Genomic DNA, 48723 nt, shown 5'->3' on the forward strand with positions numbered 1-48723 from the left:
ATCGGCATCGGCTCGTGGCAGCCGGTGGTGGCCGGCGACCTCGCCCGCCGGCTGACCTGGTGGCACCTCACACCTCATCCGCAGCGCGGCAGTGGGCGGCTGCTGTGGTTCCTCGAACAGCTCCAAGACGACGACGCCCGGCGCAAGCGGGTGCCACTGCTGTGGCACCGAGCCCGAAGCGCCGACTTCACCGACCCGAACGGGATCAACTCACCACCCCGCGGAGTCGAACTCCCCCGCAACGACTTCGACAACCTCGTCGGGAGTCGGGCACATCTGGCGCTCGGACCCTCCGACCGCACCGACCTCCCGCTCGACGCCTCCCCACCCGATTCCACCCTTGTGGTTGTCGGCAACGACGGGGCGGCCCGCGCCACGGTGCGCACCCACACCGTTCCGCGGAACGTCGAACTGCCGGTGCCGCACACCAGCCGAGCCACCGTGCTCGCCGCCGACGTGATCCTGTTCTCGCGTCGCGGTGATGTCGCCTATCAGAACGCCGTCGTCGACCTGCCGGAGACCGGTGACGTCGATGCGTCGTCGGCCCTCGACGACGCCCGCGAGCTGATCGCCCGGTTGTCGCCGCCGACTTCGGTGGTCACCTCACCGGGTCGTCGTCGCGGCACGGCTCAGGGCAAACGCAGACTCCTGCTGTCTGATCTGTTGCCGCAGACCATCCCGGAACCGCAGTTGCTGTCGATCGCCGAGGCATTGAGCGGTGACGCCGACGACGAAACCCGCGTCATCAACCTTCGGGCCGGCCTGGAGGAGCTGCTGCGCATCGACGCGTCGGCCGCCGACGCTCCCCGCCCGGCCGCGGCTGTCCTGAAGGCCGGTCGCGCGACACCTCGCGAGTTCGAATGCGTCCTCCTCGCGCTTGCCGCAACTCTCGACATCGAAGTGGGTGCCGCGGTGACCGATCATGGGCACCTGGTCGCGTTGGTCCACATTGGTGGTGGATGGCGAACAGCCACACCCCTCGACGACGGCCACGTCATCAGCAAACCGCTGTTCCCCGAGAAGCTTCCACCGATCACGGGCTCGCTCGACCTGATCCCGGCGAAACCCTCGGCCCCGGCCCGCCCGCTCTTCGGATGGCTGGCCGAGTTCACCCCGGGTTCGGGTGAGCCGCCGACCAGCGCCCGCCGATCGACCACACGGACCGACATCGAGCATGCCGGGGTGGCAGAGGACCACACCACGCGCGTGGCCCAGCGGAGTGAGTAGAACGTCGCGGTTTCCGTGACGTTCTACTCACTCGACCGCTGTGGCGCTGTTCGACTGAGGTGAACGTGCTGGAAACCGGAACGTTCACCTCACTCAGCACAACCACTCACGCCGCCGCGTGAGAAAGTGCGTACCGGATCTGCGCGGCAACGTAACCCGGCCGCTCCAGCAGGTCCGACCAGGTGAAGTTCAGCACCGTCCAGCCAGCGTTGATCAGTGCGTTGCGTCGTCGGCGGTCGCGCTGAAAGGCATCGGAATCGGAGTGGTAGGCCATTCCGTCGATCTCGACCGCCACCTTCTGTGCCGGGAACGCGAAGTCGAGTTCGTATCCTGCCGCTTGGTAATTCGCTTCCCAGCCGACGATCTCGTGCTCGGTGAACACGGCGACCGCCAACCGTTCCGCTTCGGAGTGAGCATTGGGGCCGAGTAGTTCGAGAATGCGGGCCATCTGCGCGGCGTTTTTGCCGGTCGCGTGCCGCTGGTAGGTGGACATCATGTCGTCGACGGTCACCAGATGCTTCTGTAGCGCCCGATCGACCACGTCCATGCCGCCCTCGACCGCCGCCTCGAGTACCGTCAGCGGAAGTGCTGTGACCCGCAACCCGTCTCGCTCCACGACGTCGACGTCGAGCAGCGGACGCCGCACCACGGTGACCCCGGCGACCGACGACCCGTGCCACCCCGTCGGCGCTGTCACCGTCGCCGACGTCGGGCGCTTGCTGATGACGCCATGCCACCAGGCGGCCATCACGCCACCGAGTACGGCACTCGGCGAGACCGACAGCGTGGCGATTCGCGTTCGGGTGCGCGCGGTGGCCGGATGGTCGACGAGCCGGTAGATCCGGTGCCCCTCATCCACCCAGTCGCCGGCCGCGATCCTTCGCGCGACCATCCCGCGACTCACCTTGTGCTCACGCGCCTGCGCAGCGGTGATGATGCCGTCGCGCTCGAGTGCCAGCTTCCGAAGTTCCGGTGGTATCCCCATGCGATTCAGACGCATCGGAGAGCCATCCGGTTCCACCTGATTCCGCCCCGGAGCCGAGTGAGGCGAACGTGCTGCTTTCCGCGACGTTCACCTCAGTCGGCACTGGGCTCAGGATCCGGGAGGCAACGCGACCTCGATAGTGCGCTCCCCCAGACGTGCAGTGATGGTGACGTCGGTGGCGCCGGCGGCGGCCAGGTAGTTGGCCAGAGTCGACAGCATCAGGTCCTCACGTGCCTCCAACCCCGACACCGCGGCCTGTTTGATACCCATCCGCTGGGCCAGCTCGGTCTGGGTCAGCTGTGCAGCGCGGCGGATCGCCGCCAACCCCATCGCGTGCGCGCGGTCCGCCTGGGCCATCTCCGCGCGGATCGTCTCGACCCGCGCCGCGGTATCCGGGTCCGCCAACAGCTGCGCGATCCGCTGATTGCCACGACGGAACGTGACCTGCTTCTCCTCACTCATCAGCCCTCATCTCTCTCAGTCTCGGTCTGCTGTTTCCACGCCTCGATCGCAGCATCGGCGCGCGGTCCGACGCTGTCGTAGAACACATCCCCCATGCGCGCCTTGTCCCGGAAAACAGGGCCACCACCACATGCTCGTCGTCGGGGAACCACACGATCAACCGCACCGCCACGCCCTCGCGATAGATGATGGTTCCCACCCGAGTGAGGTGAACGTGCTGTTTTCCGCGACGTTCACCTCAGTCGGCATGCGACCCCCGGCCCAAGTGAGGTGAACGTGCCGGAAACCGGAACGTTCACCTCAGTCCGACGACGAACCCCCACATACCGGAACATCAACGTGCACAGTCGGGTCATCCACCAACGGCTGAATCGGCACCACGGCCTCACCGCGCGCCATCGTCGGCTCCTCCAGCGTCATCTCGATCGTCACCGTCTCGCCCGGCGGAATCTGCACCGCCGTAGCCACATAGGGCCGTCCGTTGAGTGGCTGCTCCACCCGCATCGGCGACGACCCGTCCACGGTGATCTCCTTGACCACCGACCCCTTGGTGGTCAGCATCTCCACGTTGGACAGGTTGGTGCCCTTCGGCAGGTTGCGCACCGTCCCGTTGGGGGCGATCACGTAGTCCGACAGCGTCAGATCATCGAGGGTGTTCGTCAGCTTCACCACCACCTTCGACTCACGCGTATCCCCGCTGCATTCGCCGGCCGTGTAGCTGATGTCGCGCCGCAGGTAGTAGTCGAGCTTGTTGCCACCCGCGTTGCCGATGGCCACCTGCAGATACGGCGCGGTGGTGTCGGAGATCTGGTGCCCCAGTTCCGTCGACTGCAGGATGCGTTCTTCGTCGGGGTGAGTGCTGTAGATCATGATCCGACGTTCCTGGACACCATGCCCGAGCGCCTCGAGCAGCGCACCGGTGTCCCCGCCCGACGACACCGCCTGATCCACCACGGCTTTCGCGATCGACTGCAGGTACAGCTTGCGTTCGGCGCTGTCGCCGCGGAACCGTTCATATGACGTGGACAGGGTGATGGGTACGACGTTGTCGGCGGTGATCGTCTCCCCGTCCGGCAGTGTCACGGGCCCGGTCACCTTCAGCACGTAGCTGAGCGCGATCGGGTCGAGCGCCATCGCCCCGTCGAGCTGTTGGCCGGACTGCCGTTTCCAGTTGGCGATCCAGATCTTCGCCGCATCGGGGAAGTTAGCGCTGAGGTTGTTGTTTCGGAAGTCGGTGTACGGCCGGTACGACGAATAGATGGCGTCGTAGTCGGGCCCGAGGTCGATCTGCGGGCGCACCGGATGCTCGAAGGTGGAGTTGGCACCCAACGTCGGAATCGTCACCCGACCATCGCGGGCGTTGAGAATCGCGAAACCGCCGACGAGTCCACCGGTTCCGCGTGCCTCCGACGGCGTCTGGAACGCCAGGAAGTAGTTGCGGGGGCCGTCGCCGCCGAGCATCGTCGGGACCAGCTGGCTGGCCACGTGAGTGCCGGTCATGGTGGCCGCGGCCTCGTCGACCTGCTCCTGCAGCTGGGTGTGCGCGTCGGACACCACGCCCAGCCAGCTCGGGTCGATGGCCTCCACCTGCGCGGCGATCTCCGACGATGTCGCGGCCACCTGCGCCAGTTGCGGTTCCGCTTCGGCCAAGGGCCCGGTGTCGAGGGTGCTGCCGTCCCGCAGTTCGGCCGGGTTGAGCGCCGACGCCAACTGCGCCGACGGCACCAGCACATCGGTAGCCAACGACTGCACCGCATCGCTCATCTGCGCCACCGAGTCCAACGGGTCACCGAGCCACGGGATCGACGCGGCCGCCGACCACACGATGCCGTGCGACCAGTCCGACGCACTCTGCGCCTTGTCCGCGGCCGCGTCGGCGGCCTGCCCGGCCGCATCCTGGTCGCCGTCGAGCGCCAACGACCGAGCTTTCGATGCATCATCACGCGCACCATCGAGGTCGCCGCGCACCTTCAGCGCCGAAAACCCCAGCCACAGCAGCACCGCCACCAGCAGCACCCCCAGCACCAGGCAGATCTGCACGATGCGGTTGCCGAGCATGCGTCTAATCATCGGGCCATCCAGTCGACGATGGCGGACACCTTGGGCGCGATCTCACCGAACACCCGCTCGAAGTCGTCCTTGGGTTTGCCCATGGGGTCGGCGATGTCGAGGTGCGCGGAGTTGGTGTCGATGCGGGCACGCGAGCCGATGATGTCGTCGAGCGATCCCGACTCCCCGTCGGCGAGTTCGGCGAACTCGGTGAGGGTGAACATGCGCTTCCACCGCACCGGCAGCAGCTGTTGGGCTTTGGCCCGGTGGTCGCGGGTCAGGCACAGCACCAGGTCGGCGTCCTGCAGCATCGGCGGCCGCAGGTAGCGGGAGGCGAATCCGGTTCCGTCGTAGCCGTGTTCGCCGAGTACCTCGACGGCGAACGGGTGCATTTCGTGGTCGTTCATCGCCCCGACGCCGGCGCTCGTCGACGACACCGACAGCCCCGCTTCTTCCGCGTGCCGCGCCAGGATGCGTTCACCCATGGGTGACCGGCAGATGTTGCCGGTGCAGATGAACAGCACCGACGCCGGTTTATCGGGTGTGCTCATGGCTCCTCCTCGAGTAGTCGCGCTATGCGTCGCAGCGTGTCGGGTTCGCCGAGGCCGGCGTGGGTGGCGTCTGCGGGGACCACCTCGACCGGTCCGACGGCCCGCCCCCACGCGTCGGGGTCGGGATTGTCGGCTGCCGCAACGTAGCAGGTGCGTCCGACGGCCACCGGAGTCAGCTCATAGTCGCGGGCAGCCTGCGCCATCGTCGCCGAGCGGGCATCGAAGCGCGCCACCGCCTCGGGGTCGCGCACCTCGGCCGCAGCCCGCAGCGGGTGGGTGGCGTGCAGTTCGTCGTCGGGCACAGTACTCAGTTCGGCGGGGGTGCGCGGGTCGAGTAAAACCAGCTGCGTCACCTCTTCGCCGGCGTCGACGAGTTGCCGGGCGATCTCGTGGGCGATCACGCCACCCAACGACCAGCCGACCAGCCGGTACGGTCCGTGCTCCTGCACCTCACGCAGGGTGGCGACGTTCCGTGCCGCCAACGCCGCCACCGTGTCCGGCATGTCGCGGCTGGCGTCGATGAGTTCGGGCAGTTGCAACCCGAACACCGGCGACGCCAACGCCTCGGCCAGCGGCCGGAACTGTTCGACGACCCCGGCTGCGGTGTGCACGCACCACACCGGGGTGCCGTCGGTGGTCTGCGACAGCCGCACCACGCGGTCGTCGCCGGTGCCCGCGTCGAGCAGGTCGACGATGTCGGCGGGTGTGGGATGGGTGAACAGCTGCGCCGCTGATACCTCGATGCCGTTGCGTGCCAGTGCGTCCCGCAGTGACAGCAGGGCCAGGGAGTTGCCGCCGAGGGCGAAGAAGTCGTCGTCCATGCCGGCCTCGACGCCGAGCACCTCGTCGAACGCCGCGATCACCGCCTGTTCGACCGGCGTGCCGGGTGCGCGCCGCGACCGCGACCATTGCGGCTCGGGCAGTCGGCGTTCGTCGAGTTTGCCCGCCCCGGACAACGGCAGCTGGTCGACGATGACGATGCGGGCGGGCACCATGTGTCGCGGCAGGGTGCGCCGGCACGCCGCCCACAGCCGGTCCGACGACGCCCCGGGGCTGACGACGTAGGACACCAGGGCGGGTCCGACGGGTCCGTCACGCAGGACGGTGGCCGCGCGCTCGGCGCCGGCGGCGGTCAGCACGGCGTCGATCTCGGCGGGTTCGACGCGTTGTCCGCGGATCTTGATCTGCCGGTCGGTGCGGCCGACGTAGACGAGTTGGTCGGCGGCCACATCGAGGCGCATCAGGTCGCCGGTGCGGTAGAGCCGTTGCCCGTCGGGGCCGGCGACGAAGCGGGCGGCGGTGAGCGCCGCGTCGCCGAGATAGCCTCGGGCAACGCCGGTTCCGGCGATGTACAGTTCGCCGACGACGCCGGGCGGGGTGGGCCGAAGCATCCGATCGAGCAGGACCGCACCGATTCCCGGACGGGGCCGTCCGATCCGGACGCGTTCCCCGGTTGTGTGGTGCGAGGTGGAGACGGTGACGGTGGTCTCGGTGGGCCCGTAGATGTTGATGACCTGCGCGGTGTGTGACCAGGTGTCGGCGAGGTCGGCGGTGAGCGCTTCGCCGCCGATGTAGACCGCGCGCAGGTCGGTCAGCACGGCAGGGGTGAGCGTGCGCATCACCGACGGGGTGGCGGTGAACACGCTGACCCGTTGTGCGCGAAGGAAGTCGGTGAGGTCACGGCCGCCGGAGACGTCGGCGGGTACGACGACGAGGGTGGCGCCGGCGGCGAAGGGCAGCAGCATGTCGTGGAAGGTGGCGTCGAAGCCGGGGCTGATGGCCATGCCGACGCGGTCGGTGGTGACGACGTCGCCGAGCGAGGCGACCCGATGCACCCCGCGGTGCGGCACACCGACGACGTTCGGTGTTCCCGTGGTGCCCGACGTGGTGATGATGTAGGCGAGTTCGTCCGGCCGCATCGGTGTGAGTGGTTCGGGTGCAACGAGTTCCGTCGGCCGCGCCGGCACCGCATCCGGTCCGATGACCCGCGCGCCGGTCACCGCGACGACCCGGTCGAGCCGCGCCGCCGGATACGTGACGTCGACGGGCACGCACGTCGCGCCGATGCGGGTGACCGCCCACAGCGCCACCACCGATTCGATGGAGCGGGGAATCTCGACCGCGATCACGTCCCCGCGCCCCAGCCCACGCTCCCGTAGCGCCCGCGCGGTGACCGACACCCAGTCGTCGAACTCGCGGTAGGTAAGCCGCCTGCGCCCGTCGTCCACGGCGATGTTGTCCGGATACCGCGCGACCGCACGGGTGAGCAGCTCCCCCAACAGCGGCGGACTCCCCTTCCCCACCTGCCGATCCAGCCCGGAAGCGCGTGGGAAAGCCGCTTCGGGGCGCGCCCCAACCGCTGGTCGAGTAGCCTCCGAGCTGGCCCCAACTGCTGGTCGAGTAGCCTCCGAGCCGCTCCCAACTGCTGGTCGAGTAGCCTCCGAGCCGCTAGGCGAGGAAGCGTATCGAGACCAGCGCCCCTCAGAGCCGGCGGTGGTCTCGATACGACCTCGGCTAGCGCCTCGGTCTACTCGACCACCAGAAGACGCACCCCCAACCGCTGGTCGAGTAGCGTCCGTGCCGCCCCCAACCGCTGGTCGAGTAGCCTCCGAGCCGCTAGGCGAGGAAGCGTATCGAGACCAGTCCCCCCACTCCGCCTCACTCAACAACTCCACCGCAGCCACCGGCGTCGCCGCATCCCCCACAACTGCCGCAACCCCAGCCCCAACCCGCTCCGCAACCACCGCAATCGCCGCATCGTCAAACAGATCCCGCGCATACTCCGCCCGCAGCCACCACCGCCCCTGCTCGGCAAAGGCAACCACATGCAGATCGAATTCGCTGCGTTGCTCCAGCAGCTCGCCGACGTCACCCAGCGCACCGCCAACTCCCCCGACGGAGAACGCCACCTGCACCAACGGATGCCGACCGGCCTCGCGCGGCGGGTCCACCAGGGCCACCACGTCGTCGAAGGCGACGAGCCCGTGGTCGATGGCGGCGAGGTCGGCATCACGTACCTGCCCGATCAGCTCCCCGACGGTCTGCCCGGCCGCCATCTGCGTGCGCAGTACGACCGTCGAGATCAGCATGCCGACGGTGCCGGCGGTGTCGGCGTCGCGACGCATCGACACCGGGGTGGCCACCGCGACGTCGTCGACGCCGCCCTGCACACCCAACGCGAGCGCCAATCCGGCGTGCAGCACATGGAATTCGCTGGCCTGGCCGCGTTCGGCGGCCACGGCCACCGCCGCCGACACCTCGTCGCCCAACTCGACGTCCACCGACCCCGTCCGCAGGTCACGCACCGCAGGCCGCTCGGCGACGAGGTCGAGCTGCCCGCTGTAGCCCTCCAGGGTCCGCGCCCAGAACGCGAGCTGCTCGTCACGCGTCGCACGGTCCTCGGCTGCCAGCCGCCCCGCAACAACATCGAATCCGGTCGCAGCAGCGTTCAGCGGAACGTCGGCCAGTAGGTCGGTGAGTTCGGCGGCGACGATGTCGGCCGACTCCCCGTCGAGCACGATGTGGTGCGCCACCAGCACCACCGCCACCGGAACCGCCTCGGACTCGATCACCCACGCCCGCACCGGTGGTGCAGCCTCGAGATCAAACGGCGCGGCGAACTCCCCGACGCGCGCGGCGAGTTCCGCAGAGTCAATGTGCCGGATCTCGGGCCGCCACCCGTCGACGGCCTGCTGACGCGGCCCATCGGATGTGGTGTGGAACTGCATCCGCAACGCAGGATGACGTGCCACCACGGTCTCGATCGCCGCCGCGGCCGCATCACCCGTGACACCGTCGGGCACGGGCACAATCGCCGGCACCCCGTAGATCGGCAGATCCCCAAGTAGCTGCGCATTCACCCACATCCGCCGTTGTGTCGGCGCCAGCTCCACGGCACCCCCGCTAACCGAGGCACTCTCGCCGCCACCGCTCCCTGAGGAGCCCGCGAGGAACGAGCGGGCGTCACGAAGGGCCTCAGCCCCACCCTCGAGCGACGCCACCACCCCCGCCAACTCCCCCGCCGACGGATTCTCGAACAGCAGCCGCGTCGGCACCCGCATGCCGAGTTCACGCCCGAGCGTCGACGTCACCCGCGTCGCCGACAGCGACGTCCCACCCAGAGCGAAGAAGTCATCCCCCGAACCGATCTCGTCGACCGGCACCTCGAGCACCTCGGCCATCACCGCCGCAACCTGCCGCACCAAATCGGCATCCGCCGACGCCACCGCACCCTCGACCACCGCAGCAGCCGGCGCGGCCCCACCGAGGACACCCCCGGACATCACCGGGAACGCCCCAGACACGTCACCCGCCGCCGCCCCGAACACCGTCAGGAAGTCTTCGAGAAACGCCTGCGCCACCTCCCCCGGCACGAACCCGGAGTGCACCACCGTCACCGTGAGCCCATCGGAGTCCTCAGCCAGCACCACTTCGATGTCGAACTTCGCATCCACGGTGGTGTTGGCCTCGTGAAGCACCGTCGCCTGCCACTCGCCTGCGCCGATCACATCCCCCGACACCGTCGGCAGCACATCCTCGTTGACCAGCAGCACCGAGATCAGCGGGTCGAAGCCGGTGTGCGCGTGGGGTCGTACCGCGCGGGCGACGACGTCGTAGGGCACGTCGGCGTTTTCGGCGGCATCCAGAGCGACGTCGCGGGCCTGCTCGACCACAGCCGCGATCGGCTGACAAGCCGACAGCCGGGTACGCAACGCAACCGTGTTGACGAACATGCCGACCACCGATTCCCAGTCGGCGGCGCTGCGTCCGTGTACGGGGACGCCGATTACGGTGTCCCACTGTCCGGTCCACTGTCCGAGCAGGTCCGCCAGCGCCGCGTGTGCCAGGTGGAACACCGTCGCCGACAACCGGTCCGCCGTCGCCCGCAACCCGTCAGCGACGTCGACCGAGAGCCGTCCTGAGATCCGCCCGGCCGCACCGGCGTCCACGCGACGTCCCGGCAGCTGCACCGGCTCACCTGCACCGTCGAGCACCGACAGCCAGTGGTCGAGTTCGCGGGTGTAGCGGCTGGCGGGGTCGTCGGGGCCGCCGAGTCGCCGCATCTGCCATTGGGTGAAATCGGCGTAACTCAGTCCCGCCGTCAGCGTCTCACCCTCGTATGCGCGCAGCAGGTCGGCCAGCACGATGCGCATCGACCAGCCGTCGATCGCGATGTGGTGCAACGCCGCCACGAAGTAGCGGGCGTCGCCGGTGTCGAAGACGCCGGCCCGGAAGCCGGGTTCGTGTTCGAGGTCGAACGGGGTAGACAGGAACGTCTCGATGGCCGGGCGGATCGCGGTGGCGTCCACCGTCTCGTGTCCGAGCACCGAATCACGACGTTCGACGATCCGCTGCACCGGCCCGGCCGGTCCGTCCGGGTAGGTGGTGCGCAGCACCGCGTGCGCGTCCACCACGGCGTCCACGGCGTGGCGGAGTCGGGTGAGGTCGATGTCGCCGTCGATGCGGATCACCACGGGCACGTGGTAGGCGGTCGACGTGGGGTCGTAGTGGTGGTGAATCCACATGCGCCGCTGCGGGTATGCGAGCGGGAGATGTTCGGGTAGCGGCAGCTGTCCGGGCCGCCGGTCGGTGCCGGTGCCACGCAGGTCGTCGACGAGTGCGGCCACCTCTCGCACGGTGCGCGCTTCGAACAGCACCCGCACCGGCACGTCGACGTCGGTGGCCGCGGACAGGCGGGCGGTGACCCGCGTCGCCGACAGCGACGTGCCGCCTGCCTCGAAGAAGTCGGTATCGGCGCCGAACTCGGTGAGCGGCACGTCGAGGACTTCGGCCCACACCGCCGCGACGAGATGCTGGGTCCCCTCCGCCAACGCCACCCGGGCCGGCGCTGATGCCCCCAATTCTGGGGACGGCAACGCGGCGACGTCGACCTTCCCGTTGCGTCCGATCGGCAGCGTCTCGACCGGGAGGATGGCGGCGGGAACGATGCTGCGCGGCAACACGTGCGTCAGCTCGGCGCGCAACATGTCGGAATTCAGGTCATGCTCGGGTTCGCCAACCACCCACGACACCAACACCTTCTCGCCGCTGCTGCTGGCACGTACGGCGGTCACCGCGGCGGCCACTTCCGGCAGCCGTGACAGCGCAGCGTCGATCTCGGACGGTTCGAGGCGGATGCCCCGGATCTTGACCTGGTCGTCGGTGCGGCCGTGGATGACCAGCGTGCCGTCGGCGCGGCGGTGCACGAGGTCACCGGTTCGGTACATGCGGTCGCCTCTACCCGATGGATCGGCGACAAAGGCTGCTGCGGTGCGCCCGGTTTCGTGGAGGTAGCCGCGGGCCAGGGCGTGGCCGGCGACGTAGAGTTCGCCGACGGTGTAGTCGGGCACCGGCCGCAGCCGGGCATCGAGGACGTGCGCGGTGACGCCGGCGAGGGGGCGGCCGATGCTGACCGTGTCGGGGGTGTCGGTGTAGCGGGCGCTGGTAACGGCGACGGTGGTTTCGGTGGGGCCGTATTCGTTGCTGAGTGTGGTGGTGGCGGTCCAGTCGCGGATCAGGCCGGCGCCGAGTGCTTCGCCGCCGACGGCGACGTGCCGCACGCCGGGCAGTCGGGCCGGGTGCAGGGTCGGCAGGACCGACGGGGTGGTGAGCAGCACGGTGACGTCGTGGTAGACGACGGTGTCGCGGAGGTCGTCGGCGGCAATGACGTCGGGCGGGCAGATCACGATGGGCGCGCCGACGATGCGCGGCGGCACCAGCCCCATCAGGTGGGCGTCGAATCCGGCTGCGTAGGTGTGCAACACGCGGTCGTCGACGGTCAGCCGCAGCCGGTCGACGGTGTCGCGGGCCCAGCCGGCCAGGCCACGATGAGTAACCACTACACCCTTGGGCACACCGGTCGTGCCGGAGGTGAAAGTGATGTAGGCGGCGTCGTCGACGTGCAGCGGACGCACCCGCTCGGCTAGGTCGAAGGGCCGGTCGTCAGGTGCGAGCTGATCGACCGCGATCCCCTCCACCCCGGAGCCGCCCAATGTCAGCACGGCGGCCGGCTTCGCGCGTTCCAGAATCGTGCGTCGCCGTTCCGCCGGGTCGGCCGGGTCGATGTTGACGAACGCCGCCCCCGTCCGAGCCGTCGCGAGGGTGGCGACCACACCCCACACCGACCGCGCAAGCAGCTGCACCACCACATCTCCCGGCCCGACACCGGCCGCGATCAGTTCCCGCGCGACCGCCGCGGACCGCCGATCAAGTTCCTCGTTGCTCATCGTGACGCCGCCATCGACCACCGCCACCGCATCCGGCCGCTCCGCGAGCCCACCACTGAGAAGTTCCGCCAACGTCTCCGCCGGCGGCGGCACCGTCGCCACCGCCGTCTCTCCCGCGAGCAACGCCGCAGTGGGCCGATCGACATCAGCAACCGCTCCCGACAGCACGTCGACCACGGCCCCGCACAGCGCTTCCAACCGCTCAGCCGACGCCACTCGGTCGGTGCACGTCATGCTCAGATGCACCCGCCCGTCAACCCGGTACATCGACACATCAATCCCAAAAAGCGGCACGTCCCCACGAGCACCCGATACCGCAAGGCGCGAGCCAAAACCGCTGGTTGAGTAGTCCGAGGCGCTAGCCGAGGACGTATCGAAACCAGCACCCCCACCACCCGCTGCTGGTCGAGTAGCCTCCGAGCCGCTAGGCGAGGAAGCGGATCGAGACCAGTCCCCCGCACCCTGGCCTCGATACGCGCCTCCTTCGTCGCCGCTACTCGACCAGAGCTCGGCCACCTCCTCCGGCACCACCCCAAACGACACCTCAAACAACGCCGTACCCGCCCCAGCCCGACCCGGATCAGCGATCTCCGCAATCTCTGTCAGCGGCAGATCCGCATGCGCAAACGCCCCGAGATCCACCTCGGTCACCGAAGCCAGCAACTCCCCGAACGGCACCTCCAGATCAACCGCCGTATGCAACGGCACCGCCCGCGCAAACAACCCGGGCACCTTCGCCAGCCGCGCATCCAACCGCCCCGACACCGCGGTCCCGATCGTCACCGTCGACGTATCCGCCTGCCGCGCAAGCACTGCCGCCAACGCGGTATGCGCCACCACGAACGCCGTGGTCCGCCGCGACACCGCCAGCGCATCCAGCGCCGCCGTCACCGACTCCCCCAGCGCACCCTCGGCCCGCACCACCTGCGCTGACCGATCCGACGCCGCCCGCAGATTCACCTCCGGCAACCGCAACGCACTCACCGGCTCCGCAAACGCCTGCGTCCAGTGCGCCACCAGCTCGTCGTGCCGCGCCGCCACCATCTGCGCGCGCCACAGCGAGTACTGCCGGTAGTCGACCCGATCAGCCCCCTCGACAGCCCGATCGGTCACCTCCGCCGCCAGCTCGTCGGCGAGAATGGGGAACGACTCCCCATCCACCGCAATGTGATGGCCGACGACGAGCAGCCATGTCTGCCCGTCGTGTTCGACGACCCGCAGTCGCCACGGCAACGACTCCGCCAGATCGATCGGCGTCACCAACCCGGCTAGCGCCGCATCCACCCCCGCCGACACATCGACGTCGGCATCGAGTTGCGCCGCCACAAACCCGGCAACCTCATCGTCGGTCCACCACCGCTGATACGGGTCGCCGTCGATCACCGGGAAGCTGGTGCGCAACGCATCATGCCGGGCAACGATCACAGCCACCGCCCGCTGCACCACGTCCACCGACGCCGACGCCAGCACCGGGAGCGCAGCATGCATGAGGTAGCCGGTGAAGTCGGGTTCGGTGCGCCACCGCAACCACACGTCCATCTGCTCGGGCGTCAGCGGCAACCGCTCCGGCTCGGCACGACGTTCCGCCAGCGACGGCAACACCTCCACCGACGCAGCACCCGCCATCCGTCGGGCAAGCGCCTCGACAGTGGGATGGTCGAAGATATCGGCGACACCCACCGGATGTCCGTCGGCGGCCAGCGCAGCGGCGAACCGCGCCGCCGACAGCGACGTTCCGCCCGCCGCGAAGAAGTTGGTGTCCGAGGCGATGTCGACGGTGTCGCCGATGACGCCCCGCATCGCCACCGCGATGGCCTCTTCCGCTGGCGTCAACGGCCGCGACGGTGTGGCCGAATCATCGAGCTGCGCCAGCAGTCTGGCCCGGTCCAGCTTCCCGGTGCTGGTCATTGGGAATCCGTCGACCACCATCGCCCGTGCCGGCACCGCATACGCCGGCAGTCGTGCCGAGCACGCGGCGAGCAGTGCGCTTTCGCTCAGCGCGGCCACGTCATCACGGTCGGCGAAGCCATCGGCGGTGACGAACGCAAGGAGCCGCTCATCTCCAGCGGCCTGCCCGTGCGCCACTACGACCCGTACATTCCCCACACCCGGGACCGCCCGCAGCACGCTGGTGATCTCACCGAGTTCGATGCGGTGCCCACGGATCTGCACCTGGTCGTCCGCGCGGCCCAGGTAGGCGAGTTGTCCGGGCGTCACTTCCCGCACCCGGTCCCCGGTGCGGTACATCCGCCCGCCGCCCCCGGCCGGGTCGGCCACGAACCGTGCCGCCGTCAGTTCCGGTGCGTTCAGATATCCGAGCGACACTTGGTCGCCCGCCACATACAGCTCCCCCACCGCCCCGAACGGCACCGGCCTCAGCCGTGAATCCAGAATCGCCCACCCGACCCCGTCGAGGGGAGCCCCGATGATGCTGCGTTCATCGTCCACGTCAACGTCGCACGCCGTGAGATGCACCGTCGTCTCGGTGATCCCATACATATTCACCAGCCGGATGCCTGAACCGCTGGTCGAGTAGTCCGAGGCATCCTTCTCGCCGGTCGAGTAGTCCGAGGCACCCTTCTCGCCGGTCGAGTAGTCCGAGGCACCCTTCTCGCCGGTCGAGTAGTCCGAGGCATCCTTCTCGCCGGTCGAGTAGTCCGAGGCGCCCTTCTCGCTGGTCGAGTAGTCCGAGGCACCCTTCTCGCCGGTCGAGTAGTCCGAGGCACCCTTCTCGCCGGTCGAGTAGTCCGAGGCGCCCTTCTCGCTGGTCGAGTAGTCCGAGGCGCCCTTCTCGCTGGTCGAGTAGTCCGAGCCCCTAGGCGAGGACGTATCGAGACCCCGCCCCACAATCGCCCTCAACGACCCCGGCTCCAACGCCTCCCCACCAAACACCACCACCCGAACCGACCCGAGTCCCCCAGACCCAACCACTCCGGGATCAGTCAACGTCGCAAACGCCGTCGGCGTCTGCGACAACACCGTCACTCCCTGCACATCCAGCGTCGCCGCCAACCGACGCGGATCGTGCACCACATCCCGATCCACCGCAACGACACACCCGCCGGACGCCAACGCCCCCAAGATCTCCCACACCGAGAAGTCGAACGCGTAGGAGTGCACCCAACTCCACACGTCCTCCGGCGCGGCCTCAACGATGTCGAGTGCCGCCCCCAGCATCGCCGCGACGTTCGCCCGGGTCACCACCACACCCTTGGGCACACCCGTCGACCCGGACGTGTGGATGATGTACGCCCCACGCGGAATCGGCTCGGCCACACCATGACCCGCACCCACCGACAACTCGAGACCCGGCAGCACCACCACCGCCGGCCGCGTCGCCTCCAACACCAGGTCGATGCGCGCCTGCGGATACTCCGGATCGATCGGCACATACACTGCATCGGCCATCAACGCCGCTACGATCGCCACCACCGCATCGCTGCCACCGGGCAGCAGCAACGCCACCCGATCGCCCGGTCGCACCCCCATCCCCTGCAACCGCCCAGCCAGGTCACCAGCCCGCGCCACCAGCTGCCCATACGTCAGCCGATCGTCACCGGCCACCAGAGCCGGCGCATGCGGTCGAAGCTCCGCATGCCGCAACAACGCCTCGAGCGGATCCATCGACGGCGCACGCCGCTCAGAGCGTTCCGGCATTGCAGGTACCGGCGCACACCCACCGACCATCGCATCCATCCCGGGGGCAACCAGCCCCGCGACGACCTCCACGAACCGATCAAGAATGTGCTCAGCGGCAACCACATCCACATGCTGCTCGGCGACGGTCAGCGTGACTGCGAGTTCGGTGTCGTCGTCGACGACGCTGAACTCCAGCGCGGTCCGCGCCTGATGCGTCGGCAACGGCTCACCACGGACGATGACCCCGGAAACTGCGGGGTCGGGTTGCCCGGCGTGATAGGCAAAGATGACGTCGGCCAGCCCGGACGGCGCCGAAGCGGCGTGCCGTTGCGCGTCACCGATGGCTTTCGCCACCCGGCCCAGCGCATCGCCGATCCCCAGTTCGCGGGTTCCTTTGAGACGCAACGGCACGGTCTGCACGAACATGCCGACGGTCTGTAGTTCGTCGCTCGAATCGCGACCGGCGACCGGCATGGACAGCACGATGTCGTCGGTGTCGGTGTAGGCGCCGACGGTGGTGGCCGCGGCCAGGCTGAGCAGTGTGTTGAGGGTGGTGCCGGCGGATTGTGCTGCGCGCGCAGCGTGCTGGCGGAGGTCGGCGCCGATGGTGCGGTTCAGGTACACCGCCGACCCGCGTGTCAGCCCGGCGGGAGTAGTGACCGCCGGAGCGGGCAGTGCGAGTCGTTCGGGTGCGCGACGCATCGTGCGTGTCCAATACAGCCCCGACGACGACGCGTCGCGTCCCGCAAGAGTGGCGCTGAAACCCACCGCCTCGGTTGTCCAGACGGGTTCGTGGCCGGTTATGCGTGCCTGCACCGCGGTGGCGAAGTCGGCGAGCACGATCGGCAACGACCACTCGTCGATCGCGATGTGGTGCGCCACCAGAACGAGTTCGACACTGTCACCGGAGGTGTCGAGCACCGCCCGCCACGGCGGGTCAACGGTGAGGTCGAACGGTGCGGCGACGGCGCGTTCGAACCCGGCCGTATCCAATATGGCAAGGGTGACCGGGGTGCGCGTCACTGCGTCGTCAGCCGATCGCACCACGGCGATCGGCTCGCCGCCGTTGTCGAGATAGATGGTCCGTAGTGCCTCATGCCGAGCGGCGACATCGCGCAAGGCGGCCTGCACAGCGACGTCGGTGACGGTATCGGACAAGGTCAAGTAGATCGGCAGGTGATAAACGATTGCAGTGGGATCGCTGCGATTGAGCAGCCAGATCTCCCGCTGCGCCCGCGTCGGCCGATACTGCACGGCCCCACCCGATTCATCGCTCATCGACCTTGTCGAGAGGAGCGGGGACGCCTTCTCAAGGACTTTCGCCAGTTCCCGCAGGGTGGTGACATCGGCGAGGTCCCGCACCTCGACCCGCACCTGCAGCGCGCTGCCGAGTTGCGCTGCGAGGTGCATGAACCCCATCGAGGTGATGCCGAGCTGCACCAGTTCGTCATCCATCGATGGCTGTTCGACGTCGGCGACCGTCGACACCGCTTCGGCCACCGCCTGCTCGGTAGCGTTCTGCGGAGCGCTGTAGCGGGCTTGGATGCGCGGCAGATTCACCAGCGCCGCAGCCACCGCCGCACGGTCGGCCTCCCCGCGTCCGTTGCTAGGGATGGTGTCGATGATGTCGACGAACTTCGGCCAGATGACCTGCGGCACCACCGAGTTGACCCGTCGCCGAGCGGCCGCACGCACATGGTTGCGGTCCACGCCCGCTTCGACCATGATCCCCACGCCCAGGCCGGCGTCGGTGGTAACCGCCACCGCTGCGGTCACACCGGAGATGTCGCGGGCGGCGCGTTCGAGGTCGCCGAGATCGACTCGTGCACCGCCCACCGTCACCAGGTCGTCGCCCCGATGGTCGACGAAGAGTTGCCCCGTCTCGACGTCGATATGCCCGAGGTCCCCGGTCGCCTCACCGTCGGCGTGGATGTACCCCATCAACCCCGACGGCAGACGCACCCCCCGCTCGTCCCGAACAACCACCGGCACCGCGACGCTCTCGAAGTCCCTCTCGGTGGTCGAGTAATCCGAGGCGCTCCCGTCGGTGGTCGAGTAGTCCGAGCCGCTAGGCGAGGACGTATCGAGACCACGCTCACCCCCACTGCCGCTCGAGCAGCCCGTCCTGGTGGTCGTGTAGTCCGAGCCGCTAGGCGAGGACGTATCGAGACCACCGCCCCAACCGACCTCCTCCTCCACATCCAGCGGCAACTCCCCCACCAACCGATCCGGCTCTTCCAGCAACGCCCGCGAAAACGTGTCAAGCATCCCCAGAAACCGCCGATGATGAACCTCCACCTCAGCCTGGCTGTACCGATTCGGGTTCGCTTCGAACGCCACCATCAGCGAGTCCGACCCCGACTTCTTCGGCATCGGATAGATGTTGATGGTCAGATCTTCGGGTGGTCCGACGGTCAGAATGTGGAAGGTGGCGGTTGCGTCTCCGCACGGAACTTCGCGGTCGAACAGCATCAGATTGAGCATCGGCCCGGACTTCTCTTGCCCGGCCGTACGTGGTGTGCGCCCCGATACCTCGTCGGCAGCCACGTCCGCCCAGATGTCTTCGCCCCGATAGCGCTGGTGTCGCAGGGCGTTCATCAGCGCGGATTGCGTGGAGCGCAGCGCGGACGCCACCGAGGACTGCGGATCGACATGCGTCCGAAGCGGAACAGTATTCGCGACGGGCAACGGCGTGGTGCGCAGTTCCTTGGTCGTGCGTGCGGCCACCGGAAAGCGAATGATCACTTCGTCGCCGTTGGCGCTACGCGCAATGTACGAGCTCAGGGCAGCGGCAATGATCGTCGGCACGATAGTCGTGGACTGAGCCGCAGCAGTCCGCAGCCGATCCATAGTGCCCTCGGGAATCACCGCAGACGTTGCCAATCCGATGGATTCGGGCAGACCGCCGCAGTGGGCAAGTGTCTTGGCGATGCCCACGCCGGCCATGGTCTGTTGCCAGGCCCGGCGATCGGTGTCGAAGCGTGTCGACGCCCGGTACTCTGCGTCGGCGCGCGCCGGCAAACCCAGGTCTACCGGGGATGACGGTGGCGGCGGCTCACCGCGCACCGCGGCCGAGTACGCCGCGAGGGCCTCCACCATCTTGTCCTTGCCGCCCATACCGTCGGAAAGCAGATGATGGCCGCGGTTGTAGAGGAGGAAATGCTCGTCCGCCAGCCGGAACAACACGCCTCGTGCTGTTCTGTCCGACCGTGGATCGAGCGGTCGGGAGTAGTCTTCGCGCATAATTGCGTCCGCCGTTGCGCGTGGATCGTCACAGTGACGGAGATCCATCACCTCCACCCAATGATGCAGTGCGGGGTCGTAGACGCCGACTGGCCCCTCGGCCGAGTCTTCGAACCGTAGCTGTGTGAACATGGCTTCCTCCACCACGCGGCTGGTGTCGCGAACGAACTCGTCGACCTTAAGCGGGCCGATGATTTCTGCAACTTGGGCCGTGTTGATGGGTACCTGAGGATTGACCCGCTGAATCGACCAAATATGTTGCTGGGCAGAGCTAATGCCGAAATGTCGCGGCGTCATCGGGACTTGCTCCGACTGGCAAAAGGACTCCGGCATCGCCTGCTGTTAATGGCAACTATTCGCAGGTAGCCCGGAGCCTCCTCGTTGCTACTAGTGAGTCGCCCAGAACGGGGCCACCCTAGGCATTCGGCAACTCCGACCGTCTGGAACGTGGCAGTTGCTTCGCCGCAGGGAAATGTACGCTCGAACGGCATCAGGTTGAGGATCCGACCGGCGCGTTCCTGCGCAGATGTCCGTGGTGTGCGCCCGCTGGTCTTGGGCGCAACGACATCGGCGCAGATGTCTTCACCGCGAAACCGCTCATGCCGGAGAGTACGCATCAGCGCCGATTGTGTTGTCTTGAGTGACATCGCCACTGTCGAATGCGACGGGACGCGCGTACGTAGTGACACGGTGTTGGCGACCGGGAGTGGTTTCGACCGTGGATCTTTCGTTGTAGGCGCTGCCACCGTAAACTGGAAGATCACTTCGTCGCCGTCGGTGACACGACTCAGGTACGCTCCGAACGCAGCCGCTATGACGGTCGGCAGGATCGTCGAGTTGTGCTCGGCTGCAGCGCACGCTGCGGCAATCGCAGCATCGGGGATAGCGGCCGATTCCTGCCGACCGATGGCCTCCGGTGGGCCCTCGCGGTGTGCGAGCGTCTTCGCGATACCGACGCCTGCCATCGCCTCTCGCCAGTGTGCGAGATCGATCTCGAATCGCCGCGAGGCGCGATACTCCGCGTCCTCACGTGCCGGCAGGTCGAGGTCAACGGGATTTGGTGGTGGGGGCGGCTCAACTCTCACGCCAGCCGTATAGGCAGCCAGCGCCTTGACCATACGGTCTTTGCCGCCCATGCCATCGGTCAGCAGGTGGTGAGCCCGGATGTAGACGAGGAATTTGCCGTCAGACATGAGGAACAGGAAGCCTCGGGCGGTGCGATCGACGCGCGGATCTACAGAGTTTGGCGGCGACGGAGGTTCTCCTCTCACCCCCGCCGTGTACGTAGCCAGCGCTTCAACCATTCGGTCCTTACCGCCCACACCGTCGGTCAGCATGTGATGCGCACGGTTGTATATCAAGAACTTGCTGTCGGACAGCACAAACAGGCATCCGCGTGCTGTGCGGTCGACGAGAGGATCAACAGGACGCGAGTAGTCCTCCCGCATCATGTCTTCTGCAGTGCACCGCCGATCGTCCTCGTTTCGAAGGTCGATCACGTCGGGCCAGTAGTGAAACGCCGGATCATAGATGCCGACTGGGCCTTCATCTGTATCCTCGAACCAGAGTTGGAGGTACATCCCCTCGCGCACAGACACACTCGTGTGATAGCCGAATGCGTCCACATCAATGGGGCCCTCCACCTCCGCATATTGGGCTACGGTCAAGGGCACGTCTGGCAGTGCCAACTGGATCGACCAGAGTGACCTCTGCGCCTTACTAAGAGCGAAAATCTGCCGACCCAAGTCCCCATTCATAGGACACTGTTACCCGAGGATGGGAAGTCCATACCCACAACTGCCGATTGACACAAGACAGCTGCTCGCCCAGAACGAAGCGACAAAAACGCCGGCGGCGAGCGCAGCAGCCCCACGAAGCGCTCTGCTACTGAAAGCAATCTAGCCCGGATATCGGCAAGCAGCCTGCTGCCAAGGCCACAACGTCCCCCAGAACCAGCGTCGACATTGTAAACAGATCTGGCCTCTAAAGTACTGATGGCACCCAGGCTACAAGCCCGCGAATGATCCCGTACGACCGAATCCATCATGAATGTTCTCGATCACCGGCGTCGGCCAAATACCCATACTCACCGCCAGTACCGCTCGCCGGAACATCATTAATGACCACACCAAGGACATCAACACTCGCAATGTCCAACTGCCTAATTGCTGCGGCCGCATCAGTTACCCCAGTCGAGCCCGACCTGACAACGAAAACGACTCCGTCAAGCCACTGACCAACGACCAGAGCATCAGCAACCGGAAGAACAGGAGGCGAGTCCACAACCACCATGTCGAAACTATCTCGAAGCACTTGGAAACCCGCACCTGAACGATTCGATCCCAAGAGTTCTGAGGGGTTCGGTGGCAGACTGCCCGCGGCGAGCACTGAAAGACCAACTGTGCGCGAACTTTGAACGAAGTCCAAAATGTCCCCGTCGCCATGCAGATAATTCGACAGTCCCACGGCGATGTCGACACCACTACTGCGTGACGCGGTCGGACGCCTCAAATCTGCGTCAACCAACAAAACCTTCTTTCCGCTCTCGGCAATCGACGCTGCCAGATTCAGTGCTGTTGACGTTTTACCTTCTGAAGCACCGGCGCTCGTGACAAGAACGAGACGGGGCGGGTTATCGATATCGATGAACGACAGGTTTGCACGCAACTTACGATAAGATTCGGCAACAGGAGTTGAACCGCTCGAGAAATCCACCACATTGCCCGAAGAAGTCCCTGGATACGACGGCACGGAACTCAGCACTGGCCTTTCGGTAATCCGACGCACGGCTTCCTCACTACGGACGCTGGAGTCAAGTCGTGACAACACTAGACAGAGTACGAGCCCTAAAATAAGGCCAACCATAACCGACACGAAGGTATTACGAACAATCTGCGGTGACACAGGGGCATCTTCCACCTGGCCAGGGCTCACTACCGTTAGCTTCGCCAATGCTGGACCACCCGAGTTGGGACTCTCCAGCTCGGCGACATAGCGCACGAGCTCGGCCGCGACAGCATTGACAAGTACAGAAGCTTCCCTCGGATCGCCGCTCACGGCAGATACCGACAAGAGGACCGTATCGGGAGCCGCGCTTGCAGAGACCGCTGACATCGCTTCCGACTGCGATAAAGAAACTCCTGAAACCTCCAGAGCATTCGAAATTACTTCATCAGACGTGGTTAGACTGACATAGGAAGCGACTCGCTGCTGCGACGCTAGACCGCCTTGGTACGCAGATGCAGGATCATTACTGGGTGCTGACGAAACATACAAAGTCGAGGTGGACTTATAGACTGGCTGCTGAATCCAACTAAACGCCATCCCAAGCACTCCGCAGACCAGACTCACAATGAGAACAATCCACCACTTGTCTCGAACAATTCCGAGTATGTCGCGAAGTGCAGTAGCACCAGAATCGACCTCACCCGGCACAGCGTTTAAAGAGGACATTGACAGAACTTTCTCTCGAACTTAAGAGTAGGAATAGGTATTTAAGCGACACAAATCTGCAAAGTCGAATAGTACAACATTCACCACTTGCTATCTGTATCGGTCATCACCTGCTCCAGAGGACCTGACAACCGAAGCAGGAACACCAGCAACAACCGTCCTCGACTGCACATCCTTGGTCACGACCGCGTTTGCTCCGATTACCGAATCAGATCCAATAAAGATGGAACCCTTGTATGGAGAGACAACAACCGCGCCGCAACCAATTACAACGCGGTCGCCTATATATACACGGCTCGCCGAACCGGGACTATCCGTGACAGATAGGGTTACGCGATGCCATAGCATTACATCGTCCCCGATTGTCACATTAGGGTGAACCGTTACACCTGAACCATGATGCCCAAGGCGAAGCCGCTCTCCGACGCTTGCTTCAGGCGGTAGCACGCTCTGATTAAGCAAGAATAGAAATGCTTTGATACCACGCGCGATACGCCTAAATCCTCGACCGTGGAGGAGAATTGCTAGGTACCATAAACGAACAACCATCACTCCCCTTAACCTATCGAGGATGCTTCGTCGATAATTTGACCAATACGAGCCATAAAAGAACTCTCCGTAAACCGATCCGCCGACCGGCGTATAGCCGCACGATCCCATCGCCGGACCATGGCCGTTCGAATACCCTCCGAAACGTCGGGCGACGACAGGGAATCGACAAACACCCCATTAACGCCCTCGATAACGGTATCTAGATAACCACCTGCGCGCAGAGCAACAACAGGGGTCCCAAAAGCATGCGCCTCAATGGGTGTCAACCCAAAGTCCTCATGCGCCAACGCAACCAACGCTCGTGCTTGCCGATAAAGCCAGCGCAACTCTGATTCGTCGACCCTTCCAAGTGCCAATACGCCGCCCAACGAGGCGCTACGAGAACCGGTGCTTCCCCCCACAACCACGAGTTGAACACCCGCTGCCTTGGCCGCGGCCGCCGCTACTTGAACATGCTTATAGCCGCGAGGTCGCGCAACAACCAGCATGAAGCTGTCGTTCACACCCAGAACCGGGGTCATCTCCCCTTGGACATCAACAGTGACTGGCGGGTGTACAACAACCGCTTCGCGTCTGTAAACGCGCTCGATCCTCCTAGCGACGGCCGACGAGTTCGCCACTAGGATCGAAGCCGTCGCTACAGCACGTCGATCCCAGCGCTCAAGCACACCTCGCATGCCACAGTAGGCTGGGTAGGCGAACCTAGTCGGCCCCTTAAAGTAGTCCTCAGGCTCATAAAGCCAACGGGCCGGAGTGTGGAAATATACAACTTTGGGGCAGGTAGTCACTATCCCGTGCGACCACCCGCTCGAGCTGCAGAGAACTACATCATGGTCCCCGATACTGATGCCCTCAAATACTCGCGGAAGCACAGGAAAAAGAAGCCGAGGATCCCGACGACCCACGATATCGAGAGCCCTGCCGTACGCGGTGACCTCGATTGAGCGAAAATCCCCAAAGGTAGCCTCTGGGCGATAGAAGCTTGTATAGAATCGGTCGACCCCAAGATTCAAGGCAAGTGATAGCGCGACCCGTTCAGCCCCACCGGTTTGCGTAAGATAGTCATGAACCAACCCGATACTCTTCGTTCTTGTCGGCTCAGATTTCCTATGCGGTAGGTCACGAGCGATACTCATGTATGTCACCGTCCAGTCTCAGAGCGTTGCAACAACACGCCACCAGCAAGCCCAGATCGCGTCCGTCGATTTAAGTAGCGTGAACTTCTCGCGTTTCCGAACAGGAGGAATACGATCAACATCGACGCCACAACGCACGATACGATCGTCAGACCATAATAAAGGTCGAAAGCGGACCCCCCCAGAAAGAAGCGCACTGATACGACCATTACGACCGCGAGCCAGAACCTATCCGAGTAGAATAGAATCAGCGCGGAAAGCAGTGCGACTATCAACATCAGTGCCATCAATCCTATTGAATAGGAACCAAACGAAAGCCGAAGATATCCAACTGGTGACAAGAACTGTCCGCTAGCGCCATAGCCCAAATATTGAGCGCTTATAGATGCGGTAAAATCTCCGGGCTTGCTCGGCCAGATAGCACGCGGCACAAAGTTCGTTACAACGCTCAGGAGATCAAAGTAGTGAGGCTCAACCTCGCCACTCAGTATGGAGGAAAGCCTATACCCGTCGAGCGTATCTACTCCGGACTCATATACAGACTTGAGCGGATGTCGAAGTGTGTCTAGCGCAATCTGATAGTTACTATAGCCCAAACTACGCCACGCATTGGCCCTGGAGTTAGACATATATGCGGCAACAACTGAAAAGACCGATACTAGGCCTCCAAAGGCAAAGACACGGCGCCAAGTAAGCTCCCGACGAGCTACATACCCAGCTGCGAACGCAATAAGTACAACCAATAGCGGACTCCTAACGTTCTCAAAAATGAGATAAGCGATAAGAACAAACGACACCAACAACACGGTTCTGGAGCGAAAGAATCTGTTAAACGCAGCCATCGCTATACCACACACGAGAAACTCCCGAAGGAGGGTCGTAACTCCCTGTCCATCATTTGCGCGATCTGCCAGGGCCGGCGGCGGGAACACCAAGTACGCAGAAAGACCGACCGTAATCAGAACGAAGCAGACATATAGGCCATCACTCTTCATTGAGGAACGCAAGAACTCGGTCGAATGCCGAGCACCGTAAAGCGCGCCTTTTGTAGACCCAAAGCCACTCTTCGAGAGTATGAAAACCGTCGTGGCCTCCGCCACCACGATCGCCGAAAGTTCCAGAATCCAAAAAAGGCAAAGATTTGATAGATCTTCGCTTGTCAGCTGCGAGGCAATCCCCGCTTTCACCAGCTTGCTCTCAACCTCACCTCGGTTCTGCAACACACCAGGAAGCCAAAGACACGAGAGATAGATTGTCGCTGCAAGACCTGAGATCAGAGTTTTGCACGAACCGTCGTTAACCAACCAACGTAGACTTCTACCTATCAGCGCTAGGCATAGGCCCACAAATAGCACTTGTATGCCCATGCTAGTCCGATCCGTCAACCACGGGACTGACGACCTGCGATATCGCATGTCCCCACGAGGCAACCGACCTGTCGTCTCGCAATTGCGCCGGTAAGTAAACGTCGCCGCAATTAATCGCGGCGACGAGTGCACGTTCTAGGCCTTCAATCGTAGGTTCAGCGAGCACGCACCCCAAAGTCCGAGCTTCCTCCGCAGCGTGGCTGTCTCGCATCGTGACGAACGGGATACCAAGTGCTCGCGCTTCCAGCATGGACATTGGGGACCCCTCCCGCGCGTCTGGACCCGATGGTAGAACCGCTACCGTCGCATCGTCATAGACGGCCCGCACGTCACTCACTGCACCTACAAAGTTCACATTCTCAGGACAATCGGCGGCTATCTCTACTTCATCTGGACCTCGCCCAGCTATTAGAAAATCCCAGTCTAGTCTCCGCTTGGCAACTTCTATGAGCAGCGCGAGCCGTTTGTGCCGATGAATACGCCCGGCATAGACTATCCGTGGACGCGCTGTAGCGTCCGGCTCGGCACGTGAACTCCAGTCCGGTAGCGGGTTGGGAACCACCACGGATGGAATGTGCACTTGCCGCAGCGAATCTTGTACACCGGGACTGACCGACACTACGGCGCTCTTTGACGATTGCCACCGAAGAATACGGACGGCAAGCTGCGGCAATGTCTCCGGAAGCGGGCCGTGCTCAATCCAAACAACTTTTTGTCGGGGAAGTAGTTTCGGAAACGTCAGCTTCTCCCGCACATACTGCACAACTACTACGTCCGGCTTCTCCCTCCGAATATGGTTCAGCGAGTGAATCGTAGGCAACAAACCACCGACAATCTGCCGAACGACCCCATCGCGAGAGTTTATCTTAGGCGGAAACATCACCCTGACGAGTCGCCCGTCTTTATCATTCCATCCGGGAACATTGCCGATAAGAACGACGTCCAGGGACCGGATCGTCAATTCGCGGCCTAACGCGGATAGGTAGGTCTCAGCTCCTCCGCGCTCAGTGGCATTCGCCAATAGGGCGACCGTCTTCTTTCCGCTACTGCCAAGCCCGGACGCACCAATCGAACGCCGCCGACGGTACCAGTTCTTTGTCTGTTCACGCATCGACTACACCGATTTGACCGCGTCTGCTTTGCAGGACTGACGAATACACCCTCTGACACCGTACGGCTACTGATTCCCACGTGACTTCTCCGCGAGCGTTGACAGATTCGCTGCTTGCCTGGTTTGTAAGACTGTTCTGGAGGGTTTCGCGCCACGCCTTAACAGATCCAGCCTCGACCGTCTGTTGGCTAAACCGTTCGAGTGTCTCAGCTAAGCCGCCCACGCGAGACCCGATGACAGGGGTGCCAACCGCCAGCGATTCCAGGGCAACAAGCCCAAGTAGTTCAGGACGTGAGTAGACGTGTCCACCGTATGAGGTTACTGACGGGCAAAGGATATAGCGGGCGTCTTTGTAGGTCTGCGCCACCTCTGCGTCATCTGCGTCAGGAACGAAAGTGACGCGCTTTCCCTCCGCAATACGGGCAAGGTATTTATAGTACTCCGAGTCACGAACTTGCCCCACAATTCGCAGACTTGCGCTATCCGGTAGTGCCTCGATCGCAATATGCGCACCCTTATGTGGCAGGATGCGCCCCACCACGGCGAAGTCCACAATGGAATCGATCTCCGGCGCCGCGGTTACATGATCGCCGCCTCCGTAAATCAGCGTATGGTTCCGAATTCGCTTGTGCGGATCAATATCATAACTACTCCAAGCGCTAACATACGCTGCAGCTGAAACGCACAGCAATCTTGCGCGCCCTAACAGCCTGCCAGGACAGATGAACCCGCCCCCGTGGTCAGTTAGTACGATCGGTACCCTATTTATCCTGGCTATTACGGCTCCGATATCAAACCCAGGAGAGTTTAGCTGGTGTATGTGAAGAACATCGGCCTTTCGAATGCGAGACCATAGCTCCGAGAAGCCGATCTCGGCCGAATCACAACGCCAAGACCGCAGACGGGGTATCTCCAGCACCTCGTTCGAAATCCCGATCTTCTTTAGTGCCGCAGACAATTCGGTTACGTAGCGTTCTCCCCCGCCCTTCGCGTCGTCGCCAAACTGTCTCGGCGTAACTATTGCAATATGCATTCCGCCTACCCTTCGCGCCTGTGAACCGGTGACACATTTCCAGCTCTCATAGTCGAAACAGTCATTCTGCGCGTTCTGCCCGCCGAATGTTCAGCAATGCGCACACGCAGAACATCATGGATGCCGCCTGCGCGATAACCGCGATCGATGCCGCAATCGCTCCTGACATTTCAGTTGTAGAGCTGAGGCAGACGATCAGTACTACGGTCACGAATGCTCCGAGTAGCTGGCCACACGACGCTAACCCCGGCCTACCGATACCCTGGAGGATCGCGGAACATGTGTTCGCGAAGTATCCAAACACTGTGGCCGCGAGAAGGATCTGAGTCATCTGAACCGCGGGTGCGTAGTCGCCGCCGAATACGTAAGGAACGAGATATCCTGACGACACCGCCAGCGCGCCACACCCGGCTGCGGTCGCTATCGCTCCACCTACAACCGTTGTTTTCAGTCTTGGCGAGGATAGCCCTTCAGATGCGGCCTCGCTTAACGCGTTCCGCACTGACACGAGGGCTATTACAGCAGGCACTTCGGCCACTGCGACGGCTACTGCGTAGAACCCGAGCTGGTCGAGCGGCATTACGGCTGGCAGAACAGCTTGGTCTAGTCGACTGTTTAGTGCGACTGCTATCGTTCCTGCGGACGCCAATACCGAGTATCGAGATAGTTCTACAAGACGCGATCTGGACGATGGTGCGATTGCCATATTTCTATTGCGCCCGATGGGTCTGACATACAAGATTGCTGAAGCTAGTAAACCCGCAACCATATAGCCGACCGAAAAGTTGAAAACGCCAGCGCCAACTATGAAGAGGCCTGCAATTGCCGCAACGCGTAATAGTGTGCCAATGATGCGCTCAAGGTCCAGAGTAGTGAAGTCTCGGCAACCCTGAAAGGCGGCCCGCCGAATCGCGATATACGCGCTAGGCAGAAAGGCAGTCCAAACCAATAATACCTCTGTTCTTGAGAGTCCCGTCGCAGCCGAAATTTGCTGTGAATAGAGAATTAAGAACAGAGTAACCAGAATGGTCGGAAACGTGACGATAAGATAGCCCTGTCGGGCCAGGGATTTGGCTTCATTGCCGCGTCCGATAAAATACGCGACTGCAGCAGGTACGCCTAAAGCCGCGACCGAACTAGCGACGACGAGTGGCTGAAGAACCGCAGCCAGTGCGCCTCGCCCGTCTGGCCCGAGTGCTCGTGCAATCAGTGGCGCGGTTATCAGTCCCGCCAGCGGTAGTGAAGCATATACAGTCCAACTCCGTATTAGTGCCGCGACCTGTTTTCGAGGCATGGCAACGCCATGTATACCGTCTTCGTTCTGAGCCCGATTGGCTGACCGCACTCTAAAGGCCACTGGCTCGTTGGTTCCTGCTGGTGTACGACGTTGGCTGTAAACACTCGAGCGCGTCTAAGATCAGCTCGATTTCCGTTATTCTGGACTCCCAGGAGTTCCCAGATAGGTCGAGATCTTCGACTTTTCGATTTGAAAAGTCGCGTATTTCGCTGATAACATATCGTATGAACTCGCCGTGTGTCGAAGCGACCTTCAGATCAAGTTTCTGCAGATCTCCGCCAATTAGACTCGGTAGTGGAGTTGTTACCACCGATAGTCCCGCCGCGAGATACTCGTAGACCTTCATCGGAAATACACCACGAGTGTATGGATTTATCGAGTAGGGAATCAGCCCGACCTTTGATCGACCCAACTCGGTAGCCAATGATGCTTCGTCGAGATTTCCCAGATATTCAACGTTTACGTGAGCTAGTAGCTCGCCAATGTATTCATTACCGTCACTCGCACCATCGATTGAATATGGCCCAGCAATGCTAATCTGGACTCCAGCGTCGGCTAGGCCCTTCATTAGATCGATGTCTATTTTTGATGGTGTTAGGTTCCCGGCGAATATTGCACGTTCTGTTCGCATCGAAGTTCTCCTCGATGTGAAAAGGTCAATGTTCGCTACGTTAGGCATGTACTGGACGTCGACTTCCTCGGCCAAACTATGGATATGCTTCTCGACGATCCGGGATGAAGCTGCAACAAGATCCGCGGCCAAGATGAGCTCGCGTTCACTGGCCAAAATCGCTTCTGCTGGCACATGTGGCAGTTCGTGCAATAGGTCGACGCTGTGATACACCGTGTTGGCGGCTGACTTCTCCAATCCGTAGGTCATCGGAGAGAATGTCCAAAGTTGATAGTTTTCAGGCAACTTCGTTTGTCGCACCCGAGATATTAGCTTGTAGTTGACCCACCGAACTATCTTGTAGCGGTGGAACGGCACTACAGCGGGAGATAGAACCTCTAACGACTGCGGCCTAGCCGTGTCGATTGGCCGCTGTCGTCTGCGGAACCGTAGCCCGCGCAGCAGCATTCGTTTTGCATCCGCGAAGTTGAGTTTTGGCGCTCGCAAGCCGAGCGACTCGATGTATATGACCGGTCGGCCAGTAGCCAGCCTTGATGCTATATGCTGCTTGTTCGTCCATACGTTGCTGTCGTAATCCGCAGTCGAAAGGATGACGAGTGTGGAATTTCCGGAATCCCTAGGCATTCTCTTTGTATCTTCAGTTGTGAGACCGCTTTGCGCAGCGACGGCTGCGATGGCCGAGCTACGCGTTTCGCTTTTGACAGTCCTCGCCCAACCTCTCATCGACGAAACTCCCAACCTGCTCTGATCCATTCGGCGGCGTCAAGGCAGTTTCGACCGTCGACGATGTTTCGTCGTCTTACAACGTGCGAAAGATCTGTTGGATCAATTTCGAGGAACTCTTTCCACTCTGTCAACACGAGGACCACATCCGCTTGGCTGCAGGCTTCTGCGACTGTGGGGGCGTAGTCTAGGGTAGGAAATAGTCGACGTGAGTTGGGTATTGCCTTTGGATCGTATACCGAAACGGACGCACCCTGGAGCTGAATCTGCCCCGCGACGTTGAGGGCCGGCGAATCCCGCACGTCGTCCGATTCCGGTTTGAACGCCGCGCCGAGAACTGCGATCTTGGCGCCTAAGAGAGAACCGCCGCATATCTTCCGTGTCAGTTCCACCATTCGTGTTCGACGCCGCATATTTACGTTGTCAACTTCACGCAGAAAGCTTAGGGCCTCCGCCGCGCCTAGCTCTCCCGCCCGCGCCATGAACGCTCGGATATCTTTCGGTAGGCATCCACCGCCAAATCCCACCCCAGCATTCAGGAACTTTCGCCCGATTCGGGCATCGTAGCCGATGGCGTCGGCTATTGCGGTGACGTCTGCGCCCGCCGCCTCGCACACTTCGGCGATCGAGTTAATAAATGATATTTTCGTCGCAAGAAATGCATTTGCCGAGGACTTTACGAGCTCAGCTGTCGGTGGGTCGGTCACGATGAACGGGATATCTTGACCGATTACAGACGCGTAAATCTCGCGTGTGATCTTCTCTGCCCGTCCGCTTGGAAAAGTTCCCAGGACGATCCTGTCAGGGTGCAACGTGTCGCTAACCGCGAAGCCTTCCCTTAGAAACTCGGGATTCCATGCGATCTCGACTTCGATATCCTTAGCCAGTTCGTTGGCTAGCTCAGCCAGACGTTGCGCTGTTCCCACCGGGACTGTCGATTTGCCTACGATCAATGAGTCCCTGGCCAAGAGCGGAACGAGTTCCTCGATCGCAGCATCAACGTACTGAAGGTCGGCACTGTACTCACCCTTCTTCTGCGGCGTGCCGACCGCGATGAAGAAGATGTCTGCAAAATCGGCCGCTTCCGCGTACGAGCCGGAGACCGCGAGCTGCCCTGAGTCGATGTGGCGCTTAAGAAGCTCAGGCAGCCCGGGCTCATAGAACGGCACCTCGCCTGCCGCAAGGTGCGCGCGCTTCTCCGGAACAACCTCGATACCCAGCACCTCATGTCCGAGCTCCGCCATACAAGCGGCGTGCGTCGCGCCGAGATATCCGAGTCCGAGAACCACCATCCGCATCAGTACGCCCCGTCCTTCGCAAACACTGCTCTGACCGTCTTCCACAAGATCAGGGCATCTTGCATGATCGACCAGTTCTCCACATACGAGAGGTCAAGTCGCACAGACTCTTCCCACGACAGATCGGATCGACCCGAGACCTGCCACAACCCGGTCATACCGGGTTTCACCAGCATCCGTCGCGCTACGCGCCCGTCATAGCGATCGACTTCGTCTGACAGCGGCGGCCTGGGGCCCACCAGACTCATGGTTCCACCCAGAACGTTGAACAGCTGTGGCAGCTCATCGAGGCTGTAGCGTCTAATGAAGGCCCCAACCCTGGTCACGCGCGGGTCATCGCGCATCTTGAACAGAACTCCCGACCCCTCATTGAGAGAGCGAAGGTTGTCCTTGAGCGAGTCCGCGTTCTGCACCATTGAGCGAAACTTCCACATCTCAAACGGTTCGTTGTTAAGTCCGACTCGCGTCGCCCGGTAGAAGACAGGGCCTGGCGAATCGAGCTTGATGGCCGCAGCAAGGATCGCCAGAAGCGGACAAATCATCAGGAGGAGCACTGCGGACCCGACACGGTCGACGACCGCTTTCCGGAAGCGGTTCGCGCCCTCGTAGCGGGGCTTGTCGATATGCAGCATGGGCAGGCCAGCGACCGGTCGCAGCATCATCCGCGGTCCAGCGATGTCGACGACGCCGGGCGACACCACCATGTCCACATCAAGGCCTTCGAGATCCCACGAAAGGCTCTGCATGGCGTGGTGTCCCAGCGCCTCTGCGGAAGTAACCGCCACGGTTGTAGCGCCGGCGTCTACGACTGACCGGCAGACGTCGTCAAAGTCGCCGAAGACCCGCACATTCTCGTCGCGAACGGTCATCGCGGCACGGCGACCACTCTGAGTGGGGAGACAGATGCCGACGACGCGATAGCCAAGACTGGGATTGTCCATCAGGCGTTCCATTAGTGGGATCGCCGACTTGGGTTCTCCGACGACAAGAACGTGCTCGAGGTTCTTCGCTTGCGCGCGCTGCTGCGAAAGCCGCTTGCGCCAGGCCCATCGGGACACCAGAAGGCCGAACGTACCGATCGGCAATGCAAGCGCCAGAAAACCTCTCGCAATGTTCAATCTGAAGAGCAGATCGAGCATCGCGAGGACACCAAAGACTGAGAGGCAAGCGGTGACGATTCGGCTGTACTCTTGAGACCCGGAGCCGACTACGCGACGGTCAAGGGTATGGAACGCGCGGAGGGTCAGCACCCAGGCGATACCGAGCGTGAGCGACACCAGCGCGGCCGGAGCCTGTATTGCACCGTTCGGGATGGTGGCGCTGTCGGTGCCGAAGCGCACCACTTGCGCGACCGTGATCGCGATGGCGACCACTATCGCATCGGACCATGCGAGGCGCACAAGGTAACCGTGCATCCACGATCGTGACCGTGCAGGAGCACGACTCACGAAGGGCAACCGCTGGATACGACTGGCATCCTCGCGAGCCCCCCCGAAGGCTCGACTGTTGACCACCGCACTACCTCCCCGACTTCAAACTAGAAGAGACTGGCACCCGAAGATGAGCAACAGGTTCGTGGACAGAAATGGTTATGTCCCAGTAATTATCGGCCATTTCTTGACCTAAACGGATGCTGAGAGCGTAAGGCAGCCCAAGCACTTTGACAACTTGAAGAGCATGCAGCTAAATCCGCTTTCTCGCTTACCGTTGAGTTACAACTATCGTTGGGTGCTACGTAGTCCACATGTTTCGACACCGCGCCAACAAGCGATGACACATAGCCGACACGTCGCGCTCATCCACACGTAATGCCATGTCAGACACCCCTTCTGTGAGCAGCGCAACGTTAAGTCGCTCGACTCCGTCGGCGACACCGCTAGAGCATATCTACGCACACCGACAACGCAACCTGCGAGGCTTGCGATTGTTCAATATCGCGAATGTTGATGACTATCGGTACCTGAGACGTCCATTAGAAGGAGTCTCACTCTTATCGACTGCCGCAGTTTGGTCGTTACACCACCGCGCCACATCGACCGAGCGTTAAAACGTTTGGATGAATCGGTGCGCAAATTGGTTGCACTATCGTTGCACTGCGAGCCAATCCAGACGCCTGATGAGATTTGCGTCACATTTGCGCAAATGTTTACGTCCATGTAGTTCCTGCGCCACCAAGTGTCATCAGAGACTGCTCGACCACGCTGTCCGCGGAGTTGCGGCGAACACGACCAGCCAAGCCTCGAGGGTCGCGCAGCCGAGGCGGTAGACCTTGTCCCACCACCGCCCGCGTCGCATTGGCACGACTCGCCCCACCGGGGTCATCGGACAACTCGACGAGGTGCGTCACGCAAGACCCGTTCTCGCCACAGCAGCGCATGCAGGGCTTTGCCTACCCAGGTACGCAACTGCGTCGACCGGACCCTGTCGGACACCCTAGAACAGGCCCGATTTCGTTTCTCATGTTCAGCGACATCTGAGCAGTTGAATTCCTAATCCGGATTGCCAGCCGCTAATGATTTGTGGAGACCGGCGGAGTTCCCTCCACCAATCTCACATTTCAATCACAACCCCCGTTGTAATTCCCACTCCCAGTTCGCATTTCCCACTAATAGACGCAACAATCATTCCATGCGTCCAGACCCGCAGGCGCCATCCGCTCACCTGTCTCGCCGCTCCATGCTGCGCGCGACCCTGGCCGGCACTGCCGCGCTCACCGTCGGCGCCTGCAGCTCCGATTCGACCGGAGCGTCGGCACAAACACGTTCCTGGGGCGCCTACATCCCCAGCGTGGTGCCCGCACCGTCGCAGGAGTCGCCGATCTCCCGGCTCGCGGCCCTCGCGGAGAGCCAACCCGCCTACATTCACCGCTACGCCTTCATCGACGAGCCCGCACCCATCACCGACTTCGACATCATCGTCTCTGCGGGTGCCACTCCCCTACTCACGCTGGAACCGGGCGTCGCCGACGGTGGTCCGAACCAGCCGCAGTACTCGCTACAACGACTCGCGAACGGCGAATTCGATGACACGTTGCAGCGCTGGGCCTTTGAACTCACCTCCTGGGGCAAACCCTTGCTGGTGCGGTTCGCCCCCAAGATGAACATGCCGTGGTATCCGTGGTCAGTCGGCGTCAACGGCAACACTCCCGAGCTCTACCGCGCCGCCTGGTCACGCATGCGTGCCCTATTCGACATGGCCGGCACCGCCAGCATCAAGTTCGTGTGGGCGCCGTACGCATTGACCTCCCAGGCCGGCAGCTTCGTGGAGGCCTACCCCGCCCCCTCCGAGGTCGACTACCTCGGTCTCGACGGCTACAACTGGGGCGACGTCCCCGGCCACCGGTGGACACTGCCGTCAGATCTGTTCGACCGCAGCCTCGAGATCCTCACCTCCCTCGAGGGCAACCATCCCGTCCTGTTCACCGAAGTGGCCTGCGCCGCAGCCTGGCCCGGCCGCAAGGCAACCTGGATACGGGATCTGCGCACCGTCGTCGCCCAGCATCCTCGCGTCGAAGCACTGCTCTGGTATCAGGCCGAAGACCGCGACCGCGACTGGCGGTTCAACAGCACCGACGACAGTGTCCGCGCCTTCCGCAGCATGCTCGCCCAACTGATCAACCGCACCTGACCGGACCCGACCGCACCGACAAAGGAGTCCCCGCATGCCCCGCAGAAGCCGCCGCATCGCCACAGGCTCGGCCTTGGCCGCCCTCGTCGCCGGCATGCTGGCACCGACCGCCTCCGCGGCACCCGCCGACGTCACCGTGACACCCACCGTCAGCGGCAACACCGTGGCACTGACCGTGCACAACGACTCCGCCAAACGCGTCGGCTGCGAGATCTTCGGCGTACCCGCCGACAGCGAACTCTCGGCCGGCGACCTCGCCTTCGGCTACCAAACACCCGAACAGCTCAACGCGCTGATCGTTGCCGGCTCCAGCAAGAAGCTGACGATGCGCGTGTCGGTCGGCGATCCGCCGACACCCACCGGCTCGACGACCATTGCCGACGGCAGCTACGACATCTACTGGGGATGTCGCACCGTCACCCTCCCACCGGTCGACCCGACCGCGGAGGAGTACTGGGGGACCACTCCCCCGTTGCCTGCGGGGGCGGCAACGGGGCCACGCCGGTACGGGTCGAGGTTCCCGGTGAGGCAGCGCCGACCAGTGCGCCCGCGCCGGAGACCACCACGCCGCCGATCGAGATGCAGAAGGTGTGTGTGTTCGGGTATTGCTTGCCGCTGCCGGCGGGTTCGTGAGGGGTGCATAGCTGACGCGGAGCGCGTCACCTGCCCGGAAACCCCTGCGGTAGCGGCGCGGGATAGTCGAGCTTGAATCGCGGTCCCGGCGACTCTCCACGCAACACTGCGCTGATCCACGCTTGGGCGGGCACCCAACCGGCGGCCGCGTTGGCCACGTGCTCCGGTAGAGGCACGGTCGCGAAACGTAGGTCAGCCCCCGCCGCCCAATACTTGCGCACCACCGGTAACACCACCGTCGACGGCGGGATCAGCTCGTCCCATATGCCGTGGAACCAGAGCACGGGGGTATCGGGAATGTGCTTGTCCAGGCTCAACTCCTTCAGCAGCGGCATCACTCCGGGTGCTTTTTCCAGAGTTTTGCCCGGCTGAAAGTAGTCGCGGATCGGTCGCCACATACCGGTCATCGCGGCGGTGTACACACACCGGTCGCCGAGGTCGGCAACGATAGCCCGCCCCGCCGGTGTCAGCAGCGCGTCGGCGTCGAAGATCTTCGGATACTCGCGTGACAACGCGGCGAAGCCGAGCCACATCGTGAAGTTGCTGATTCCGGTAACTCCCGGTTGCGGGCCGGTGGCGTAGCGGGCCTGCGCCACCAGGTCTGCGGGCGCGCCGCCCATGGCGGTGCCGACTATCTTGACGTCCGGCGCGTAGGTCCGGCGGAGGCCGGCCGCCCGGATGGAACCCGATCCGCCGCCGGAGTATCCGTAGAGTGCAAATGCTGAGTCGCGTAGGCCAAGTGTCTTGTCGTTCTTCACTGCGCGCAGACTGTCCAGCACCATCTTGCCTTCGTCCCAGGTGCTGAACGTGTTGAACTTGCCGTCGAAGTCCGGGATGTTCACAGCGAATCCTTGTGCGAGCCAACTTGTTGCCAGCGCCGCCTCTTTGAAGGTGCCGGTCTGCAGGGTGTGTGACGGATTGCAGGATGAGTTGGTGGAGTCGATAGCCTCCTGGAATGACACGACGGGGCGAGGACTCCCCTGCCAAGGAATGCCCGGGACGATCACCGAAGTCGCCGTCACGATCGGTTCGCCGTGCGCATCCTCGGATCGGTACAACAACTGCTTGGTGTGCACCGGGAACGGGATGCCCAGCACGCGCGTCTGGACAGTCCGCGTCCGAACCACCTGACCTAGCTCGTAGGCCGAGATGTTCGGCGGGTCGCGGTACCACGGATCTTCATCCGGGGTGGGTATCGGGAGCGCGCGGTAGATGTCTGGCTCACGCGGCAGCTGAGGCAACTGATTCTGATTCGGCGGGAAGGTGTGCGGGAATGTCGGTGCCGCCTCCGCGACGGCGGCTGTGAGTGCGGCTGCGGTTACGAGCGCAGCGGTCATCAGTACCGTCACCACCCGGCGAAACGCTTTCTCCCGCAAGCCCCTACCGCGAGGACGCCTGTACCGAGCCGCATCAAAGTTTCGGTTGTTCACGCGCTGCCCCCAGTCGTTGGTGATGTAAGCCACAGCAGTACAACACACAAGCCTTTTATTAACAAGAGCTCTTGTTCGTAATTGCTTCTACACTTTCGAAGGTGACCGGAAGAGCACGAGGCGCTGCGCCGTCGTCATCAGGACGACGCATCAGAGGTATGGACGCGACCGAGCGCGCGCAACAACGCCGTGAGTTGATCCTCGACGCGGCGCTCGACTTGTTCGCCCGGGAGGGGTACGCGAACTCGTCGATAGAGGCGATCTGCCAGATGGCCTACGTCGGCAACAAGGCGTTCTACGAGCACTTCTCCACCAAGGAGGCGTGTTATCTCGAACTGCTGCAGCGCAACACCCACTCGATCTTCGAACGGCTCTACGCGATCCCCGACGACTCGGACGAGTCCGAGGCCGATCTCACCCGACGGTTGTTGACCAGTTTCGTCGATGCCTTGGCCGATGACCCCCGCGTCGGAGTCGTCACGTTCGGTCAGTCCGGTGGGATCTCACCCACCGTCGAGCGACAACGCCGCGCCAACCGCCGCCAAGCCGCCGACCTGGTCCGCTCGGTATGGACGCGGTTCGACGCCGCCATCACCGACGACGACAATCACCTGGCGATCGCGGCCACCGGCGGAATCTTCGACCTCATCGCCGACGCACTGGACCAGTCCGACGGTGCCTTCACCAGCGAAACCCGCACCCAACTGGCGGATGCCATGACCGACTTCATGCTCACTCTCCGAGCGGGGATGCGCGCTTCGCGGTGACGTCACGCGATGGCTACGGTCCTGTGGGCTATCCGGCCTGCCGACGGCAGAGTTGCCGTTCTCAATTCGTCTGAATGACGCAACCTGACCGATCTCCCCGTCGTCGGACGTTCGCATGCGCTAGCGTCGGGCCGCCACAGGCGACGATGGGAGAGATCGATGCGGCAGCGGACCCCACGGTTCTTCACACTTCACCGAGCACTGACCGCCGCCATCCTGGGCCTCGTCCTCATCGCGACCGCGTGTGCCACGTCCGGAGAACCGCAGTCGGCGTCCGACTCCTCGACCGGGTTGTCGAACATGGAGCAGACCCAGGAGTTGGCCGGCCCGGGGACGCGGTGCGGCACGGTCACATTCGCCAGCGGCACACCCGGCAGCGTGGTGGTGCAGTCCGGAGCAATGTCGTGTACGGCTGCGGTCGCGCTCATCAACCGGTACTTCACCGATCCGTCGCTGGTGCGTCAGGGCAACACGAACTCGGCGGTGTTCGACGGATGGACATGCGTGAGCCCTACCGCGGCGGCGGCGGAGATCGCCGGATACGGAACAAAATGCGAGAGCAACGATGCGACGCTCATCGTCGTTCCGCAGGATTCTGGCGCAGGAGCTCAGACACCGAGCGGCCCAGCGTGTACCGCCGAGGCGATCAGCGCGGACCTCGGGCAGCCGATCATCGTGCCGCCACGCTGTTACGACGGCTGGGCACACGTGACGTGGAGTGCGGTGGGTGACGGATCGGGACTGGCGCACGTCGTCGGCGGGAAGTGGGTGCTCTACACAGCCTTCCCGACCATGAAGTGCCCAGACGAGGCCCGCGACGACGGTGTCCCGGAGGCAGAGCTGGGCAACTTCACCATGTGTGCGCGGGACTCGCAGGGCGAGGCCGCAGGCGATGGTGCCGGCGACCTCGGGCTGTCGGTGCCCATCACCCGACCCGCGTGCGACGGTCTCGGCATCGTGGTGGTCTACAGCGCCACCAATCCCGGCAGTTACGCCACAGAAGTCGGCAACGCCCTCGCCGCACATCCGGGCGCGAAGTACCTGCGCACCGACGAGTCGTGTCCGTCGCTGCGCCAACAGAGCGATGAGGGCAATCCGATATACGCGGTCTACAAGCCGGCCGGCTACTCGCAGTCGGAAGTGTGCGCTGCCGTGCGGCGCGAGAACGACGACGCGTACGGGAAATGGCTCGACATGACGACCGATCCGCAGGTCATCATCAGCTGTTAGGCCGGAGTGTGAGGGCTGCAAACCGGATCGGCCTGCCGCAGAGCGCATGGAGGTGTTGGAGCTGCGATTCGGTCAGGCGACTGCGGCGAACGCGTCCCGGAGCCGGTCCAGCTCGGCAGACTGCATGCTGGTCACTCCGTAGACCTCGTCGAGCTTGGCCCCCTGTTCCCCAGCACACTCACCGATCCCCGCGACACGAGACATCATCTCCAGGGTGCCGATCTGGTTCTCTACCCCGTCTGGCGAAACCACTGCGACCGGCCCGATCTCGATCGGCGGACCCGTGTCGGGAATCAGTCTCAACTTGACCGCGAGCACGACTGGCCGATGTGATTCACGCTCCAGCCCGACGGTGACGATCAAACGATCCGTGGAGCCGGGCTGAACGGTGAAATCGACGCCCGCAGCCACGTTGGAGTCAGTGACACCATCTACCTCCGAGTATGGGATGCGCAACGAGTACTCGGCCGACACTCTGCTCTCCCCGCCCTGACGTCCACAATCGAGGTCCGCTGCTGATACGACTTCTGCCTCGACAGTATTGATGCGGGCGGGCAGGCCGCCGTTGTTCTTGAGCGTGATGTCGATCGGCGTCACCGTGGCCGCTGCGGGGCTCCTCAAAGAGGGGTTGGTCACGTTGTAGCGTGTTGCCGCTATCTGCTGCGGTTCTTGCATTGTGACGGCACCCAATTCCAGGTCTTCGGCGTCCGGCTCTCCCTGATTCATCTGGATCAGCGTCAACACCAAGCCGGCAATCGCGATCACCGTCGCCGCCGAGATCCACACGGGGTGCACCATCGCCCGGCGGAATCGCTTCTTCGCTGGTCCGCCAGGCATATGCTCGGGCCCGGCCGCACGCATCGGCGTCGCGGTGCGGGTGCTCGAATCCATTGCATAGTGGTGAATCGACCAACCGCCGGGGTCGCGACGCTGGTCCTCGGCAACATCGGTGATCCAGAGCGGCCACCCAGCGGGGGGCGGCCCCCATCGCGGGTCCGGTTGCCAGCCCGGCGGCGGTGTCCACCCCGGGTGTGGGGGCGGTGGCCAGTTCGGCGGAGGGTTGTAGCGCACGATGCTCCTCATCCCAGGGGTCAGCTTTGCACAAAACTCAGATGAACGAGGTGTCTGGCGCGCAGCGAGCTTGATGAGTCAGGCGCACTCTCTCGAGAGAGTCGCCGACAATCGCGATCAACCTGCTGCCAACGCTCGATAGTTGTCGCGGAGCTGATCGAGCTCGGATGACTTGATCGATTGGTACGCGTAGATCGTCTCGAGAACTTCCAGGTTCTTCTGCGCACAGGCCTCATCGGAGCTGTTCGCAATGTGTTCCTCGACTGCCTTGTGGTTCGTGACGATGGCGTAACTGCCTGCGTCGAGTTCAGCGCCACCGTCGTGCACCAACTTGACATCAACGCCGACAACGTACGGGTAGTTGTAGAAGCTCTCGATCTCTGGGCCGATGGTCAATGACATTCTGTCCACAGCACCAGGTTTGACCTCAAACCTCACATCCTGTTGGTGCGGGCCGAGCGCAGCGCCAGGAGGTTGCGTGGGGATCTTGATCGAGTACTCGGCCGAGATGCCGGCAGGACCGGCCCCACTGCCAGTGCAGTCCGCCAGCGTTTCCAGATGTTTCACATCCGCGATGACAGCGGTGATGAGGGCAGGTCGGTCACCGTTGTTCTTCAATGTGATGTCTATTGGATTCGCACTGAATGGCGTCGACTCTCCTGCCACCTTCCGAATCCGATCGTAGGAAACCGCGGGAACGCTTTGCGGTCCAGCAACCGACGACATGGCGACCTCGAGATCAGCAGGTTTGGGCGCGGACGCCTGCCAGATCTGTACTGCCGAGAACGCCAGTCCCACGATTCCGATTATCGCGCCGAGCGTGGTCCACAAGGGATGATTCACGACTGTTGCGGTTGCACGCCGCATACCTTTCGGGGGCGGTCGTCGACCTGGCCAATGCCCGAAGTCCCAGTGATCTGGTGCCGGTCCCCACTGCGGGTCTGGCTCCCAGCCCGGTGGTGGAGTCCAGCCCGGAGGGGGCGTCGGCCAATTGGGTGGCGGGTTGAATGGCATGGGATTCCTTGAACACGGCGTCAACGAGAGATCTATTGTCGCACAACCAACGTGCCGATGCCGCCGAACGTAGACGTCGCGGAGTCTCGACGAGCACGCGCCACAAACGTGCAATGTTCACACATTCGGGGGATGGCGCGCACGCATCGCTGCCGGTAGAGGCATGGTTCTGCTGGACGGGACAACTTGGCACGAAGCGAAACCGCCGGCGACGGCAATGCAGACAGTTCATTCCTTTTGATAAAACACTCCGAGTCGAATTGCGACCGATGAACTTCGAATCAACTCCGCGAATTCACTACCTCGGGCCTCCAGTCTCACCCAATGTACTGAGATCCGTTCCACCGCAGGGTCTTCTCGGAGATGGCCCCGTCCGCGCAGGAAGGCTCGCAGTCGTTTCCGTACTGTGTGATGGTGTAGCGGCCGTCGCTGCCGGGGCCTTCGAGTTCGGCGTAGTAGAAGGCATTGGTTGTGCTCTGGTATTCGCCGCTCTGGTCCCAGCCGATGTCCGCAAAGCCGTCCTCGTCCGGGACGAGTACCACTACGCCGTTGTACCGCCCCGGGTTGTAGGTGATGAACACGTTGTTTGTGGAATCTGTTATGGGGTCGGCGAAGTCGAGAGCATCTTTGTAAACCCCGACTTTCTGTACCAGCAACTCCGCCCCGTCTCCGTCGACGGCTGCAATGCACCCTGTACCCATACCGGATGGACGAGCAAGCCCGACGACCACCTGCCCGAGTTTCGGATGAGTGACGGTGCGTTGCTCAGCAACGTTGCCGCATAGTGCGGACAAGCCTGTCTGTACGGCAGCCGGGTCAGGGCTCGCGCTGATCGAACTCGGCTCGGGTAAGCATTTGCACAACACAATTGACTGCACCGTGCCGGCTGCCGGGTCACTGTCGTAGGTCACCATGAATGCACTCTGGATGCTTCGGTCGGCAACGAAGTAGGCGCGGTGTTGTGCGGTATCAACCGAAACCGGCTCGCCGTATAGTTCCACCACGCGCGACATCGGAGCGCCTGGGACAACACCGTCGATGGTCGCCACGGCTGCCGTCGGCTCGATCTTGATCAGTTCGCCGTCAGCGAAGTGCCATCGGCAATCGCGCCATTCGATGACCACCGACTCGCCGGGGTCGGGGCCCGACGGGAAACTCGGGTTCGCGGCGCGGATATCGTCCAGGCTGTCGCCCAGCGACAACCCGTACAAGCCATCGGGAGTCAACGCCGAGGCAGCCGAGTTCGGCTCCTGTACCGCTTTGAGTCGCGGGATGAGCTGAGCCGTGTTGTCTGCCGTGACGAACTCGCCGTTGCCGGCATCAGCGATGCACTTCAACTGCTCAGAAGCGGTTTTGAATCCGACCGCGCTGATGGTGATCTCCGGGTTCTGTTCACGGATCTGCGCTGCGGTCGCACATGGATCCGGTTGGCAGGTTGCCTCACCGTCGGATACGAGAATGATCGACCCCCGCTTGTCTTTCAACGGTTCGGCCGCGGCTAACAGCGCCGACCCCACCGGGGACCAACCCTGCGCCCTCACACCACCCACCATCGTGCTCATCTGCTGACGGTCGACCGGCGCCAGCTGCGCGACGGTGACCACGTCCGTGCAGCCAACTGTCGGGCCTTTCGTCGAAGGCACTGTGCTCCCGAACGCGGTGACACCGACTTCGGTCTCCGGCGGAACAGAGGCCACCAGCGCCTGCACCGCCTGTTTGGCGGCATCCAGTCGAGGTCCAGGCGCATCATCGGTGTTCATCGACTCCGAGGCGTCGAGAACGATCATCGTGGGTATTGCCGGTGCAACCTGGGGTGATGACGATGGCGCCGCCGTCGGAGCCCCGTCGGCCGCACACGCCACGAGGAGGTGAAACGTGACCAAGACTGTCAGCACGGCACCGAGGCCTTGCGCCCTCCGACTCATGAGAAAAGAGATTATCTCGCCCAAAACGGATATGTCCGTAGTCCATTTGTACGATTCGGCCCGGCGTAGCGGGGTTTACAGGAGCCGACGCTATGGATAGATCACGTGCCGCGGGCGACCCGCAGGTGCCACACAGCGCGCACGACTCGCTCGCTCATCACACGGGCCAACGCTGGGAATGAACCCACCGGACCTGCTCGTTGCGCGAATGGTCAACACATCGCCGAACAAATGAGGTGCAATCGTGCAGATCGGGATCATCGGTGCAGGATTCATCGGCGGAACGCTGACGCGTCGTCTCACAGCCCTGGGCCACCAGGTACGGGTGGCGAACTCGCGGCATCCGGAGACGCTGACCGAGTTGGCCGCTGAGACCGGCGCCACCGCGGTGTGGGCGGCCGACGCTGCCCAGGACGCCGACCTGGTGATCGTCAGCATCCCGCAGAAGAACACCCCCGACCTCGCGCCGGGAATCCTCAACGCCCGCAAGGAGAACGCGCCGGTCATCGAGACCAACAACTACTACCCGCAGCAACGCGACGGCAAGATCGAGGCGATCGAGAACGGCACACCCGAAAGCGTCTGGGTGTCGCAACTGCTCGGCGTACCGGTCTACAAGGTATTCAACGGCATCTACTGGAAGCACCTGCTCAACAGGGGCGTGCCTGCGGGAGCGGCCGGGCGGATCGCACTACCGATCGCCGGCGACGACCCGACCGGCAAAGAGATCGTGTCTCGCATCGTCGACGAACTCGGCTTCGACCCGGTCGACGCCGGCCTCCTCTCCGAGTCGTAGCGCCACCAACCGGGAACCCCGGTGTACGGCAAGGATTATGACGTCGAGAAAACACTGAAAGCGCTCGCCGAGGCATCGCCGGAGCGTTCCGCGGAGTGGCGGGCCTGACGGAGCCGACGAGACCCCGACAAGGACGATCGGCTCAGGATGTAATTATGCCCGGCGGGGCCTGTAGCCACGTCAGCGTCACGGCAATAGCGAGTCGAGACTCCCCCAACCCGAGCCGCCCGGCTCTTCCGGTTCCGGCGTGGAAATGCCGTTCACCGTAAACGCCTTGTAGTACTGGGTGTCGTCACCGTCGTAACCACCGGAACTGTTGTAGGGGGTGCACTCTGCTAGGACAACATAAGATCCCGGCTCCAAGGTGATCGTCTGTGTGCGGGTGCCAAACCACTGGGGATACTCGTTGAAGACTGGGCGAAAGCGTGGCGTGTCAGCAAGTGCGGGGTCGATCGCGATCAACTCTCCGGCGGTAGTGACCGACCATGCCGGCGGCCCGACCGCGTCGTTGGGGGTTCCGGGGAGGACGAGAGACGCATTGCAGCTGTTCAGAGTCTTGGGTGTGGCAGTGATCGTAGCCGAATTTGAAGTCGTGGTCACCGAGATGAAGTCGGCGTCGCTCCCAGGCACGGGAGCGGCTGAAGCAGCGCCAGTACCGAAGAAGCTGATTGCCGAGACTGCGCCGATCACGGTGGTACCGAGACGCATGAGTATCGCCATAGAGACTCCTTTGCGAAGAAGAATCGTGTGATGCGAGCGTGCAGAAATCTATCGCAAGCCAGACGATTACTGCTGCGCGACAAAATGATTTAGCACAAAGATGCGACATCCACGATGGACTGAAATACCCAGGACCCAGCTCGTCCTCATCGACACCATCAGTGGTGATGGTTCCAGGGTGGTAGGCGTATGGGCCCTCTGCCACCGGGTACGTTCCGATCTGCGTTAGCTGGCTCAATTCTGTTGTGGCGCTGGGTCAGTCGCGAGAACGGCACTCTCGTCTTCATTGGACATCGACGAGCGCCCGGCTCCGTCGGGAAGAAGCTCGACGCGTGTCACGTCTTGGGAATCATCCACGACGATCGTGCCGAACAGTGGGCGCCCTGGCGGGAGGATGCGGATAACGATCGAGCCGCGTGCCGTGGCATTCACCACAGCCACTATTTGTCCCAGCACAGACGTACGTGCAGGTGGGTCGACGTCGTCGAGTCCATGCTCGTCAACCATGACCACTTCGACACCGCGCCCACGTGCAGCCGACACAGCCGCAGAGACCTGCGGCGTCCCGGCCAGCAACGGCGCCCGCAATGTATCGCGGATCTGCGCCTCCACGGTGCGGCACTGTTCCCGCTCGGCGAGCGTCAGCCGCGAGTCGCCAGCGATCCGCTGCAGCAGTGGCGTCACTTCCGTACCCAATTCGCGTAGCCGCTGATCACGTTCTGCCACCGCGGCCACGGCTGCCGCACGGGCAGCGTTCTGCTCCACAGCACGTCGGCGGAGCTCGTAGATGTTGGCCGCGGCAGGCCGAATGGTCGCTGCAAAGAATGTCGCCATTAACAAGGGACCCAGATTCACCGCACTCGTGCCGAGACCTTCCATCGGTCCGCGATCCGTTGTCACTGTCCATAGGACCGCCGACGCCATGAGACCCGCCATTGTCAGCCATGCCGTACCCACTCGCCCACGCACGCATAGCCAGGTGCTCAACGTCGTCACTCCGCCGAACATCCAGAGTTGATCCGGCGAGCTGTTCGGTACGGGTAGCGCGTGAAAACAGGCGTAGGTGGCCGCTGTCGCTGCAATGGCCACTGCCAACGCGAACGGCGCAGGCAACGGGTCCTGGCGCACCGAGATTAGACCGACCGCCCACACAGTCAGGATCGCCAGCAACACCGCACCTGGCCACACCGCTGTCAGTTCTCCGGCGGAGGTCGTAAACAAAGCTATCTCAGCTCCAAGGAAGAGCGCCGCGATCGCCCACGCCGCTCTCGTGTTCATACCCAGCAATGAGCGAACGTCACCCGTCTCTTCGTTCAACCGGAAGTCGAGCACGCTCACGACGGCGTCTCCCATCTAATCTCTACGCGGGTACCTGCGTCCGCCGCTGACACCACCTCAGCCGATCCGCCAGGCAGGGACCGGACTCGGGCAAGGATGCTTACGGCAAGTCCGAGGCGATGGGGTGAGACACCTGCCAGGTCAAAACCACAGCCATCGTCAATCACCGTGGCCCTTATACCGTCGGCGGCGATGTGAAGCGTCACGGTGCGGTCGGCATCATCGCCTGCGTGAATGATGCTGTTACGCAGTGCCTCAGCAATGGCCGACTCCAGAACGTCGACCACTGCGACGGGAGCACTCAACAAGTCAGCGGTGTCGTCCAGAGTAGTGATGACATGCTGCGTAACGTCGACAGACAGCGCCGCAGCTCGCAGTCGTGCACGAACCGCGTTCGCCGACAGCACGGAAACCTCCGCAGACGGTGAAGTCAGTTTGTGCATGGCGATTCTCGCCTGCCGACGGACCGACTCCGTGTTTCCCTGTCTCGCCGCGGCGAGAAGTGTCGACATGACCCAGTCGTGAGTCAAACCGTCAATATGGCTGCGCTGATTGCGTCGGGCCTCCGCTTCGGCAGCCGCGGCGGCACCTGCGTATGCGGCGTCACGTGTTTCATCGAGAACTTTCCCGGTCCGCATCGCCATCAGTGCGGCACACGCGTAGGAAAGAACAAAGGCAAATGCGAACAAGGCGTCGGCAAAGAGATTCGCAGGATAGTCATCCGGTCGACCGAGCTTGCTCGCCAACTGCGCCGGGACTACCGCCGCCACCACCAAGGCCAAGGTCCAGCGAGCCGGCAGGGTGATGGCGGCAGCGAGCGCAGCCAAGCCAGGAATCACAGCGAACCAAGGATCCTTGTCAACGGACCCCCAATTCGATGCCGGAAACCAACTGAGCGCGACGACGACAAACGCGATCGCGCATGTGCGCGATGCAAGCCTCGCGAGCGCACGTCTGTGCGTGATAGCGGCAACCAGCAGGACCGCCGGCGGGATGAAGATTGCAGGGGGCGCGGCAAGGTCCCACCACGCTGCCACGCTGCCGAATTGATCACCGATCATCGGGCCCAGAATTGCCAAGTACGCGACATAGCCGGCGCCGACGAAAATCGAAAACAGACGCTCGATCCGCACCGCCGCGCTCTGCTCCCGGGCAGGGGTCAGCGATTGCGCCGCCGTCGCGGAAACGGTAGCCATCCGTCCTCCAATGCGCGTTGGTACAACTCGGTCTTGGTGGGAGCGGGACGACCTGAGGCGGCGTATTTTTGCCGAATACGAGACAGGTAGTCGTTCACCGTGTCAGGTGACAAGCCCGATAGGGATGCGACCCGTTGCGCGGATTCACCTGACGCATAGAGAGCGAGAACCTCGCGCTGCCGGGGACTCAACGCAACGTCAGCGAACTCGGCGTCGCCGTCGATGGCCATCGCCCAGTCCATCGTGCCGACGACGCCCCCCCTCGGCCGCTTGGCGCACCGCAGCGACCAACACCGAGTCGTGTTCCGATTTGCGCACAACGCCCAAGACCCCCGCTTTGGCTGCTGTTCTCACCAGATATGGTTCCTCGCCCGACGTAAACACCAACACGTTGTCGATGCCGCCAGCGGCAAGGTCAGCGACGTTGGCAGCGGGTGATGAACCATCGGGCAATCGGAGGTCGAGGATCGCCAAGTCGAGATCTGTGGCCGCGACCAACAGATCCGACACAGTGGGGGCTGCGGCGACCAACGCAAGCTCCGGATACGGAGCGAGCACGGCGCGGATCCCGGCCACCGTTACCGCGTGGTCTTCGACAACTCCTATCCGATGTGAATTGTTCACTAGCCTCCTTCGACACCGACGAAACGCGAAATCAGACTATGCGACAAAGTACCTGTTGACCTGTTTGTCGATAGCGACAAGACGGCCCGAGGATCTCGGATTTTCTCCGGCGCGCCTTTCGATTCGGGCGCCTCGGACCGAGCACGTCGCGATGATAGGGGGGAAGCAGTGTCAAGGGACATCGGTAAGTGCCCATAGGCGGACATGGAAACTGCCCGTAGGCGGTCATGAAGGGGTGCCCGGTGGCGGGACATGATTCTGCCCACTGGTCCGCCACCGGGGATGGTCAGTTGAGGGCGGTGACCCCCTTTCCGGCGAGTGCTTGGGCCAGGCGCACGGAGTCGCCGCTGGTCTGGCACAGGTGGGCAT

26 protein-coding genes and 5 pseudogenes (1 of these 31 cut by a window edge) are annotated in these 48723 nt (G+C 63.2%); 6 read left to right on the forward strand and 25 right to left on the reverse strand.

What is annotated here, in order from left to right; translation table 11 throughout:
- Positions 1–1227 carry the end of a DEAD/DEAH box helicase gene (locus tag L1892_RS17555; RefSeq protein WP_235724933.1) on the forward strand. 2205 nt of this gene lie to the left of the window's left edge, so 1227 of the gene's 3432 nt are visible here — the last part of the coding sequence; its start codon lies beyond the left edge, outside the window; the stop codon is at positions 1225–1227.
- 106 nt (positions 1228–1333) lie between these two features.
- Here the strand turns inward: L1892_RS17555 and L1892_RS17560 are convergent, their stop codons facing one another.
- From L1892_RS17560 to L1892_RS17620, 16 genes and pseudogenes are all read right to left on the reverse strand, one after another.
- A complete protein-coding gene (locus tag L1892_RS17560; RefSeq protein ID WP_235724934.1) occupies positions 1334–2227 on the reverse strand; it encodes a PDDEXK-like endonuclease domain-containing protein in 894 nt (297 codons plus the stop codon).
- Positions 2228–2320: 93 nt separating this feature from the next.
- Positions 2321–2674, reverse strand: coding sequence for a type II toxin-antitoxin system RelB family anti-toxin (locus L1892_RS17565; protein ID WP_235724935.1), 354 nt, complete (start codon positions 2672–2674; stop codon positions 2321–2323).
- Between the two features lie 300 nt (positions 2675–2974).
- Positions 2975–4744, reverse strand: a complete 1770-nt coding sequence (locus L1892_RS17570) for a DUF4012 domain-containing protein (protein WP_235724936.1) — start codon at positions 4742–4744, stop codon at positions 2975–2977.
- Positions 4741–5274, reverse strand: a complete 534-nt coding sequence (locus L1892_RS17575; RefSeq protein WP_235724937.1) for an arsenate reductase/protein-tyrosine-phosphatase family protein — start codon at positions 5272–5274, stop codon at positions 4741–4743. The genes L1892_RS17570 and L1892_RS17575 overlap by 4 nt, the downstream gene beginning before the upstream one ends.
- Positions 5271–19715, reverse strand: coding sequence for a non-ribosomal peptide synthetase (locus L1892_RS17580; RefSeq protein ID WP_372475179.1), 14445 nt, complete (start codon positions 19713–19715; stop codon positions 5271–5273). The genes L1892_RS17575 and L1892_RS17580 overlap by 4 nt, the downstream gene beginning before the upstream one ends.
- Entirely contained in the window at positions 19676–21025 is a 1350-nt protein-coding gene (locus tag L1892_RS17585; RefSeq protein ID WP_235724939.1) for a condensation domain-containing protein, read from the reverse strand. The genes L1892_RS17580 and L1892_RS17585 overlap by 40 nt, the downstream gene beginning before the upstream one ends.
- Positions 21026–21425: 400 nt before the next feature.
- A complete protein-coding gene (locus tag L1892_RS17590; RefSeq protein ID WP_235724940.1) occupies positions 21426–22835 on the reverse strand; it encodes a tyrosine-protein kinase domain-containing protein in 1410 nt (469 codons plus the stop codon).
- Between the two features lie 557 nt (positions 22836–23392).
- Complete coding sequence (locus tag L1892_RS17595) at positions 23393–23908, reverse strand: glycosyltransferase (RefSeq protein WP_235724941.1); 516 nt, start codon at positions 23906–23908, stop codon at positions 23393–23395.
- Positions 23909–23932: 24 nt separating this feature from the next.
- Positions 23933–24523: pseudogene (locus L1892_RS25055) on the reverse strand (glycosyltransferase); the annotation flags it as partial.
- Between the two features lie 1368 nt (positions 24524–25891).
- Entirely contained in the window at positions 25892–27001 is a 1110-nt protein-coding gene (locus L1892_RS25060) for a glycosyltransferase family 4 protein (RefSeq protein ID WP_372475182.1), read from the reverse strand.
- Positions 26994–28034, reverse strand: a complete 1041-nt coding sequence (locus tag L1892_RS17600) for a glycosyltransferase family 4 protein (RefSeq protein ID WP_235724942.1) — start codon at positions 28032–28034, stop codon at positions 26994–26996. The genes L1892_RS25060 and L1892_RS17600 overlap by 8 nt, the downstream gene beginning before the upstream one ends.
- A gap of 61 nt (positions 28035–28095) precedes the next feature.
- Positions 28096–28245 (reverse strand): hypothetical protein, encoded by a 150-nt coding sequence (locus L1892_RS25095; RefSeq protein ID WP_435948556.1) that lies wholly within the window; start codon positions 28243–28245, stop codon positions 28096–28098.
- Between the two features lie 291 nt (positions 28246–28536).
- A pseudogene (locus L1892_RS25100) lies at positions 28537–29328 on the reverse strand (oligosaccharide flippase family protein); the annotation flags it as partial.
- Between the two features lie 52 nt (positions 29329–29380).
- Positions 29381–30211: a glycosyltransferase family protein gene (locus tag L1892_RS17610; protein WP_235724943.1), complete on the reverse strand. Its 831-nt coding sequence runs from the start codon at positions 30209–30211 to the stop codon at positions 29381–29383.
- 470 nt (positions 30212–30681) lie between these two features.
- Complete coding sequence (locus tag L1892_RS17615) at positions 30682–31983, reverse strand: UDP-glucose dehydrogenase family protein (protein WP_235724944.1); 1302 nt, start codon at positions 31981–31983, stop codon at positions 30682–30684.
- Entirely contained in the window at positions 31983–33398 is a 1416-nt protein-coding gene (locus L1892_RS17620) for a sugar transferase (RefSeq protein ID WP_235724945.1), read from the reverse strand. The genes L1892_RS17615 and L1892_RS17620 overlap by 1 nt, the downstream gene beginning before the upstream one ends.
- 1213 nt (positions 33399–34611) lie before the next feature.
- On the opposite strand from L1892_RS17620, the gene L1892_RS17625 reads away from it, so the two are divergent.
- Together L1892_RS17625 and L1892_RS17630 are read left to right on the forward strand one after the other, a co-directional pair.
- Positions 34612–35610 carry a glycoside hydrolase family 26 protein gene (locus tag L1892_RS17625; RefSeq protein ID WP_235724946.1) on the forward strand — a complete coding sequence of 333 codons (999 nt, stop codon included), beginning with the start codon at positions 34612–34614 and terminating at the stop codon, positions 35608–35610.
- Positions 35611–35644: 34 nt separating this feature from the next.
- The gene (locus L1892_RS17630) at positions 35645–36319 is read left to right on the forward strand and encodes a hypothetical protein (protein WP_235724947.1); all 675 of its coding nucleotides are present in this window, start codon (positions 35645–35647) and stop codon (positions 36317–36319) included.
- On the opposite strand, the gene L1892_RS17635 is transcribed toward L1892_RS17630, so the two are convergent.
- Positions 36270–37580 (reverse strand): lipase family protein, encoded by a 1311-nt coding sequence (locus L1892_RS17635; protein ID WP_235724948.1) that lies wholly within the window; start codon positions 37578–37580, stop codon positions 36270–36272. The genes L1892_RS17630 and L1892_RS17635 overlap by 50 nt on opposite strands.
- Positions 37581–37831: 251 nt before the next feature.
- Here L1892_RS17635 and L1892_RS17640 point away from each other — a divergent pair, with 251 nt between their 5' ends.
- Both L1892_RS17640 and L1892_RS17645 read left to right on the forward strand, forming a co-directional pair.
- The gene (locus tag L1892_RS17640) at positions 37832–38440 is read left to right on the forward strand and encodes a TetR/AcrR family transcriptional regulator (protein WP_235724949.1); all 609 of its coding nucleotides are present in this window, start codon (positions 37832–37834) and stop codon (positions 38438–38440) included.
- A 159-nt stretch (positions 38441–38599) separates the two neighbouring features.
- Positions 38600–39670 (forward strand): hypothetical protein, encoded by a 1071-nt coding sequence (locus L1892_RS17645; RefSeq protein WP_235724950.1) that lies wholly within the window; start codon positions 38600–38602, stop codon positions 39668–39670.
- Between the two features lie 72 nt (positions 39671–39742).
- On the opposite strand, the gene L1892_RS17650 is transcribed toward L1892_RS17645, so the two are convergent.
- The 3 genes from L1892_RS17650 to L1892_RS17660 form a co-directional block, all read right to left on the reverse strand.
- Positions 39743–40561 (reverse strand): hypothetical protein, encoded by an 819-nt coding sequence (locus tag L1892_RS17650; protein WP_235724951.1) that lies wholly within the window; start codon positions 40559–40561, stop codon positions 39743–39745.
- Between the two features lie 297 nt (positions 40562–40858).
- Positions 40859–41539 carry a hypothetical protein gene (locus L1892_RS17655; RefSeq protein WP_235724952.1) on the reverse strand — a complete coding sequence of 227 codons (681 nt, stop codon included), beginning with the start codon at positions 41537–41539 and terminating at the stop codon, positions 40859–40861.
- Between the two features lie 533 nt (positions 41540–42072).
- Positions 42073–43680 (reverse strand): vWA domain-containing protein, encoded by a 1608-nt coding sequence (locus L1892_RS17660; protein ID WP_308191718.1) that lies wholly within the window; start codon positions 43678–43680, stop codon positions 42073–42075.
- 244 nt (positions 43681–43924) lie between these two features.
- On the opposite strand from L1892_RS17660, the pseudogene L1892_RS17665 reads away from it, so the two are divergent.
- Positions 43925–44584 (forward strand): annotated as a pseudogene (locus tag L1892_RS17665) (NADPH-dependent F420 reductase).
- Between the two features lie 78 nt (positions 44585–44662).
- Here L1892_RS17665 and L1892_RS17670 read toward each other — a convergent pair.
- The 5 genes and pseudogenes from L1892_RS17670 to L1892_RS17690 all read right to left on the reverse strand — a co-directional run.
- Positions 44663–45196, reverse strand: coding sequence for a hypothetical protein (locus tag L1892_RS17670; RefSeq protein ID WP_235724953.1), 534 nt, complete (start codon positions 45194–45196; stop codon positions 44663–44665).
- A 234-nt stretch (positions 45197–45430) separates the two neighbouring features.
- Positions 45431–46549 (reverse strand): DUF8320 family protein, encoded by a 1119-nt coding sequence (locus L1892_RS25130; RefSeq protein ID WP_504878617.1) that lies wholly within the window; start codon positions 46547–46549, stop codon positions 45431–45433.
- Positions 46531–47730 (reverse strand): ATP-binding protein, encoded by a 1200-nt coding sequence (locus L1892_RS17680; protein WP_235724955.1) that lies wholly within the window; start codon positions 47728–47730, stop codon positions 46531–46533. Before L1892_RS17680 ends, L1892_RS25130 begins: the two co-directional genes overlap by 19 nt.
- Positions 47694–48354 (reverse strand): annotated as a pseudogene (locus tag L1892_RS17685) (LuxR C-terminal-related transcriptional regulator). Before L1892_RS17685 ends, L1892_RS17680 begins: the two are co-directional and overlap by 37 nt.
- 286 nt (positions 48355–48640) lie before the next feature.
- Positions 48641–48723, reverse strand: a pseudogene (locus L1892_RS17690) (ATP-binding protein); the annotation flags it as partial.

The sequence above is a fragment of the Gordonia tangerina genome, assembly GCF_021556435.1.
Classification (GTDB): domain Bacteria; phylum Actinomycetota; class Actinomycetes; order Mycobacteriales; family Mycobacteriaceae; genus Gordonia; species Gordonia tangerina.

Bases quoted from the DNA above. Each gene is read 5' to 3' on its own strand.
- L1892_RS17560 (WP_235724934.1), bottom strand. From the start codon at position 2,227: ATGCGTCTGAATCGCATGGGGATACCACCGGAACTTCGGAAGCTGGCA.
- L1892_RS17565 (WP_235724935.1), bottom strand. From the start codon at position 2,674: ATGAGTGAGGAGAAGCAGGTCACGTTCCGTCGTGGCAATCAGCGGATC.
- L1892_RS17570 (WP_235724936.1), bottom strand. From the start codon at position 4,744: ATGATTAGACGCATGCTCGGCAACCGCATCGTGCAGATCTGCCTGGTG.
- L1892_RS17575 (WP_235724937.1), bottom strand. From the start codon at position 5,274: ATGAGCACACCCGATAAACCGGCGTCGGTGCTGTTCATCTGCACCGGC.
- L1892_RS17580 (WP_372475179.1), bottom strand. From the start codon at position 19,715: ATGCCGGAGTCCTTTTGCCAGTCGGAGCAAGTCCCGATGACGCCGCGA.
- L1892_RS17590 (WP_235724940.1), bottom strand. From the start codon at position 22,835: ATGTCCTCTTTAAACGCTGTGCCGGGTGAGGTCGATTCTGGTGCTACT.
- L1892_RS17595 (WP_235724941.1), bottom strand. From the start codon at position 23,908: ATGACCCCGGTTCTGGGTGTGAACGACAGCTTCATGCTGGTTGTTGCG.
- L1892_RS25060 (WP_372475182.1), bottom strand. From the start codon at position 27,001: ATGCGTGAACAGACAAAGAACTGGTACCGTCGGCGGCGTTCGATTGGT.
- L1892_RS17600 (WP_235724942.1), bottom strand. From the start codon at position 28,034: ATGCATATTGCAATAGTTACGCCGAGACAGTTTGGCGACGACGCGAAG.
- L1892_RS17610 (WP_235724943.1), bottom strand. From the start codon at position 30,211: ATGACCTACGGATTGGAGAAGTCAGCCGCCAACACGGTGTATCACAGC.
- L1892_RS17615 (WP_235724944.1), bottom strand. From the start codon at position 31,983: ATGCGGATGGTGGTTCTCGGACTCGGATATCTCGGCGCGACGCACGCC.
- L1892_RS17620 (WP_235724945.1), bottom strand. From the start codon at position 33,398: ATGCACGGTTACCTTGTGCGCCTCGCATGGTCCGATGCGATAGTGGTC.
- L1892_RS17625 (WP_235724946.1), top strand. From the start codon at position 34,612: ATGCGTCCAGACCCGCAGGCGCCATCCGCTCACCTGTCTCGCCGCTCC.
- L1892_RS17630 (WP_235724947.1), top strand. From the start codon at position 35,645: ATGCCCCGCAGAAGCCGCCGCATCGCCACAGGCTCGGCCTTGGCCGCC.
- L1892_RS17635 (WP_235724948.1), bottom strand. From the start codon at position 37,580: ATGACCGCTGCGCTCGTAACCGCAGCCGCACTCACAGCCGCCGTCGCG.
- L1892_RS17640 (WP_235724949.1), top strand. From the start codon at position 37,832: ATGGACGCGACCGAGCGCGCGCAACAACGCCGTGAGTTGATCCTCGAC.
- L1892_RS17645 (WP_235724950.1), top strand. From the start codon at position 38,600: ATGCGGCAGCGGACCCCACGGTTCTTCACACTTCACCGAGCACTGACC.
- L1892_RS17650 (WP_235724951.1), bottom strand. From the start codon at position 40,561: ATGGATTCGAGCACCCGCACCGCGACGCCGATGCGTGCGGCCGGGCCC.
- L1892_RS17660 (WP_308191718.1), bottom strand. From the start codon at position 43,680: ATGAGTCGGAGGGCGCAAGGCCTCGGTGCCGTGCTGACAGTCTTGGTC.
- L1892_RS17670 (WP_235724953.1), bottom strand. From the start codon at position 45,196: ATGGCGATACTCATGCGTCTCGGTACCACCGTGATCGGCGCAGTCTCG.
- L1892_RS25130 (WP_504878617.1), bottom strand. From the start codon at position 46,549: ATGGGAGACGCCGTCGTGAGCGTGCTCGACTTCCGGTTGAACGAAGAG.
- L1892_RS17680 (WP_235724955.1), bottom strand. From the start codon at position 47,730: ATGGCTACCGTTTCCGCGACGGCGGCGCAATCGCTGACCCCTGCCCGG.